The following is a 40,745-nucleotide window of genomic DNA, read 5'->3' as shown; positions in this document are numbered from 1 at the left end:
TAACGAAGAACTCGTTTCACTTCAAACACTTGACTCGCTGCGATCTCTCGTAGCGGGAGGCGAATCATACAGCGTTACAACCTGCTGTCAACTGCCTTTCTCACCGCTGCCGATCGTTAGACCGAAGCACCTCCGATACCACCTGAAACATTCAACCTATTGATTAACAAGAAGTTTTTCGTTTCGACTACGTCGGAAGTGGGGCGCATTATAAGGGGATCTGAAAGCCCGTCAACCGTTAATTTCATAAAAATCAAAAAGATCGCCTCAGAAGCCCTGGTACCTATATAAGCAGCCCCAATACAAAAGCGGGGAGGCCTACCGGCCTCCCCGCTTCTATATAGCTACACCACCGCGCCATCACTCAGCCTTGAGGCTGACCCGGGCAAACGCCTTTTTGCCCGCCTGGCACACATGGGTCGCACCAATCACGAACATGAAATCACGGTCGACCACCGCGCCATCCACCTTGACCGCACCAGCGCCGAGCAGATCCCGCGCCTGCGCCGAGTTCTTCACCAGGCCCGCCCGGTTCAGCACGGCGGCGATCGGCAGATCTTCAGCGGCGACCACTTCGATCTCCGGCAGGTCCTCCGGCAACTCGCCTTCCTTCATGCGATTGCCCGCGGCACGGTGCGCATTGGCCGCAGCCTCTTCACCATGGAAGCGGGCCACAATCTCCTCGGCCAGCTTGATCTTGATGTCGCGCGGGTTGGCGCCATTTTCTACATCCGCTCTGAACTGATCGATCTCTTCCATCGAACGGAAGCTCAACAGCTCGAAGTAACGCCACATCAAGGTGTCAGGAATCGACACAAGCTTGCTGTACATCACCCCGGGTGCTTCCTGGATACCGACATAATTGCCCAGCGACTTGGACATCTTCTTAACGCCATCCAGCCCTTCGAGCAGCGGCATGGTGACGATGTTCTGCGCCTCCTGACCGTAGGCGCGTTGCAGCTCGCGCCCCATCAGCAAGTTGAACTTCTGGTCGGTGCCACCTAGCTCGACATCGGCCTGCAAGGCGACGGAGTCGTAACCCTGCACCAGCGGATAGAGGAACTCATGGATCGCGATCGGCTGGTTGGTGGTGTAGCGCTTGTCGAAGTCGTCGCGCTCGAGCATGCGCGCCACGGTGTACTGCGAGGCCAGGCGAATGAAGTCGGCAGGCGTGAGCTTGTCCATCCAGGTGGAGTTGAACGCCACCTCGGTCTTGGCCGGATCGAGGATCTTGAACACCTGCTGTTTGTAGGTCTCGGCGTTGTCCAGCACCTGCTCGCGGGTCAGCGGCGGACGGGTGGCACTCTTGCCGCTCGGGTCACCAATCATGCCGGTGAAGTCGCCGATCAGGAAGATGACCTGATGCCCCAGCTCCTGGAACTGGCGCAGCTTGTTGATCAGCACCGTGTGGCCCAGGTGCAGGTCGGGCGCGGTTGGATCGAAGCCCGCCTTGATGCGCAGCGGTTGGCCGCGCTTGAGCTTCTCCACCAGTTCCGATTCGACCAGTACCTCTTCCGCACCGCGCTTGATAAGCGCCAGCTGCTCTTCAACCGACTTCATAGACAGACCCGCAACGCTAGGATTCAAGGGGAGCCAACCATACAAGATCGGCCATCAAATACAAGTTTCGCAAAGGATTGTGACCCGAACGGCGCACCGCAACGTCTACGCGCCCTTGCGTGAGAATGGATTTGGTTATATTTTATACAGTTATTTCATCTTCATCATGTCATTCATCTTTTCCATTTCACCTTTTTCAAAGTCACCTTATCTATGACCAACGAAACGCCTAAAGCGCCCCCGCTTTATCCGAAAAGCCATCTGTTGGCCGCCAGCGGCATTGCCGCCCTCCTCAGCCTGGCCTTGCTGGTCTTCCCTTCCAGCGAAGTGGAAGCCAAGAAAACCACCCTCAGCCTGGAGCTCGAGAGCCCGACAGAACAGCTCAAGGACGAATCCCGCGGCGCCTCCCTCGTAGAGGCCGGACAGAGCAGCGACTCGCCATTCGCCCAGATCGACGGCGCCGAGCCCGAGACCGCCAAGGCTGAACCGGCGCCGGCCCCTGCCTCCAAACCAGAAGAGAAGGCGCCAGGCCACCGTGAAGTGGTGGTCAGCCGCGGTGATACGCTTTCGACCCTGTTCAACAAGGTCGGCCTGCCGGCCAACGTCGTGCACGACGTGCTGGCGAGCAGCAAGCAGGCCAAGCAGTTCAGCCAGCTCAAGCACGGCCAGGTGCTGCAGTTCGAACTGGACAAGGATGGACAGCTGACCAGCCTGCACAGCAAGGTCAGCAATCTCGAGACCATCCGCCTGAACAAGACCGACAAGGGCTTCGCCTTCGAGCGCGAGATCAGCAAGCCGGTGGTCCGCACCGCCTACGCCCATGGCGTGATCAAGAGCTCGTTGTCCGCCTCCGCGCAGCGCGCTGGCCTGTCCCACAGCATGACCATGGACATGGCGCGCATCCTCGGCTACGACATCGACTTCGCCCAGGACATCCGTCCTGGCGACGAATTCGACGTGGTCTACGAGCAGAAGATGATGGACGGCAAGGTGGTCGGTACCGGCAATATCCTCTCCGCCCGCTTCACCAACCGCGGCAAGACCTACACCGCCGTGCGCTACACCAACAAGCAAGGCAACACCAACTACTACACCGCCGACGGCAACAGCCTGCGCAAGGCGTTCATCCGCACCCCGGTGGACTTTGCTCGCATCAGCTCGCGCTTCTCGGCAGGGCGCAAGCACCCGATTCTCAACAAGATCCGTGCGCACAAGGGCGTCGACTACGCCGCACCGCGCGGCACGCCGATCAAGGCCGCCGGCGACGGTCGCATCGAGCTGGCCGGCCGCCGCGGCGGCTACGGCAACACCGTGATCATCGCCCACGGCAATTCCTACAAGACGCTCTACGGCCACATGCAGGGTTTCGCCAAGGGCATCAAGACCGGCTCCAGCGTCAAGCAGGGACAGATCATCGGCTATATCGGCACCACCGGCCTGTCGACCGGCCCACACCTACACTACGAGTTCCAGGTCAACGGTGTCCACGTCGACCCGCTGAGCCAGAAGGTGCCGATGGCCGACCCGATCGCCAAGGCCGAGCGCCAACGCTTCAACCAGCAGAGCCAGCCCCTGATCGCCCGCATGGATCAGGAAAAGGCCACCCTGCTCGCCGCCAACAAGCGCTGACATGGCGCTCTACCTGGGGGTGATGTCCGGCACCAGCCTTGATGGCCTGGACATCGCCCTGATCGAACAAGACGAGCAGCTGCGGCTGCTCGCCACCCATTACATCCCCATGCCCGTCGACCTGCGCCAGGACCTGCTCGGCCTCTGCGCCAGCGGCCCCGACGAGATCGCCCGCGCGGCCCTGGCGGAAAACCGCTGGGCCACCCTGGCGGCCCAAGGCATCAATCACCTGCTGGCCGCCGAGGGCCTGGCCCCCGACGCCATTCGCGCCATCGGCAGCCACGGCCAGACGGTTCGCCATGAGCCGGCCCGTGGTTTTACCGTGCAGATCGGCAACCCGGCCCTGCTGGCCGAGCTCACTGGCATCTGCGTGGTGGGTGACTTCCGGCGCCGCGACATGGCGGCGGGTGGCCAGGGCGCACCGTTGGTGCCAGCGTTTCACGAAGCCCTGTTCAGCCATCTCGGCCAGCGCCTGGCGATCCTCAACGTGGGGGGCTTCAGCAACCTGAGCCTGATCGAGCACGACCAGCCGGTACATGGCTTCGACTGCGGCCCGGGCAATGTGCTGCTGGATGCCTGGATCGAACGCAAGCAGGGTCAAGCGTTCGATGCCGACGGTGCCTGGGCGGCCAGCGGTAGCGTCCGCCAGGACCTGCTGAGCGCCCTGCTGAGCGACCCGTTCTTCGCCGGCAGCGGCCCGAAGAGCACCGGGCGCGAGGTATTCAACCTGCCCTGGCTGGACGCCCATTTGGCGCGCCTGCCGGCGTACCGTGACGAAGATGTCCAGGCCACCCTGCTGGAGCTGACGGCGCGCAGCATCATCGACTCGCTGCGCCAGGCCCAGGACGACACCGAGGCCCTGCTGGTCTGCGGCGGGGGCGCGCGCAACGGTGCCTTGATGGCGCGCCTGGCAACCCTGCTGCCGGCTGCCGAGGTCGCCAGCACCGCCGCACATGGTGTGGACCCCGACTGGGTCGAGGCCATGGCCTTCGCCTGGCTGGCCCATTGCTGCCTGGAGAATATCCCGGCCAATCGTCCCAGCGTGACCGCCGCCCGCGGCCTGCGCATCCTCGGCGCGATCTACCCCGCCTGAACAACCGGCAGAATGCAAAACGCCGCGCAATTGCGCGGCGTTTTCACAGCAGGGTCCAGATCAGATCGAGAACGACGAACCGCAACCGCAGGTGGTGGTGGCATTCGGGTTCTTGATCACGAAGCGCGAACCTTCCAGGCCTTCCTGGTAGTCGACTTCGGCACCGGCCAGGTACTGGAAGCTCATCGGATCGACGACCAGGGCGACACCTTCACGCTCGACGATGGTGTCGTCATCGGCCACCTCCTCATCGAAGGTGAAGCCGTACTGGAAGCCCGAGCAGCCGCCGCCCGTCACGAACACACGCAGCTTCAGCCGGTCGTTGCCCTCTTCGCTGACCAAGGTCTTGACCTTGTGCGCAGCCCCGGGGGTGAATTCCAAAGCCGTGGGGGTGAAGGTTTCGACACTCATGTTGATTCTCCCGGCGCAGTGCCGCCATAAAACTCGATGGCGCGTATTATCCGCTTGTCCGAGAAAATCGGTCAAGAATTGTGCGGCTTTAGTCGCCCCCATGAAAAAGGCCCGCGCGAGGCGGGCCCATGCAACGACTGGCCGCTTACGGCAGCAGGCCGGCGTGGGACAGGCCCATGCGCTCGTCGAGCCCGAACAGGATGTTGAGGTTCTGCACTGCCTGGCCCGACGCGCCCTTGACCAGGTTGTCGATTACCGACAGCACCACCACCAGGTCACCGCCCTGAGGCCGGTGCACGGCGATGCGGCAGACGTTGGCACCGCGCACGCTGCGAGTTTCCGGATGGCTGCCGGCCGGCATCACGTCGACGAACGGTTCATTGGCGTAGCGTTTCTCGAACAGTGCCTGCAGGTCGACCGAGGTATCGGCGACCGTCGCGTACAGGGTGGCATGGATGCCGCGGATCATCGGGGTCAGGTGCGGCACGAAGGTCAGGCCAATGTCCTTGCCTGCCGCCTGGCGCAGGCCCTGGCTGATCTCCGGAAGGTGACGGTGGCCCTTGACCGCGTAGGCCTTCATGCTCTCCCCGGCCTCGCAGAACAGCGAACCTACAGCGGCGCCACGACCGGCTCCACTGACGCCCGACTTGCAGTCGGCGATCAGCCGCGACGGGTCGGCCAGACCGGCTTCCAGCAGCGGCAGCAAGCCCAGCTGGGTGGCGGTCGGGTAGCAACCCGGCACGGCGATCAGGCGCGCCTGGCGGATCTTCTCGCGGTTGACCTCGGGCAGGCCGTAGACGGCGTCCTTGAGCAGCTCGGGCGCGCCATGGGGCTGGCCGTACCACTTGCCCCATTCGGCGGCGTCCTGCAGGCGGAAGTCGGCGGAAAGGTCGATGACCTTGGTGCCGGCCGCCAGTAGCTCGCCGGCCAGGGCGTGGGCAACGCCGTGGGGCGTGGCGAAGAACACCACGTCGCAGGCCGCCAGGGCCTTGCTGTCCGGCACGCTGAACGCCAGGCCGTCGTAGTGGCCACGCAGGTTCGGGTACATGTCGGCAACCGCCACGCCCGCCTCGGATCGCGAAGTGATGACCGCCACTTCGGCCTGTGGGTGCTGCGCTAGCAGACGCAGCAGTTCGACACCGGTGTAACCCGTGCCGCCGACGATACCGACCTTGATCATGACGCTTGCCCCTTATCAACGAGACCACTGGAAAGCGCACGATGATAGGTGCCAAGGGCGCCTGTAACAACTCTTGGGATGACCCTTCGGGCCCTTGGCCTCTACTATCTGACGACCGTGAAAACCTGAAGGAACTCCCCATGCTCTATCTATGGATCAAGGCGCTGCATATCGTCAGTGTGGTCTGCTGGTTCGCCGGCCTGTTCTATCTGCCACGCCTGTTCGTCTATCACGCCCAGAGCCAGGACAGCATCAGCCTCGAGCGCTTCATCACCATGGAGCGCAAGCTGTACCGGGGCATCATGAACCCGGCGATGATCGCCACCTACGTGTTCGGCGGCTGGATGCTGTACTTGAATCCCGGCTGGCTGAGCCAGGGCTGGCTGCATGCCAAGCTCACCCTGGTGGCCCTGCTCACTGTCTACCATCACATGTGCGGCGCCCAGCGCAAACGCTTCGCCGCCGGCACCAACACCCGCAGCCATGTGTACTACCGCTGGTTCAACGAAGCACCGGTGCTGATGTTGCTGGGCGTCGTAATTCTCGTGGTGGTCAAGCCGTTCTGACGATATCAACCCGCCTACAGGAGTTTCGCCATGTCCCTGCCCGCCTCGCTCGAACACTGTTTGCGCTTGCCCCTGGTGGCGGCGCCTATGTTCCTGATCTCCAATCCCCGGCTGGTGCTCGCCTGCTGCGCCAATGGCGTGGTGGGCAGCTTCCCGGCCCTGAACCAGCGTGACAGCGCAGGGTTCAAGGCCTGGCTGGATGAGATCGAGGCCGGGCTGGCCAAGCTGCAGGCGCCCGCACCCTACGCGGTCAATTTGATCGTGCACCCGACCAATCCGCGCCTGCAGGCCGATCTGGCCCTGTGCGTGGAACATCGGGTGCCCATCGTCATCACCAGCCTCGGCGCGGTGAAGGAGGTGGTCGATGCAGTGCACAGCTATGGTGGCCTGGTGTTCCATGACGTGACCACCCGTCGTCACGCCGAGAGGGCCGCCGAGGCCGGTGTCGACGGGCTAATCGCCGTGGCGGCGGGTGCCGGCGGCCATGCAGGGACCTGGAGTCCGTTCGCCCTGGTCGCGGAGATCCGCCAGTTCTTCGACAAGACCCTGCTGCTGGCCGGCTGCCTGAACCATGGCCATGAACTGCTGGCCGCGCAATTGCTGGGGGCCGACCTCGGCTACATGGGCACCCGCTTCATCGCCACCCACGAGAGCCAGGCCCAGGACGCCTACAAGCAGATGATCCTGGGCGCCGGGGCCGCCGATATCGTGCATACCCCGGCGGTGTCCGGCATCCCCGCCAGCTTCCTGCGCCAGAGCCTGGAGCAGGCCGGCTACGACCTGGCGGCGCTGAAGAGCGGCCATGACGCCGGCAAGCTCAAGCCACTGGATGACGAGGCCAAGGCCTGGAAGACAGTCTGGTCGGCCGGCCAGGGTGTCGGCGAGATCCACGACCTACCCAGCGTCGGCGAGCTGATCGGGCGCCTGCAGGACGAATACCGGGCCGCCCTGGCGCGCAGCCAGCAGCTGCGCAGCAACGCCTTGTAGCAAATTGGCCAGGCTGTACACTAGGCGCCCCTTACACCCCAGGAGCCTTGCATGACCCGTTACGCCATGATCACCGGAGCTTCCAGCGGCCTGGGCCTGGCCCTGGCGGAAGCCCTGGCACGGCGCGGGCGCAACCTGATCCTGGTGGCGCGCCAGCGCGAGACGCTGGAGCCGGTGGCCATCGAGCTCACCCAACGCTTTGGCGTGGAAGTGCTGTTTCGTGCCTGCGATCTCAGCCAGCCTCTGCGCCTGTCGGGCTTCGTCCTCGAGCTGGAGGAAGGCGAGCGGCGCATCGACCTGCTGGTGAATTGTGCGGGGCAGCGCACCTACGGGCCGTTCCTGGCCCATGAATGGGCCGATGAACAGGACCTGTTGGAGGTCAATATCCTCGCCCTGAGCCGCCTGTGCCACGCCATCGGCAACCTGATGGCGATCCAGGGCGGCGGGCAGATCCTCAACGTCGCGGGGCTGGCCGGAGTCGCACCGGGCCCGTGGATGGCCGCCTACGCGGCGAGCAAGGCCTATGTGCTGAGTTTTTCCGAGGCCCTGCGCGAGGAACTGGGGCGCACCGGGATCAAGGTCTCGGTGCTGTGCCCGGGGCCGGTGCGCTCGGCCAGGCGCCGCATCCCACGGCTCGACGGCAACAGCCGCTGCCTGAGCCCCGAGGAGATCGCCCTGGACACCGTCCGCGCCCTGGACCGCAACCGCGCGCTGATCCTGCCCGGCCGGCGCAACCGCTGGCTGGCCTTCGTCCCGCGCCTGCTGCCGCGCTGGCTGACGCGCAAGCTGGCTGGGCTGATCCATCGCCGCTATTGCCCGATCGGCATGGAATAGCCACTGGGCGAGCGGTGCGGGGCTCAGTACACTCATCCCGGACACTCACCATGGAGCAAGTGCTGTGGAGACTATCTTCACCAAGATCATCAACCGGGAGATTCCGGCAAAGATCATCTACGAGGACGACCAGGTTCTGGCCTTCCACGATATCGCCCCCCAAGCGCCAGTGCATTTTCTGGTCATTCCGAAAAAGCCCATCCGTACGCTCAACGACCTGACCGAAGAAGATAAGGGCCTGGCCGGCCACATCCTGTTCACCGCCCAGCGCCTGGCCCGGGAACTCGGCTGCGAAGAGGGCTTCCGCGTGGTGATGAACTGCAACGAGCAGGGCGGCCAGACCGTCTACCACATCCACATGCACGTGCTTGGCCAGCGCCAGATGCACTGGCCGCCGGGCTGATCCAAGGCAAGCCTGCCCAGGGGTATTGAGGTAGACTGTCGGGCATCACTTCAGCGGAGGTGCCCGATGGCTACCGAACGTCACTACTCGCCGCTCGACCGCTTGTTGCTGCAGGCCGATACCGCCATGCGCACCTTGCTGCCCTTCAGCGGCCAACCCGCCCGCCCTTCCCCGGCGATCGTCCAGCCGGACGCCGAACTCGATGAACAACAGACCCGCCATATCGCCGGCCTGATGCGCATCAACCACACAGGCGAAGTCTGTGCCCAGGCGCTGTACCAGGGCCAGGCCCTGACCGCCAAGCTGCCCCAGGTGCGCAAGGCCATGGAGCATGCGGCGGAAGAAGAAATCGACCACCTGGCCTGGTGCGAGCAGCGCATTCGCCAGCTCAACAGCCACCCCAGCGTGCTCAACCCGGTGTTCTACGGCCTGTCGTTCGGCATCGGCGCCCTCGCCGGGCTGGTCAGCGACAAGGTCAGCCTGGGCTTCGTCGCCGCCACCGAGCATCAGGTCTGCAAGCACCTGGACGAACACCTGGAGCAGATCCCCGAGCACGACGGCAAGTCCCGCGCCATCCTCGAACAGATGCGCGTCGACGAGGAGCACCACGCCGAGTCCGCGCTGGAAGCCGGCGGCTACCGTTTCCCGGCCCCCGTGCGCTTCGGCATGAGCCTGCTGGCCAAGGTCATGACCAAGAGCACCTACCGAGTCTGAGACGCGCACCATGGAACGTTTCGACGCCAGGGACCTGGCACGCGCCGTGAGCGCCGGCGTGCTGCAGCCGGGGCAGGACCAGGCCTTGCTGGCCTTCCTGCGCCAGCAGCCGGAAAGCCGTGCCAGCTTTCAGCTGGCCCACGTTGCCTTTTACCTCGGCGCCCTACTGATCATGGGCGCCATGGGCTGGCTGCTCACCGAAGCCTGGATGCGTATCGGCGACGGTGCACTGCTGGCCATCGCCCTGCTCTACATCGGCGGGATCACCCTGTTCGCCCTGTCGCTGCAGCGACGCAACCAGCCTGTCGCGGCCGGCGTGCTGGCCGCCGTGGCGGTCAGCATCGTGCCGCTGGCGGTGTTCGCCATCGAGCGCCTGGCAGGCTGGTGGCCGCTGGACGACGCCCAGGGCGACTACCACCAGTACTACACCTACGTGCAGGGTGGCTGGTTGGCAATGGAGGCGGCGACGGTACTGGCCGGGCTGCTGATGCTTCGCCTGATTCGCTTCCCTTTCATCGTCATGCCAATCGCGGTGGCCCTGTGGTTCATGTCCATGGACCTGAGCGAGTGGTTCCATGGCGACCTGTTCAGCTGGGAGCAACGGCGCACGGTCTCGCTGTGGTTCGGCCTGGGCCTGCTGCTGGTATTCCTGGTGATCGACGGACGCACCCGCCGTGACTATGCCTTCTGGGGCTATCTCGCCGGCCTGGCGGCGTTCTGGGGCGGGCTGACGCTGATGGACAGCGGCAGCGAATGGGGCAAGGCGCTGTACTGCCTGATCAACCTGGGGCTGATGGGCTTGGCCGTCCTGCTGCGCCGCCCGGTGTTCATGGTGTTCGGAGCGATGGGGGTGGCGGCCTACCTGGGGTATCTGTCCTACGAGGTGTTCGCCGATTCCCTGTTGTTCCCGGTCATACTGACCTTGATCGGCCTCAGCGTGATCGGTCTCGGCGTGCTTTACCAGAAGCGACGTGAGGCATTGAGCGAGCAACTGCGGGCACAGCTACCCGAACGCCTGTTGCAGCTGCTGCCGGCATTGCGTCGCTGAACATGGGACGATCGCTCGCCCGGCTGTTGCAGGGCCTTGCCCTGATCCCGGTCGCCTATCTGTTCGTTTGCCTGATGGTCGCCAGTATCGGGCAAAGCACGTTCAGCCTTGAACTGCCGACACTTACCGACCCTGACAGCAACAGCACCGCCGATCTGATGCTCGGCACACTGCCCGCGCAGTTGCTGTTCCTGCTGCTCAGCGTGTTTTTAGCCAGCCGCCAACTGCTGGTCGGCACGTTCGTGCTCGCTGGCACTTTGGCTGCGTGGCTGCAGTGCCAAGTGTTTGCCGAACACTTCGGCACCACCTGGAGCAGCAGCGAAATCCTCATCCTGCTCGGGGTGAATACGCCCTGGCTGGTGCTGGCGCTGATCCCAGGGCTCGCGTTGTTGCTAGGGATCGAACGCCTGCACAAGCATAGCGCCTGACCGGCAGGCGCTGCCTTCGATCAACCGAGTTCGACGATCTCGTAACCGTGCGTGATCTCGACGCCCGCGCGATCCAGCATGATCGAGGCCGAGCAGTACTTCTCCGCCGACAACTCGACCGCACGCTTGACCTGCGCCTCCTTCAACCCGCGGCCCTTGACCACGAAGTTGAGGTGGATCTTGGTAAACACCTTCGGGTCTTCACTGGCGCGTTCGGCTTCCAGGAAGGCCTCGCAGCTTTCCACGGCCTGGCGCGACTTCTTGAGGATGCTGACCACGTCGAAACTGCTGCAGCCACCCAGGCCGAGCAGGAGCATCTCCATCGGGCGCACGCCCAGGTTGCGACCTCCGGCTTCGGGTGGGCCATCCATGACCACGACATGGCCGCTCCCCGACTCGCCGAGGAACATCGCTTCACCGGCCCACTGGATGCGTGCCTTCATCTATCCGGACTCCCGATTTCGTAAAAGGGTGTCAGCTTAGACCTTGCGAGGCTGTCGGAAAAGCTCAAGCCGCGTCGCTTTTGTGCCGATTCAAGTTGAAGTGTCTGATAAGCTGGCGCCAAATGACTGGCGCGTGCTGCCAGGCGCCTCTATAAAAAGCCAATGCGTCGCATCGAACAGGATTTCGTGATGGTCTCCTCAGCCCTGCCACCCAAGATCAAGAACATCGACAAGCTGCTGGCCCACTGCCAACGCCGTCGCTACGCCGCCAAGAGCAACATCATCTGTGCCGGCGACCGGGCCGATACCTTGTCGTTCATCATCAAGGGCTCGGTGACCATCCTGATCGAGGACGACGACGGTCACGAGATGATCATCGCCTACCTCAACAGCGGTGATTTCTTCGGCGAGCTGGGGCTGTTCGAGCCCGCCGGCCAGGAACATCAGCGCAGCGCCTGGGTGCGCGCCAAGACCGAGTGCGAAGTGGCCGAGATCGGCTACGACAAATTCCGTGAACTGGTACGCCTGGAGCCGGAAATACTCTATGCCCTGGGCAGCCAGATGGCCCAGCGCCTGCGCAACACCACCCGCAAGGTTGGCGACCTGGCGTTCTTCGATGTCACCGGCCGGGTCGCCCGCTGCCTGCTCGACCTGTGCAAGCAGCCCGACGCCATGACCCACCCCGACGGCATGCAGATCAAGATCACCCGTCAGGAGATCGGTCGTATCGTCGGTTGTTCACGGGAGATGGTCGGCCGCGTCCTCAAGGACCTCGAGGAGCGCAGCCTGGTGCAGGTCAAGGGTAAAACCATGGTGGTCTACGGCACCCGTTAGGCTCTGTACGAAATGTATCTGCACTCGCCCATACTGCGTTGAAACGGGGCTCGGAATGCTCATGTACTCCAGTACACTCCGCTTCCTCCCCCGTTTCGCCTTGTCTGGCCTTCGCGCAGACACATTTCGTACAGACCCTAGTCCTGTGGCAGTTCCGCCAGTACTTGCTCATAGGCCCGGCTCAGACGCTCGAACCAGGGAGCCGCAGGCGCCACCTCGTGCAAGGCGATATGGCTGTCGGCGCGGCAACGCTGATCCAGATCGCAGCACTCATTAAAGCGGTTGACCGCCGCGACCATCGATTCGCGTTCGTTGTCCAGCAACAGCGCGCCATGCACCAACACCACCGGGCGCTTGCCCCCCAGCCCCTGGCGCCAGCGCTGGGCGGTGCCGACCAGCTTGCGACCATTGAGGTTGACGTTGTAGCGGCCATCGCAGAAGGCGCCGTCAATCTCACCCACCGAGGCGACACCGCCCCATTCGCGAAGGACATTGCACAGCGGCAGGCACAGGCGCTCGTAGGCATTCTCGATGCGGCCCTGGTCGCCCTCGCTGCGCGGGGCCACGTAGACCAGCGCCACATTGACGGTCGCATGGGATTGCGGCACCGGTTCGCCACCGGTTTCGCGCAGCAGCACCGGCCAGCCAGCGATGGCCAGCTCGGCGCAGGCGGCCTCGAAGTTGTCCAGGCGGCTCATGCGCCGGGGCATGACCAGGGCATGGTCGGTCGGACGCCAGAACAGCACGCCACATTCGCGCTCGCCGCGGCAGACGGCGGCCAGCAGGTCCTGTTCGGCATGCAGGCCTTGTTCGACGGTGAGGGCCAGGGGTTGATCGGTCATTGATCTACCTTTGATGTGATGTTCACCAGCCTCATCGCGGGGCAAGCCCGCTCCCACGTTGGGACTGTCTCGCGATGAAGCCCTCGAATACAAAAAAGCCGGCAAACGATGCCGGCTCCCTGTTCGATCAGTCCAGTTGCTGAACGGTCTTCTTCACCTGTTCGGGGAAGAACAACCGCTGCAGCTCCAACCCTGGCTGCTCGGCGCGCATGAACGCCTCGCCGACCAGGAACGAATACACCTCGTTGATTTCCATCAGCTCGACATCGGCACGGTTGAGGATGCCGCTTTCGGTGATGGCCAGGCGATCGCGGGGGATGCGCGGCAGCAAGTCGAGGGTAGTCTCCAGACTGACTTCGAAGGTATGCAGGTTGCGGTTGTTGACCCCGACCAACGGTGTGTCAAGGGTCTTCAACGCACGCTCCAGCTCATCGCCGTCATGTACTTCGACCAGCACGTCGAGACCGACGTCCTTGGCGGTGGCGGCCAGTTCGGCCATCTTCACGTCGTCCAGCGCCGAGACGATCAGCAGCACGCAGTCGGCGCCCAGCGCACGGGCTTCGACGATCTGGTACGGATCGACCATGAAGTCCTTGCGGATCACCGGCAGCGAAACGGCGGCACGCGCCTGCTGCAGGTAGACGTCGGCCCCCTGGAAGTAGTCCACGTCGGTCAGCACCGACAGACAGGTCGCTCCGCCCTTCTCGTAGCTGACGGCAATCTCCGCCGGCACGAAGTTTTCGCGAATCACGCCCTTGCTTGGCGAGGCCTTCTTGATTTCGGCGATTACCGCGGGCTGCTTGCGCGCAGCCTGCTCGATCAGTGCCCTGGCAAAGCCACGGGGCGCATCGGCCGCCTTGGCCAGGCGTTCGAGTTCACCCAGGCTGACCCGCGCGCTGCGCTCGGCTACTTCCTGGAATTTGCGGGCGATGATCCTTTCCAGCACGGTCGGTACGCTCATGCTTCGTTCTCCACCTTGAATACCGCGGTAAAAGCGCCCAGCTCCTGCAGTTTTTCCCAGGCCAACCCGGTGTGCAGCACATCGTGGGCCAGTTCGACACCCTGGGCCAGGGTCATCGCGTGGTCGGCGGCATACAGCGCCGCGCCGGCGTTGAGCACGATCATCTCGGCGGCCTTCTGGCCGTTCTCGGTCTTGCGTCGGCCCAGGGCGTCACGGATCAGTTCCAGCGAAGCCTGCGGCCCCTCGACTGCCAGGCCATGCAAGCTCTGGCTCTTCATGCCGAGGTCTTCGGGCTCGACCCAGTATTCGGTGATCTGGTCATTCTTCAGTTCGGCGACGAAGGTCGGCGCGGCCAGGCTGAACTCGTCCAGGCCGTCCTTCGAATGCACCACCAGCACATGCTTGCTGCCCAGGCGCTGCAGCACCTCGGCCAACGGGCGGCACAGGGCCTGGGTGAAGACCCCGACCACCTGGTGTTTCACGCCGGCCGGATTCGTAAGCGGGCCGAGCATGTTGAACAGGGTACGCAGCCCCAGGTCGCGACGAGGGCCGGCGGCGTGCTTCATTGCACTGTGATGGGTCTGGGCGAACATGAAGCCGATGCCGAGGCTGTCGATGCAGCGGGCGACCTGCACCGGGGTCAGGTTCAGGTAGATACCGGCGGCTTCCAGCAGGTCGGCGCTGCCGCTCTTGCCGGAGACGGCACGGTTGCCATGCTTGGCCACGGTGCAGCCGGCCGCGGCCAGGACAAAGGCCGAAGCAGTCGACACGTTGAAGATGTTGGCGCCATCGCCACCGGTGCCGACGATGTCGACCACGCCGTCGAGGGTCTTCAGCTCGACCTTGTCGGCCAGCTCACGCATCACCGACACCGCACCGACGATTTCGTCGATGCTCTCGCTCTTCATGCGCATGCCCATGAGGAAAGCGCCGATCTGCGCCTCAGTGCACTGGCCAGTCATGATCTGGCGCATGACGTCGCGCATTTCCTCGGTGGACAAATCCAGGTGGCCGACGATACGGCTCAAAGCGGTCTTGATATCCATGATCGGTCCTTAACGGCGTCCGCCGGTCTGCTTGAGGAAATTGGCGAACAGCTCGTGGCCCTGCTCGGTGAGGATAGATTCGGGGTGGAACTGTACCCCTTCGACGTTCAGGGTTTTATGACGCAGGCCCATGATTTCGTCGACAGTGCCATCTTCGTGGGCGGTCCAGGCGGTCACTTCCAGGCAGTCGGGCAGGGTTTCACGCTTGACCACCAGCGAGTGGTAGCGGGTCACGGTGAGCGGGTTGTTCAGGCCGGCGAACACGCCCAGGTCGCGGTGCAGCACCGGGCTGGTCTTGCCATGCATCACCTGGCGGGCACGCACCACGTCACCGCCGAAGGCCTGGCCGATGGACTGGTGGCCCAGGCAGACGCCCAGGATCGGCAGCTTGCCGGCGAAGTGCAGGATGGCCTCGATGGAGACCCCGGCTTCGCTCGGCGTGCACGGCCCCGGGGAGACGACGATGCGCTCGGGGTTAAGGGCTTCGATCTGGGCGATGGTCATTTCGTCATTGCGAATGACCTTGACCTCCGCACCCAGCTCGCCAAGGTACTGCACGACGTTGTAGGTGAAGGAGTCGTAGTTGTCGATCATCAGTAACATCTGCAACGAACCTCTTGAATACTGACTTTTGATTCGAGCCTTCCGCTGCCGCTCATGAATGCGGCCGAGCCCGCACGGGGCGGTTGACGGAACAAGTGGGGAAGGCAAACGGGGACGGGCCGGGCGAACCGGCAGGAGAAAAAGTCAGGCGCGCCAACGCCAACGGGCGACGGCCTTGATAACGCGCATCAAGAGTTTGCTGACGATCAACACAGGGTAGGTCTCGTTCATACGTTCCGGGACAGTAACCTACCGGGGCGGCGGGTGCAATATGCCCCCTAAACACCGGGAAACCATTGCCATGCTGGGCAAAGACCGGCGATTTGCTATGGTCATGCGGCTTGCCTTCATAAAAACAACGAAAAGGATATTCATGCATGCGCAAGACCCCCTTCCTGCACGCCACCCTCGGCATGCTCGCCCTCGCCTGCAGCCAGGCCACCTTGGCCGCGCCCTCCCCCTACGCGTCGCTCATCGTCTTCGGTGACAGCCTCAGCGACGCCGGGCAGTTCCCCGACCTGACCGGCGGCACGCCAGGCATGCGTTTCACCAACCGCGATGCCAATGGCAACTACGCGCCGGTCTCGCCAATGATCCTGGGTGGCAAGCTGGGCTTCTCCGGTACCAGCCTGGGCCCTTCGACGTCGCTGACCAACCAGCTCCAAGGCACGCCGGATGGCAACAACTGGGCCGTGGGCGGCTACACCACGCAGCAGATCCTCGACTCGATCACCGACACCTCGCAAGCCGTCATCCCACCCGGTCGTCTCGGCGCGGGCACGGTGCTGCGCGAGCGTGACGGCTACCTGGCCAACGGCCTGCGGGCCGATCCCAATGCCCTGTACTACCTGACCGGTGGCGGCAACGACTTCCTCCAGGGCCTGGTCAACAGCCCCGCCGACGCGGCCGCCGCCGGTGCCCGTCTGGCGGCCAGCGCGCAGGCGCTGCAACAGGGCGGCGCGCGTTACATCATGGTCTGGCTGCTGCCGGACCTGGGGCAAACGCCGAACTTCAGCGGCACGCCCCAGCAAGGGCCGCTGTCGCAACTGTCCGGCGTGTTCAACCAGTCGCTGGTCAACCGGCTCGGACAGATCGACGCCGAGATCATCCCGCTGAATGTCCCGGCACTGCTGCGGGAGGCCCTGACCAGTCCCGCCCAGTTCGGCCTGGCCGCCGACCAGAACCTGGTCGGCACCTGCTACAGCGGCGACGGCTGCGTGGGCAACCCGGTCTACGGGGCGAACGGCACGACGCCGGACCCGACCCGGCTGCTGTTCAACGACTCGGTGCACCCAACCATCGCCGGCCAGCAACTGATTGCCGACTATGCCTATTCGATCCTCGCCGCGCCCTGGGAGCTGACACTGCTGCCGGAAATCGCCCACGCCAGCATACGCGCCCACCAGGATGAGCTGCGCAATCAGTGGCAGACGCACTGGCAGGCGGTCGGTCAATGGCAGGCGTTCGTCGCCACCGGTGGCCAGGACCTGGACTTCGGCAGCCAGCGCAGCGCCGCCAGTGGCGACGGGCGCGGCTACAACCTGACCCTCGGCGGCAGCTATCGGCTGGATGACGCCTGGCGCGTGGGGCTGGCGGCGGGCGTGTACCGGCAAAAGCTCGAGGCCGGCCAGGAAGATTCCGACTACAAGCTCGACAGCTACCTGGCCAGCGCCTTCGCCCAGCTCCGTCAGGATCGCTGGTGGGCCGACACGGCACTGACCGCCGGGCACCTGGACTATCGCGACCTCAAGCGCACCTTCGCCCTGGGCGTTGGTGAGCGCAGCGAGAAAGGCGACAGCGATGGCGAGGCCTGGGCCGTCACTGGCCGGGTGGGCTACAACCTGGCGGCCGAGAGCAGCCGCTGGCAACTGGCGCCGTTCATCAGCGCCGACTATGCGCGGGTCAAGGTCGATGGATATGAGGAGAAGAGCGGCCGCTCCACGGCGCTCGGTTTCGACGATCAGGAGCGCACGTCACGCCGGCTGGGGGCCGGCCTGCTGGGGAGCGTGCAGCTCCTGCCGACGACCAGGCTGTTTGCCGAGGTGGCCCGCGAGCACGAGTTCGAAGACGACCAGCAGGACTTGCGCATGCACCTGACCAGCCTGCCGGCGAACGACTTCACCTTGACCGGCTATACGCCGCACAGCAACCTGACCCGCGCCAGCCTGGGGCTGACCCATGAGCTGGTGCCGGGGGTGAACCTGCGGGGGAACTACAACTGGCGCAAGAGTGATGAGTTGCGCCAGCAGGGCGTGAGCGTGGCGTTGAGCCTGGACTTCTGAGTTGTCGGGGCCGCGTTGCGGCCCCGATCCATTTACTTGGAGGTCTGCTCGGCCAGCGCCACCGCGCGGAACATCGCCCGGCGCTTGTTGATGGTTTCTTCCCACTCCAGCGCCGGCACCGAGTCGGCGACGATGCCACCACCGGCCTGCACATGCAGTTCGCCGTCCTTGATCACCGCGGTACGGATGGCGATGGCGGTGTCCATGTTGCCGTTCCAGGCAAAGTAGCCCACCGCGCCACCGTAGACGCCGCGCTTGACCGGCTCCAGCTCGTCGATGATCTCCATGGCACGGATCTTCGGCGCGCCGGAAAGGGTACCGGCCGGCAGGATCGCCCGCAGCGCGTCCATGGCCGTCAGCCCCTCATCCAGCTGGCCGGTGACGTTGGACACGATATGCATGACGTTCGAGTAACGCTCGATTACCATTTTCTCGGTCAGGCGCACGCTGCCGGTGGCCGACACACGGCCCACGTCGTTGCGGCCCAAGTCGATGAGCATCAGGTGCTCGGCGATTTCCTTGTCGTCCGACAGCAGGTCGTCTTCCAGCGCCCGGTCGGCTTCTTCGGTGGCCCCGCGCGGGCGGGTGCCGGCGATCGGCCGCACGGTGACCAGGTTGTCCTCGACCCGCACCAGCACTTCTGGCGAGCTGCCGACCACGTGGAAGTCGCCGAAGTTGAAGAAGTACATGTACGGCGTCGGGTTGAAGCAGCGCAGCGCCCGGTACAAGTCGATGGGCGCGGCCTTGAAGTCGATGGACATGCGCTGGGACGGCACCACCTGCATGCAGTCGCCGGCCAGGATGTACTCCTTGATGCGTCCCACGGCATTTTCGTAGTCGGTTTGTGTGTAGCTGGAGCGGAATGCCGGCTCGGCGGCCATCGGCCCGCTCAGGTCCAGGCCGCGGCGCGGGGTGATCGGTTGGCGCAGGGTGTCCAGAAGCCCCTGCAGGCGGGCCTGCCCTTGCTCGAAGGCCTGCGCCTCGGCCGGGTCGACCAGCACGATGGCGTGCATCTTGCCCGCCAAGTTGTCGAAGACCACCACGGCATCGGAGACCATCAACAGGATATCCGGCACCCCCAGCGGATCCGGATTGGGGCTGGCGCCCAGGCGTTTTTCCACATAACGCACGCAGTCGTAGCCGAAATAGCCCACCAGGCCGCCGTTGAAACGTGGCAATCCAGGAATGTCGGCGACCTTGTAGCGATCCTTGAACGCCTCGACGAAGGCCAGCGGATCCTCGACGTCATGGCTTTCCACCTCGACGCCATCCTGCAGGATGCTGACGTGGTAACCGTGCACGCGCAGCACGGTGCGCGACGGCAGGCCGATCATCGAATAGCGGCCCCACTTCTCGCCGCCCTGCACGGACTCGAGCAGGTAGGAGTTGGGTTGGTCGGCCAGCTTCAGGTAGATCGACAGCGGGGTGTCGAAGTCGGCCAGGGTTTCGCAGGCCAGGGGAATGCGGTTGTAGCCGGCAGCGGCCAGGCGCAGGAATTCTTCGCGGGTCATGTGTAGCCTCGGGGCAAGCAGCAATGGGGAGCGGGCAAACGGATGTACCGGCAGGCGCCGGTGGGCAGAAGTCAGGCGCGCCAGCGCCAGCGGGCGAGTGCCTTGATGACTTTCATCCAGAATTTGCCGGTAACCACCACGTTGTTGTCTCTGCTTTGCGGGGCTTGAAGGTCCGCCAACGTTATCCCAGTGTCGGTGACTAAGCAACCGGGCAGCAGCAGGCGCAGGTCGTCGATGACCAGGCTGGGCGACTCGTCGTCGATCGGCCGGCCATGGTTGTAGCCGTAGCTCAGGCCGACACACTGGACGCCGGCGGCCTTGGCGGCCAGCACGTCGCTGCGCGAATCGCCGACGAACAGCGATTGTTCGGCACTGACGCCGGCCATTTTCATGACGAACAGCAGCGCCGCCGGGTCGGGCTTTTTCTGCGCCAGGGTGTCGCCGCCGATGATCCAGCGGAAGTAGCGACCGATCTTCATCTGGTCGAGCAAGGGGGCGACGAAGCGTTCGGGTTTGTTTGTGATCAGCGCCATCTCCACGCCCTGCTTGCGCAGCCAGCGCAGGGTGTCGCGCACGCCGGGGTAGACCACGGTGAGGTCATGGTTGTCGGCATAGGCCTCCATGAACAGCGCCAGCGCGCGCTCGGCCAGCTCGTCGTCCACCGCGGCGTGATCGATATCGCCGGCCAGGGCCCGGCGCACCAGCACCTGGGCACCATTGCCGACCCAGTGGCGCACCGCCTCCAGGCCTGCGGGCGGTCGCCCGAGTTCGAGCAGCGTGCGGTCGACGGCTGCGGCCAGGTCGGGTACCGAATCGATCAGGGTGCCATCCAGATCGAACATCACCAGCCTGGGCAGTGTCCCCGGGAACAGCTGCTCGAAGCCGCTCATGCGCGTGCCAGCGCCATTTCGGCACGCATCTTGTCGATGACTTCCTTGTAGTCCGGGGCGTTGAAGATCGCCGAACCGGCCACGAAGGTGTCAGCGCCGGCGGCGGTGATCTCACGGATGTTGCCCACGTTGACGCCGCCGTCGATCTCCAGGCGGATGTCGCGGCCGCTGGCATCGATCAGGGCGCGGGCCTCGCGCAGCTTGTCGAGGGTGCCGGGGATGAACTTCTGCCCGCCGAAGCCAGGGTTGACGCTCATCAGCAGGACCATGTCGACCTTGTCCATCACGTACTTCAGCGCATCCAGGCCGGTAGCCGGGTTGAACACCAGGCCAGCCTTGCAGCCGCCGTCGCGGATCAGTTGCAGCGAGCGGTCGATGTGCTGGCTGGCTTCCGGGTGGAAGGTGATGTAGGTCGCGCCAGCTTCAATGAAGTCGCCGATGATGCGGTCGACCGGGCTGACCATCAGGTGCACGTCAATCGGCGCGGTCACGCCGTACTTGCGCAGGGCGCTGCAGACCATCGGGCCGATGGTCAGGTTGGGCACGTAGTGGTTGTCCATGACATCGAAGTGGACGATGTCGGCCCCGGCGGCCAGGACCTTGTCGACGTCCTCGCCCAGGCGGGCGAAATCGGCGGACAGAATGGAGGGGGCAATAGCGTAGGGCTGCATGGCGCACCTGTTGGGCAGAATCACGGTGGCGCGCATTGTAACTCAGGGAAGCCGATGAGGGCTGATCGGTATCAACAGGCGCCCGACAGGGGGCGCCAAGCGCCCCTTTTCGCGGCAGTCAGGCTGGCTGCTGGGTTCTGAGCTTCTCGCTGCGCCCGCGCAACCACTCCAGGGTCAGCAGCAGGATCACCGAGAAGGCGATCAGCAAGGTGGCCGCCGCCGCGATGGTCGGGCTCAGGTTCTCGCGTATGCCGCTGAACATCTGCCGTGGCAGGGTTGCCTGCTCGGGCCCTGCCAGGAACAGGGTCACAACCACCTCATCGAACGACGTGGCGAAGGCGAACAACGCCCCGGAGATCACCCCAGGGGCGATCAGCGGCAAGGTCACCCGACGGAAGGCCAGCAATGGCGAGGCCCCCAGGCTAGCTGCCGCGCGCACCAGGTTGTAGTTGAAACCCTGCAGCGTCGCCGACACGGTGATGATCACGAACGGCACGCCCAGCACCGCGTGCACCAGGATCAGTGAGGTGAAGCTGTTGCCCATGCCCAATGGGGCGAAGAACAGGTAGCTGGCCACGCCGATGATCACCACCGGTACCACCATCGGCGAGATCACCAGCGCCATCACCAGCGACTTGCCGGGGAAGTCGCCCCGAGTCAGGCCGATCGCCGCCAGGGTGCCGAACACCATGGCCAGCACCGTGGCCGCCGGAGCCACGATGATGCTGTTCTTCAGGGCGCGCATCCATTCGGCGGAGGCGAAGAAGTCCTGGTACCAGTGCAGCGAAAAACCTTGCAGTGGATACACCAGGAAGCTCCCGCTGTTGAACGACAGCGGGATGATCACCAGCACCGGCAGTACCAGGAACAACAGGATCAGACCGCACAGGATGCGCAGGCTGTAGAACCACACCCGTTCCACGGGCGACATGTAGGGGCTCAGCATGACAAGGCTCCTCAGCTAAGGCGCAGACGGCTGGCGCCGACCAGCCAGCTATAGATCAGGTACAGCAGCACGGTCGCCAGCAGCAACAGCCCGCCCAAGGCGGTGGCCATGCCCCAGTTGATGCTGGTGTTGGTGTAGAAGGCGACGAAGTAGCTGACCATCTGGTCGTTCGGGCTGCCCAGCAGCGCCGGGGTGATGTAGTAGCCGATGGCCAGGATGAACACCAGCAGGCAACCGGCACCGACACCGGCATAGGTCTGCGGGAAGTACACCCGCCAGAAACTGGCGAAGGGATGGCAACCCAGGGAAATCGCCGCCCGCATGTAGCTGGGCGAGATGCCCTTCATCACGCTGTACAACGGCAGGATCATGAACGGCAGCAGGATGTGCACCATCGAGATGTACACGCCGGTCCGGTTGAACACCAGTTCCAGCGGTTGGTCGATGATGCCGATGGCCATCAGCGCGCTGTTGATCAGCCCACCCGACTGCAGCAATACGATCCACGCTGCCACCCGCACCAGGATCGAGGTCCAGAACGGCAGCAACACCAGGATCATCAGCAGGTTGCTTTGCCGGGTCGGCAAGTTGGCCAGCAAGTACGCCAAGGGATAGGCCAGCACCAGGCAAATGGCGGTGATCACCACGCCCATCCACAGGGTGCGGGCAAAGATATCCAGGTAGATGGCCTGGTCAGGCGTGGCCTTGGCCAGTTCGCCAAGGTCGTCGATGCGATGATCGACCGAGGCCAGCAGGTAGAAGGAGGTGACCGTGCTGGTGTTGCGGCGGATCGCCTGCCAGTAGGCCGGGTCGCCCCAACGCTCGTCCAGCGCTTGCAGGGCATCTTTATAGGACGCGGGCTCGTCCTTGAACGGCAGCGCCCGCGCGGTCTTGGCCAGCAGGCTGCGGTAGCCGGCCAGCTCCATGTTCAGGCGCTTGGAGAGGTCACCCAAGGTCTGGTTCTTGCGCGACTCGGCCAGGTCCTGGCTCAGGGCCTTGTAGACCTCCTCGCCGGGCAGGCTCTTGCCGTCCCATTGCGCCACCGCCTCGACGGTGCGCGGCAGGCCGGCGACCACTTCGGGGTTGCCGACGCTCTTGTACAGCAGCGCCGCGATCGGCACCAGGAACACCAGCAGGAGGAACAGCGCCAGCGGCGCGATCAACGCCTGGGCCTTCCAGCGGTTGACCCGCTCGGCATGCTTGAGGCGCTGCTTGAGGCTTTTACCCGCGCCTTCGTTGAGGGGCACTGCAATGGCCATGGCGAACTCCGGGGGAAACAGGGGTGGGGACTGGGTTGGCGCGGACCCTGGAGGAGCGGCCTTGCGTCGCGATGGGCTGCGAAGCAGCCCCGGCGGGCATGCATGATGCCGAGATCCCGGGGCCGCTACGCGCCCCGTCGCGACACAAGGCCGCTCCTACAGGGTTACTTCTTCGCCGCCCAGGCGTTGAAGCGTTGCTCCAGCTGTTCACTGTTGTCGGCCCAGAAGGCCACGTCGATCTGCACCTGGTTGGCGATGTTCTCAGGCGTGGTCGGCATGTCCTTCTTCACCGCATCGGCCAGCAGCGGGACGGCCTTGGAATTGGCCGGGCCGTAGGCAATGTTCTCGGAGTAAGTCTTCTGCTGCTCGGGCTGGACGGTGTAGGCGATGAATTTTTTCGCCTCTTCCACATCCTTGGCGCCTTTCGGGATGGCCCAGGCGTCGAAGTCGTAGATGCCGCCGTTCCACACGACCTTGAGGTTGCTTTCTTTCTGCACCGCGGCAATACGACCGTTGTAGGCCGAGCTCATGACCACGTCACCCGAGGCCAGGTACTGCGGCGGCTGGGCGCCGGCTTCCCACCACTGGATGCTCGGCTTGAGTTCGTCGAGCTTCTTGAAGGCGCGGTCCTGGCCTTCCTTGGTGCCGAGCACCTTGTACACCTCTTTCGGCGCGACGCCGTCGGCCATCAGGGCGAACTCAAGGGTGTACTTGGCGCCCTTGCGCAGGCCGCGCTTGCCCGGGAATTTCTTCGTGTCCCAGAAGTCTGCCCAACTGGTGGGCGCGGTCTTGAGCTTGTCGGCGTTGTAGGCCAGGACCGTGGACCAAACGAAGAAGCCCACGCCGCACGGCTGGATGGCGCCTTTCACGTAATCGCTCTCCTTGCCGAAAAGGGCCGGATCGAGCTCCTCGAACATGCCCTCGTCGCAACCGCGCGCCAGCTCCGGCGACTCCACCTCCACCAGGTTCCACGACACGCTCTTGGTGTCGACCATGGCCTTCACCTTGGCCATCTCGCCGTTGTACTCCCCGGCGACGATCTTGCCCTTGCCAGCCTTCTCCCATGGCTCGTAGAACGCCTTGACCTGGGCCGCCTTGTTGGCGCCACCGAACGACACCACCGTCAGGTCCGCGGCCAGGGCCTGCCCGGCTGCGAACAGGCCAAGGGCCAGGGCGGTCAGTTTCAACTGCTTGCGCATTATTATTCTCTCCACAGTTCAGGGTTGGTGAAGCAAACCATCAATGGGCTTCGGCAATCGGGTCGAGCGCGCGGGCGTGCTCCACCGCCCAGCCCAGCGGTACCACATCGCCCACGGCCAGGGCCGGATCGAGCTCGGCGATCGGCTGCTTGACGAAGAAATCGGCCTTGCCGCAAACCTCCAGGCGCACCCGCACGTGGTCGCCCAGGTAGATGAACTCAGCCACCCGGCCGGAGAAGCGGTTCACGCAGCTTTCACTGTGGCCGTTCAGGCGCACGCGCTCCGGGCGGATCGACAAGGTCACCGGCTCGCCGGCCTGGCCGACGTTCACCGCCAGCGCCTCGACCCGCTCGCCCCGGGCCAACTGCACCTGGCAACGATTGCCGTCACTGGCCAGCAACGTGCCGCTGAGGCGGTTGTTCTCGCCGATGAAGTTGGCGACGAAGGTGTTGCGCGGTTCTTCGTAGAGAGTGCGCGGGTCGGCGATCTGCTGGATCTCGCCCTGGTGGAACACTGCCACCCGGTCGGACATGGTCAGCGCCTCGCCCTGGTCGTGGGTCACGTACACCACGGTCACACCCAGGCGCTGGTGGATATGCTTGATTTCCATCTGCATGTGTTCGCGCAGTTGCTTGTCCAGAGCGCCGAGCGGTTCGTCCATCAGCACCAGCTGCGGCTCGAACACCAGGGCGCGGGCCAGGGCCACGCGCTGCTGCTGGCCGCCGGAGAGCTGGCCCGGGTAGCGCTTGGCGAAGGCGTCGAGCTGGACCATGCCGAGCACGCGCTTGACCCGCTCGCTGATGTCGGTCTTGCTCAGGTTGCGCACGCTCAGCGGAAAGGCCAGGTTCTCGGCCACGGTCATGTGCGGGAACAGCGCGTAGTTCTGGAACACCATGCCGATGTCGCGCTTGTGCGGCGGCACGTTGTTGATCGAGCGCCCGGCCAGTTGGATCTCTCCGGCGGTGGGGGTCTCGAAGCCGGCCAGCATCATCAGGCTGGTGGTCTTGCCCGAGCCGGACGGGCCGAGCAGGGTCAGGAACTCGCCCTTGCGGATGTCCAGGTTGAGGTCCTTGACGATCAGCGATTCGCCGTCGTAGCTCTTCTGCACACCTCGGAAGCTGACCAGCGTCTCGTTCGAATTCGCCTCGCTCATGCCCTGCACCTTCTTGTTGGAATGACTGCGTGGGCACAGCGTAGAAGAGGCGCAAGCGCCCGCAAATCGGGGGGGCTGAGAGATTGCCATCATCCGGATGGAGGACTTGCTGTAGGGATTGCCCTACAAGGATGGCGCTTTCAGGACAGACACATTCCGTTGTAGCAGCGGCCTTGTGTCGCGATAGGCTGCAGAGCAGCCCCGGCAATATGTGCATAAAAGCTGAAGCCCGGGGGCTGCTTCGCAGCCCTTTCCGACCGGTCCGACGCCTCGGAAAGGCCGCTCCTACAAAGAACCGTGTCAGCCGGGTGCATGTCGCAATCAGACCAGCTTGTGCTCCATCGCATACTTCACCAACTCCGCCAGCGAGTTGACCTTGAGCTTCTGCATCAAACGCGCCTTGTGGGTGCTGATGGTCTTGTTCGACAGCGCCAGCTGCTGGGCGATGTCGTTGACATTGGCGCCCTGGGCCAGGCGCTCGAACACCGAGAACTCGCGCTCGGACAGCAGCGTGTGCAACGGCCGGGTTTCGGTCAGCCCCACCTCGAAGACCATGCGGTCGGCCAGGCTCGGGTCGATATAGCGCCCGCCCCCGGCAACCCGGCGAATCGCGGTGAGCAGCAGCGCCGGGTCGCTGTCCTTGGTGGCGTAGCCCGCCGCCCCGGCCTTCAGCGCGCGCGCGGCCATCTGCGCCTCGTCGTGCATCGACAGCATCAGGATCGCCGGCGGGTTGTTCAATGCCAGGATCCGCGGGATGGCCTCCAGGCCGTTCACCCCTGGCATGGAGATATCCAGCAGCACCACTTCGCAAGGGGTATGGCGCAAAGTCTCCAGCAACTGCTCGCCATTGCCCGCCTCGCCGGCGACCTGCATGTCCTTGGCCAGGCCAATCAACTGCTTGATGCCCTCACGGACGATGGTGTGGTCTTCCGCCACCAGCACTCGAATCACGATCGTTCTCTCCTACGCCAAAGGAATCGCCACGCTCAGGCTGGTGCCTTCGCCGGGCTCGCTTTCCAGGGTCATGTCGCCGCCCAGCATCAGCACGCGCTCACGCACCCCCACCAGGCCGAACGAAGTCGGTCGGGCCGCATCGACGGCGAACCCCACACCATCGTCGATGACCGTCATGCGCAACTGCCCACCCTCCTCGACCAGGGCGATCTGCACGGTGTGCGCCCGGGCATGGCGCATGACGTTGGTCAGCGCTTCCTGGAGGATGCGGAACAGGCCGATGGCCTTGGCATCGCTCAAGGGCGGCAGTTGCTCCGGGACCTCGACCAGGCAGGGGATCTGCGTGCGGGCCTCGAAACGCCGTGCCTGCCACTCGATGGCCGAGGCGATTCCGGCATCGAGAATCGGCGGGCGCAACGCAGTGGCGACGTCACGCACCACCTGGAACAGTTGGGCGATCAGACGCTTCATGCTAGCCAGGCGCTCATGCAGCCCGGCATCCAGCTCGGCGTAGGCCAGCTCGCACATCGACACCTCGAGCTTGAGCACCGTGAGCATCTGCCCGAGTTCGTCATGCACCTCACGGGCGATGCGGGCCTTTTCCTCCTCGCGCACGCTTTCCAGGTGCGCCGACAACTCACGCAGTTGCTCCTGGGAGGCGGCCAGGGCCAGCTCGGCCTGCTTGCCTTGGGTGATGTCCCAGACCACACCATCCCACACCATGCGCCCATCGGCCAGGCGCCGCGTGGTCGCCTTGATGTCGGCCCAGCGCTGCTCACCCTGGCGAGTGAGGATACGGCCCTGCCACGACCAATCCCGGTCGCTGGCCAGGGCCAGGTCCTGGACCCGGTGATAGTCGGCGCGGTCCTCGGGATGGACCAGGTTGCGCAGCCCCATCTGCGGGTGCTGGATCGCCGCTGGGGTATAACCGACCAACGCCTCGCTGCCTTCGCTGATGTAGGGGAACTCCGGGTCGCCCTCGGCCGGGTCACGCTCCAGGCGGAACACCAGCCCCGGCACATTGCCGGCAATACCCTTGAGCCTTGCCTCGCTTTCGCGCAACGCGGCCAGGTCGCGCCGGCGCTCAGTGACATCGGCGAGGAACACCACCAGGTACTCCGCATCGCGAAAACGCAGGAACGACAGCGACAACTCGACCGGAAACAGACTGCCATCGGCGCGCCGGCACTGGCTTTCGAACTGCTGCTCACTGTCGCCCCCGGTGCGGGCGCGCTTCCACAGCTCCAGCCAGCGATCCATCTTCAGATTCGGCTCGATATCGACCAGCGGCCGCTCCAGCAACGCCCCCTCGGCGAAGCCCAGCATACGCTCGGCGGCATGGTTGGCGTAGCGCACATGGCTGTCCCAGTTGACCCAGAGGATGCCCACCGTGCTCTGGTCGATGGAGAACTGGCTCAGGCGCAAGGCCTCCTCGCGCACCTGACGCTCCACCAGACTCTCCCGGGCCGCCAGCAAGCCCCGCTCCAGGCCGCGCTGCTGGCGACGCTGCCAGAACAGGGTGGCCAGGGCACACAGCAGCAGCAGGCCGAACAGCAGGGCTAGGTTCTGCCAGAAGCCGGCCGATTCGGAAAAACGCGGGTACTTGGGCTGCAGCCAGCGCTGGTGCATTTGCTCCAAGGTCTTGGCCGGCAGCGCCTGCAAGGCGCGTTCGAGGATATCGGCGAGCACGGGCCAGTCGCGTCGCGAGCCGACCCGCAGCAACTGCGGCAAGCCGATATCGCCCACCACTGCCAGGTCTGCAAACTCGCCTTCGCGGGAAAGCCGGCTCAGCTGCGCTTCATCCAGCACGGCGAAGCTGGCCTGCCCGCCCAGCACCAGCTGCAGCGCCTCCCGCTCATTGGGTACGCCCTGCAGGTTGAGATTGCCGTAATTGCTCCGCAGGTAGTCCGCAAGGGCTCCTGGCATGCGCACAGCCACCCGCTCGTTGGCGGTCAGCTTCTCCAGATCCACGGCCACCGCGCCACTGCGCATCCCGACCACCAGTTGCGGCACACGCATATAAGGGTCACTGAACAGCCACAGCCGCAGGCTGGCGGGGGTCTGGGTCAGGCCCGGGGCGAAATCGATCTCGCCCGCCTGCAACGCGTGCTCCAGCGCGGCCTGGTCCGGGAAGCCGCGCCAGGTCAGATCCAGCCGTAATGCCTGGGACAGGGCACCGACCAGTTCGACGTTGGCCCCGTAGAATTGCTGCAGACGGCGGTCGAACTGGGCATAGGGGGCCTGCAGCACCAGGCCGACGCGCAGGCCGCGGTGCTCATCCAGCCACTGCTGCTGGGCCGGCTCCAGCACCACAGGTGGCGGCGCCTGCGGCTTTGCCAGGGCGATCAAGGGTAGACACAACCAGCCGATAACCCACAGGCAACACACTCGCTTCATCTCTACGCTCGTCTTGGCAATGACGGCCGCCTGGCGTGGCCGTCGCGGGCAAATACCATTAGGCTGCCGGTATGATTCTGGCCTTGGATTGATCGATGTTCACACTTTATCGCACGACGCTGGCAATGTTCTGCCTGGCTTCGCTCCTGCCGCTCGGCGCTCAGGCCGCCGACGCCGAAGCACCGCAGGCCGCCACAGAGGCGGCCACCCCTGCTCCCCGTCCACCGCTGCTCGAACGTAGCCAGGACGATGCCCTGGCCCTGGAGCGCCAGGTGCCCAAGGCCGAGCAACAGACCTTGCAGGCCAATGGCGAGAACTTCTTGGCGCTGTGGAAGCCGGCCAACGACAGCGATCCGCAAGGCGCGCTGATCATTGTGCCCGGTGCCGGCGAAAGCGCCGACTGGCCAACCACCGTCGGCCCGCTGCGCCGTGGCTTCCCCGATGTCGGATGGAGCACCCTGAGCGTGAGCCTGCCCGACCTGCTGGCAGAACGCCCGCAGGCCCGTGTCGAAGCCAAGCCGGTGATCGAACCGAAAAAGGAAGAAGGCGAGTCGGCCCCGGCCAAGGACACGCCAGCCGATGCCAACGCCAATGTCGCCCAGGCCACTGCGCCCGAGGCGGACGCGGCCGACAGCACCGACGCGGTCGAGGCCGACGAGCACACCAGCGAGGAGGATGCCCAACGCATCTTCGCACGCCTCGACGCCGCCGTGGCCTATGCCCAGCAGCAGAAAGCGCGCAGCATCGTGCTGCTGGGCAACGGCAGTGGCGCGTACTGGGCCGCACGCTACCTCAGCGAGAAACAGCCGCCCCAGGTACAGAAGCTGGTGATGGTCGCCGCACAGACGCCGGCAAGGGTGGAGCACGACCTGCTGAGCGTGACGCCAACTTTGAAGGTGCCGACGGCGGATCTGTACTACACAACCCGAACCCAGGATCGCCTGGCCGCCCAACAGCGCCTGCAAGCCAGCAAGCGCGAGAAAAACAGCCAGTACCGGCAGCTGTCGCTGATGGTCGTTCCGGGCAACAAGGCCGCCGAGCAGGAGCAATTGTTGCGCCGGGTGCGCGGCTGGCTGAAGCCCAAGGAAGAGTGAGGCGTATCGAGGGACAAGCCAACTCCAACAATCTGGGAGCGGGCCTGCCCCACGATGGCAAACCTAAAGCCCGCGCCGCTTGCGAATCATGGCATAGGCCTGATGCAACTCGCGGGTATGCTCGGTCGCCTCGCGCACCTTGGCCTCACTGGCACCGCTGCCCACCAACTTGTCCGGGTGATGCCGGCTGAGCAAACGTCGATAGGCCTGCTTGACCTTGTCCGCCTCGGTGTCCGGCTCCACCCCCAGCAGCCTCAATGCCGCCGCATAGGTCATGGCACCGCCTTCGATCGCCGATTTGCGCGGTTCATATTCCAGCGACATGGCCTGCACCTGGTTGCGACTGAGGCCCAACTGCTGCCCCCAGCCCAGCAACAGGTCACGCTCCTGGCGACCTGCCTTGCCATCGGCCCAGACCATCCGCCAGCAGGCACGCAAGGTACCCTCGGGGCCATGAGGCTGCAGCTTGATCCGGCGCAGGTAGTGCCCCAGCCGCCCCTTGCCCGACTTGCCGCGGTTGAACGCGGCAATCGCCCGCATCCGCGCAGGCTCCGCCAGGTCCAGACGCGACATTTCCTGACGCGCCTGCTGGATATGCCCCTCGACCACCCGGCCATCGCTCTTGGCCAGGCGCCCGAGCAGGACGAACAGCAGCTCCTCGTCACGCAGCGCCGGGCGACCGCCCAGACGCTCGCGCACATCCTCCCAGCCCTGCAGTCGCAGACGCCGATCCATGGCCTGTCCCAGCAACGCCCCCAGCAACGCACCCGGAATGCTGGCCACGGCGAAACCGGCACCGGCACCAATCACTGTGCTCGGCCACCACATGTCAGGCACGCTCGCCGATCAGGCGCTCGACATCGGCCAGGCGCTCGAGGGTGCCGACATCGATCCAGTGGCCACGGTAGTGCTCACCACTCACTCGACCGTCGGCCATGGCCTTGCGCAGCAACGGGGCCAGCTTGAACGCGCCGGACTGGCAGCCTTCGAACAGCACCGGGTCCAGCACCGAGATACCGCTGAAGGTCAGCGTTCCCGGGGCGTCGTCACCATCGCTCACCTGGCCATCCGCCAGGCGGAAGTCGCCACGTCCGTGATGACCGGGATTGTCCACCAGTACCAGGTGTGCCAGCCCTTGCAGGGGAGCATTCAGGCCAGTGAAGTCGTAGTCGGTCCAGACATCACCGTTGACCAACAGGAACGGCGCATCCCCCAGCAGGGGCAACGCCTTGAAGATCCCGCCACCGGTTTCCAGTGGCTCGCCCTCCGCCGAGTAGCGAATGCGCAGGCCGAAGCGGCTGCCATCGCCCAGATGGTCCTCGATCTGCTGGCCGAGCCAGGCATGGTTGATGACCACTTCACGAATACCGGCGCGGGCCAGCGCCTCGAGGTGATACTCGATCAGCGGCTTGCCGGCGGCGGGCACCAGCGGCTTGGGCGTATGCAGGGTCAGCGGGCGCATGCGCTCGCCCTTGCCTGCCGCCAGGATCATTGCCTTCATGAACGCGCCTCGCCCTTGAGCTCGGCAATCAGTTGCCCCAGCTCGGCCAGTTCGGGACGGCGAGCGATCACTTCATCTATGTAGGCGAAGAAGCGTGGCACGTCGGTGAGATAGCGCGGCTTGCCGTCACGGTGGCAGATACGGGCAAAGATACCGATGACCTTGAGGTGGCGCTGCACGCCCATCAGGTCGCTGGCGCGGTGGAATGCTTCAAACTCGGACTGCACCGGGATACCGGCGGCGCGGGCCTTTTCCCAATAGCCACGCAGCCAGCCCTCCACGCGCGGCTGCGGCCAGCTGAGGAAGGCATCCTTGAACAGGCAGGTGATGTCGTAGGTCACCGGGCCGTAGACGGCATCCTGGAAATCCAGCACGCCCGGGTTGGGGGCGCTGTGCATCAGGTTGCGCGGCATGTAGTCGCGGTGCACCAGCACCTTGGGCTGGGCCAGGGCGCTGTCGATCAGCACCTGGCTGACCCGTTGCCAGGTGGCCTGCTGCGCTTCGCTGAAGGTCAGGCCGAGCTCACGGCCCACGTACCACTCGGGGAACAGCTCCACCTCGCGGCGCAGCAGGGCATCATCGTAGCTGGGCAGTGGCGCGTCCATCGGCAGACGCTGGAACGCCAGCAGCGCATCGATGGCATCGGCGAACAGTGCGTCGGCGTTGTCCGAATCAATGATGTCCAGGTATGTCTGGCGGCCCAGATCGCCCAGCAGCAGGAAGCCACGTTCCAGGTCCTGGGCATGAATGACCGGCACGTTCACGCCCGCCGTGGCCAGCAGGTGGTCGATATCGACGAACGGGCGGCAATTTTCCTGCGGCGGCGGCGCATCCATGATCACGAAGCTGTGGCCGGCGCCCTCCCAGCGGAAGTAACGGCGGAAACTCGCATCGCTGCTGGCGGCGGTCAGGCTGCCGGTGGGCACTTCGCCCCAGGCGTTGCTACGGAACAGGCTCTCCAGTTGCCCGGTGAGCCAGGCGGTCAGTTGTTGCAGGCGTACATCGTGATCGGGCATTACGAGGGTTCTCCGACGGCCCTAGCCGTCAAGCGGGTCATGCTTTATTATCCAGCATCTTTTTCAGACCATCGAGAGGCGTGCGGCCCCCACACGCGGGCAGATGGCACGCAGGAAGCCCGGACTAATAAGATGGCATTGAAATCCCCCGCGTTTCGTAGGAAGTTTCCGTTGTTGGTGACTGGCGGTCTGCTGGCCCTGCAACCCCTGGCCACGTCGTACGTGGTGGCGGCCGAGCAGTTCGACTGCCAAGTGTCCGCCGCCGGTGGCTGGGACTGCAAGCCCAAGACCGCCGCCAACCTGCCTCCGCGCCCGGTTCATCCGGGCGCAGCCGCTGCCAGCTCGGGCGCCGAAGCGCCTGGCGAAGTCGCCGCGACCGAGGCCGAGAAGCCGATGCTGGTCACCGAGGCCAAGGGCCGCGGCCTGAAGTCGCGTAGCGAAGACTATAGCCACCTGGACTGGGTCCCGCGCGAGAAGCTCACCGCTGCGCAGCTGGCCGAGACCGGCCCGTACTGCGGCGGCGCCTACATCGAGCCGACCCGCCCGGGCATGAACGACTCCACGCCCAAGGACGAGTCGCCCACCTACATCAACGCCAAGGTCTCCAAGTACCAGCAGGAGCAGCAGATCGCCACCCTCGCCGGTGACGTGGTCATGCGCCAGGGCAGCATGCAGGCCGAGGCCGATGAGGCCAACCTGTATCAGGCCGAGAACCGGGGCGAGCTCAAGGGCAACGTCAAGATCCGCGACAACGGCTCGCTGGTGGTCGGTGACGAGGCGCAGATCCAGCTCGATACCGGCGAAGCCCGGGTCGACAACGCCGAATACGTGATGCACAAGTCGCACATCCGCGGCAACGCGCTGTACGCCAAGCGCGCCGAGAACGCCATCATCCGCCTCAAGGACGGTACCTATACCACCTGTGAGCCGGGCAGCAACGCGTGGCAGCTCAAGGGCAACAACATCACCCTGAACCCGGCCACCGGCTTCGGCACCGCGACCAACGTGACGCTGCGGGTCAAGGATTTCCCGGTGTTCTACACACCGTACATCTACTTCCCGATCGACGACCGTCGCCAGTCCGGCTTCCTGCCGCCATCGTTCAGCTCCAGCAGCGACACCGGCTTCATGCTGGTCACCCCGTACTACTTCAACTTGGCGCCTAACTACGACGCCACGTTGTACCCGCGCTACATGGCCAAGCGCGGCATGCTGATGGAAGGTGAGTTCCGCTACCTGACCAAGTCCAGCGAAGGCCAGTTCGGCGGTGGTTTCCTGAGCGATCAGGACGACGACCGCGAGAAGCAGACCGATTACAAGAAAGATCGCTGGATGGTCAACTGGCAGCACAAGGGCGGCCTGGACGAGCGCCTGATGACCGAGGTGGATTACACCGACATCAGCGATCCGTTCTACTTCCAGGACCTGGAAACCGACCAGATCGGCGTACAGAGCCGGGACATCCTGAACCAACGCGGCACACTGACCTACCGGGGCGACAGCTATACCGCAGGCCTGAATGTGCATGCCTACGAGATGGCGACCATCTCGCAGATCACCCCGTACGACAAGCTTCCGCAGGTCACCTTCAATGGCATGCTGCCGTTCCATCCGGGCGGCTTCGATCTGAGCTACGAGACCGAGGCCGTGCGCTTCGACCGTGACCTGAAGAACGATTTCGTAAGGGACAAGGACGGCAATCCGGACACTTCCGCAGGTGGTATTCCTGGCCGTCGCCTGGACGACAACGTTTCCGGTATCGCTCGCGCCAACGGCACCCGCCTCAACTTCGCCCCGGCGATCAGCCTGCCGATGCAAGCCAGCTATGGCTTCGTCACGCCGAAGTTGAAGTACGTCTACACCAACTACGACCTGGACCTGGATAGCCAAGGCAAGGCTCAGGCTATCGCGCAGTCAGCGAACCCCGCCTACGGCAGCTACAGCAGCTCGTTGAACCGCGACATTCCGATCTTCAGTGTCGACAGTGGCCTCTACTTCGACCGCAATACCCAGCTGTTCGGTACGAACTACCGCCAGACCCTCGAACCGCGGCTGTTCTACCTCTATGTTCCGTACAAGGACCAGAAAGACATTCCACTGTTCGACACGGGCGAGAACACGTTCAACTATTCCTCGCTGTTCCGCGACAACCGCTTCAGTGGCACCGACCGCATCGGCGACGAGAACAAGCTGTCGCTGGGCGTGACCAACCGCTGGATCGAGGACAATGGCTTCCAGCGCCAGCGTTTCAGCATCGGCCAGGCGTTCTACTTCAAGGATCGCAAGGTCCAACTTCCTGGCATCGACTATCGCACCCGCGCGGACAGCAAATCAGATGTCTCGCCGTACGCACTGGAATACGAGTACGCCTTCAACCGCGACTGGCGTTTCAACTCGGACTTCAACTGGGATCCGGACAGCCACAGCACCCGCTCGGGCAGCGCTATGTTCCACTACCAGCCTGAAGACAATCCGAACAAGGTCGTCAACCTTGGCTATCGCTATCGCAACGACCTGATCACCTACGATTCGGCGACTGGCCTCTGGAAAGTCGGCGGTGGTGACTATGGCACCCCTGGCGATCCGAACTACATCAAGGATTACTACAAGATCCAGCAGCACGATTTCTCGGTCATCTGGCCGATCGTGCCACAGTGGAGCGTGATCGGTCGCTGGCAGCATGACTACAACCGCAACCGCACCCTTGAAGCGATGGGTGGTTTCGAATATGACAACTGCTGCTGGAAACTGCGTCTGATCAACCGCTACTGGATCGACTACGACGACTTCAGCCAAGCCGTCCCGAACAACGAGAAGGGCGACCACGGCATCTTCCTGCAGATCGTGCTCAAAGGGCTCGGTGGTGTAGTCGGCAACAAGGTCGAATCGTTCCTGGACCAAGGCATTCAAGGTTACCGTACACGTGAAGAGCAAGCTTATTGATCGTCTGCGCCCGCTGATGCTGGGCGCCGCAATGCTGAGTGGCGCGGTGCATGCCGCGGTACAGCCCATCGACCGCATCGTGGCCACCGTCGACAACGACGTGGTCATGCAGAGCCAGCTGGACCAGCGCGTGCGCGAAGTGCAGCAGACCATCGCCAAGCGTGGCGGCGGTGTGCCACCTGCCGCCGCCCTGCAACAGCAGGTGCTGGAGCGCCTGATCGTCGAAAACCTGCAACTGCAGATCGGCGAGCGCTCGGGCATCCGCATCACCGACGAAGAGCTGAACCAGGCCGTCGCCACCATTGCCCAGCGCAATGGCATGTCGCTGGAGCAGTTCCGCGCCGCCCTGGCCCACGATGGCCTGTCGTACGACGATGCCCGCGAGCAGATCAAGCGCGAGATGGTCATCAGCCGCGTACGTCAACGTCGCGTGGCCGAGCGTATCCAGGTGTCCGAGCAGGAAGTGAAGAACTTCCTCAACTCGGACCTGGGCAAGATGCAGATGTCGGAAGAGTACCGCCTGGCCAACATCCTTATCCCGACCCCGGAAGGCGCCAACTCGGAAGCCATCCAGGCCGCCGCCCGCCAGGTCGGCGATGTCTACCAGCAACTCCGGCAGGGCAAGGACTTCGGTCAGATGGCCATTGAGCGCTCCGCCAGCGAGAACGCCCTGGAAGGCGGCGAGATGGGCTGGCGCAAGGCCGGCCAGCTGCCACCTGACTTTGCCAAGATGCTCAGCAGCATGGCCATTGGTGACATTACCCAGCCGATCCGCATCCCCAACGGCTTCATCATCCTCAAACTCGAGGAGAAGCGTGGCGGCAGCGAGAGCATCCTGCGCGACGAAGTGCATGTGCGCCACATCCTGATCAAGCCTAGCGAGATCCGCAGCGAAGCCGCCACCGAGCAATTGGCCGAGCGTCTGTACGACCGGATCCAAAACGGTGAAGACTTCGCCGAACTGGCGAAGAGCTTCTCGGAAGACCCGGGCTCCGCGCTCAACGGCGGCGACCTCAACTGGGTCGACCCGAACAGCCTGGTGCCGGAGTTCCGCGAGCAGATGGCCAACGCCCAGCAAGGCGTGGTGACCAAGCCGTTCAAGACCCAATACGGCTGGCATGTGCTGGAAGTGCTGGGCCGCCGCGCCACCGACAGCACCGAGCAGGCGCGCGAGCAGCAGGCCATGAACGTCCTGCGCAACCGCAAGTACGACGAAGAGCTGCAGAACTGGCTGCGCCAGATCCGCGACGAAGCCTACGTTGAAATCAAGCTGCCTGGCGCTGACCAGGCCGCCCAGTGAAGCCCCAGCGCTTCGCCGTCACGCCCGGCGAGCCGGCCGGCATAGGTCCCGACCTGTGCCTGCTGCTCGCCGCCGAGGCCCAGCCCCACCCCCTGATCGCCATCACCAGCCGTGACCTGCTCGCCGAGCGGGCCGCGCAGCTGGGGCTGGCCGTCAGCCTGCTACCCGTCACCCCCGACAGTTTCCCCAGCCTGCCAGCCCCCACCGGCAGCCTGTACGTCTGGGACACGCCACTGGCCAACCCGGTGCTGGCCGGGCAGCTGGACAAGGCCAACGCCGCTTTCGTCCTGGAGACACTGACCCGGGCCGGCCAGGGCTGCCTCGACGGGCAGTTCGCCGGGATGATCACCGCCCCCGTGCACAAGGGTGTGATCAACGAGAGCGGGATCGCCTTCTCCGGGCACACCGAATTCCTCGCCGACCTCACCCACACCGCGCAAGTGGTGATGATGCTGGCCACCCGAGGATTGCGCGTGGCCCTGGTGACCACCCACCTGCCCCTGCGCGATATCGCCGACGCCATCACTGGCGAACGCCTGGAGCGCGTCACCCGCATCCTGCATGCGGACATGCGCGACAAGTTCGGCATCGCCAACCCACGCATCCTGGTCTGCGGGCTCAATCCGCATGCCGGAGAAGGCGGCCACCTGGGCCGCGAAGAAATCGACATCATCGAGCCGGTGCTGCAGCGCCTGCGCGCCGAAGGCATGGACCTGCACGGTCCGCTGCCGGCCGATACCCTGTTTACCCCCAAATATCTGGAGCACTGCGACGCGGTGCTGGCGATGTACCACGACCAAGGCCTGCCCGTACTCAAGTACAAGGGCTTTGGCGCCGCGGTCAACGTGACGCTGGGCCTGCCGATCATCCGTACCTCGGTCGACCACGGCACCGCCCTGGACCTGGCCGGCACCGGCCGGATCGACACCGGCAGCCTGCGCGTCGCATTGGAAACCGCCTACCAGATGGCCGAGAACCGACCATGACCGAGCACTATCAACACCGGGCGCGCAAGCGCTTCGGCCAGAACTTCCTGCACGACGCCGGAATCATCGATCGCATCCTGCGGGCGATCAACGCCAAGGCCGGCGAACACCTGCTGGAGATCGGCCCCGGCCAGGGCGCCCTGACCGAGGGCCTGCTGGGTAGCGGCGCACAGCTGGACGTGGTGGAGCTGGACAAAGACCTGGTGCCGATCCTGCAACACAAGTTCGCCGGGCGCGACAACTTCCGCCTGCACCAGGGCGATGCCCTGAAGTTCGACTTCAACCAGCTGGGCGTGCCTGAGCGCAGCCTCAAGGTGGTCGGCAACCTGCCCTACAACATCTCCACCCCGCTGATCTTCCACCTGCTCAGCCATGCCGGGCTGATCCGCGACATGCACTTCATGCTGCAAAAGGAAGTGGTCGAGCGCATGGCTGCAGGCCCGGGTGGCGGTGACTGGGGCCGTTTGTCGATCATGGTGCAGTACCACTGCCGGGTCGAGCACCTGTTCAACGTTGGCCCTGGCGCCTTCAACCCGCCGCCGAAAGTGGACTCGGCCATCGTCCGCCTGGTGCCGCACGCAGTGCTGCCACACCCGGCCAAGGATGCACGGCTGCTGGAACAGGTAGTACGCGAGGCGTTCAACCAGCGCCGCAAGACCCTGCGCAACACCCTGAAAGGCCTGCTCGACAGCGCGGCCATCGAAGCCGCCGGCGTCGACGGCAGCCTGCGCCCCGAACAGCTGGACCTGGCCGCCTTCGTGCGTCTGGCCGACAAGCTGGCCGAACAGCAGGGCTGACCACGCGCCCGCTCTCTGCGTGGGAGCGGGCTTGCCCTGCGGTCAGTGATAACTGGCCTCCACCCCCGCCAATGGCCTAGACTGCGTTATTGCGTCAGTTCGCCCAAGGCCCTTGCATGTCCGACCCCCGCTATCAGATCGACGTCAGCGTCGTGACCCGCTACCTCAAAGAACAATCCGACCCCGAAAGCAGCCGTTTCGCCTTCGCCTACACCATCACCGTACAGAACAACGGCACGGTCACCGCCAAGCTGATGTCCCGCCACTGGCTGATCACCAACGGTGACGGCGAAGTCGAGGAAGTGCGTGGCGCCGGCGTGATTGGCCAGCAGCCGCTGATCGAGCCCGGCCAAAGCCACACCTACAGCAGCGGCGCGGTCATCAGCACCCGCGTCGGCACCATGCAGGGCAGCTACCAGATGTTCGCCGAAGACGGCAAGCGCTTCGACGCCACAATTGCCCCATTCCGCCTTGCCGTGCCTGGGGCCCTGCACTGATGGCCACCTATGCAGTCGGCGACCTGCAAGGCTGCCTACAACCGCTCAAGTGCCTGCTCGAACGCGTGCGCTTCAACCCGGCGGTCGACCGTCTTTGGCTGGTGGGCGACCTGGTCAACCGCGGCCCCGAGTCCCTCGAGACCCTGCGCTACCTCTATTCGATCCGCCAGGCGCTGGTCTGCGTGCTGGGCAATCACGACCTGCACCTGCTGGCGGCCGGGCACAACGTCGAGCGGCTGAAGAAAAGCGACACCCTGCGCGAGATCATCGAAGCCCCGGACGCCGACCAGCTCTTGGACTGGCTGCGCCAACAGAAGCTGCTGCACTACGACGAAGTCCGTGGCATCGCCATGGTCCATGCTGGCATCCCGCCGCAATGGACCCTGGGCAAAGCGCTGGAGCTGGCTGCCGAGGTCGAGGAAGTGCTGCGCGACGACAGCCGCCTGAAGCTGTACCTGGACGGCATGTACGGCAACGAGCCGAACAAGTGGAGCAAGGACCTGGCCGGCGTCGAACGCCTGCGGGTGATCACCAACTACTTCACCCGCATGCGCTTCTGCACCGCCGCCGGCAAGCTCGACCTCAAGACCAAGGAGGGCGCCGACAGCGCCCCCAAGGGCTACAAGCCGTGGTTTGCCCACCCGGACCGTCGCTCGCGCCATGTGAAGATCCTCTTCGGCCACTGGGCCGCCCTCGAAGGCCGTGTCGACGTGCCCGGCGTGATCGCCCTGGACACCGGCTGCGTCTGGGGCGGCGCGATGACCCTGTACAATGTCGACAGTGGTGAACTCCACCGCTGCGACTGCACCCGCGAGGGCACCCCACGCCCGCCGGCGCCACTCAATGAACATCCCTGAAGGAACCGCACCCATGAGCGAATTCAAGCGCATTACCCCCGAGCAAGCCCTCGAATTGCGTGCGCAAGGCGCGGTCGTGGTCGACATTCGCGACCCGCAGGCCTTTGCCGCCGGGCACATCGCCGGCGCCACTCATCTGGATAATCACTCGGTTGCCGATTTCATCCGCAACGCCGACCTGGACGCGCCTACACTGGTTGTCTGCTACCACGGCAATTCCAGCCAGAGCGCCGCCGCCTACCTGGTCGGCCAGGGCTTCTCCAACGTCTACAGCATCGATGGTGGCTTCGAGCTGTGGCGCAACACCTACCCGGCGGAAACCGCCCAGGGCAGCGCCGAATAATTTTTTCATTTTTCCTCCAGCCCGCGCTCGGCGCGGGCTTGCGCCCGACCTGACGAACGGTCGCAGGCGTCTTCTCGGCTCCCTGCCCTTGACCTTGCGTATAACCAACTATCCTTAAGCCCAGGCCATCCAAAAAAGGGGAGAGCCGGTACACCGGCGTGCGGGTCATCGGTAGCGTTCCAAGGTGTTCTGGGGGGTATACAGCAATCGGCGAGCCCGGTTGCATGCCAGCATCAGCTGACTGATCCGGCGTCGTCTCCACGTATCGAGCGAGGTGACGTCATGAGCATTTTTAGCCACTTCCAACAACGTTTCGAGTCCACCCGCCAGGAAGAACTTTCGCTGCAGGAGTACCTCGAGCTGTGCAAAGAGGATCGCAGTGCCTATGCCTCGGCGGCCGAGCGGCTGTTGCTGGCCATCGGCGAACCAGAGCTGATCGACACCTCAAGCAACTCCAGGCTGTCGCGGATCTTCTCCAACAAGGTGATCCGTCGTTATCCGGCCTTTGCCGACTTCCATGGCATGGAAGAGTGCATCGACCAGATCGTCTCCTACTTCCGCCACGCC

40 protein-coding genes (1 of these 40 running past the window's edge) are annotated in these 40,745 nt (G+C 64.6%); 20 read left to right on the top strand and 20 right to left on the bottom strand.

Going from position 1 to position 40,745, the window contains the following annotated elements; all coding sequences use genetic code 11:
- Positions 1–360: 360 nt before the first annotated feature.
- Positions 361–1,560 carry a tyrosine--tRNA ligase gene (tyrS, locus tag AC25ND_RS15360; protein WP_028688997.1) on the bottom strand — a complete coding sequence of 400 codons (1,200 nt, stop codon included), beginning with the start codon at positions 1,558–1,560 and terminating at the stop codon, positions 361–363.
- A gap of 213 nt (positions 1,561–1,773) precedes the next feature.
- Here tyrS and AC25ND_RS15355 point away from each other — a divergent pair, with 213 nt between their 5' ends.
- Both AC25ND_RS15355 and AC25ND_RS15350 read left to right on the top strand, forming a co-directional pair.
- Entirely contained in the window at positions 1,774–3,189 is a 1,416-nt protein-coding gene (locus AC25ND_RS15355; RefSeq protein ID WP_062363014.1) for a peptidoglycan DD-metalloendopeptidase family protein, read from the top strand.
- Between the two features lies 1 nt (position 3,190).
- Complete coding sequence (locus tag AC25ND_RS15350; protein WP_207852215.1) at positions 3,191–4,282, top strand: anhydro-N-acetylmuramic acid kinase; 1,092 nt, start codon at positions 3,191–3,193, stop codon at positions 4,280–4,282.
- 60 nt (positions 4,283–4,342) lie between these two features.
- On the opposite strand, the gene erpA is transcribed toward AC25ND_RS15350, so the two are convergent.
- Together erpA and argC are read right to left on the bottom strand one after the other, a co-directional pair.
- Positions 4,343–4,693 (bottom strand): iron-sulfur cluster insertion protein ErpA, encoded by a 351-nt coding sequence (gene erpA / locus AC25ND_RS15345; RefSeq protein WP_028689000.1) that lies wholly within the window; start codon positions 4,691–4,693, stop codon positions 4,343–4,345.
- A gap of 145 nt (positions 4,694–4,838) precedes the next feature.
- On the bottom strand, positions 4,839–5,873 hold the full coding sequence (gene argC, locus AC25ND_RS15340) for an N-acetyl-gamma-glutamyl-phosphate reductase (RefSeq protein ID WP_028689001.1): 1,035 nt from the start codon (positions 5,871–5,873) through the stop codon (positions 4,839–4,841).
- Positions 5,874–6,013: 140 nt separating this feature from the next.
- Here argC and hemJ point away from each other — a divergent pair, with 140 nt between their 5' ends.
- The 7 genes from hemJ to AC25ND_RS15305 all read left to right on the top strand — a co-directional run bounded on the left by hemJ (position 6,014) and on the right by AC25ND_RS15305 (position 10,853).
- Entirely contained in the window at positions 6,014–6,439 is a 426-nt protein-coding gene (hemJ, locus tag AC25ND_RS15335) for a protoporphyrinogen oxidase HemJ (protein WP_028689002.1), read from the top strand.
- Between the two features lie 30 nt (positions 6,440–6,469).
- Positions 6,470–7,426 carry an NAD(P)H-dependent flavin oxidoreductase gene (locus AC25ND_RS15330; protein ID WP_486976419.1) on the top strand — a complete coding sequence of 319 codons (957 nt, stop codon included), beginning with the start codon at positions 6,470–6,472 and terminating at the stop codon, positions 7,424–7,426.
- Positions 7,427–7,477: 51 nt separating this feature from the next.
- Positions 7,478–8,260 (top strand): SDR family NAD(P)-dependent oxidoreductase, encoded by a 783-nt coding sequence (locus AC25ND_RS15325; RefSeq protein WP_028689004.1) that lies wholly within the window; start codon positions 7,478–7,480, stop codon positions 8,258–8,260.
- 64 nt (positions 8,261–8,324) lie between these two features.
- A complete protein-coding gene (locus AC25ND_RS15320; RefSeq protein WP_028689005.1) occupies positions 8,325–8,663 on the top strand; it encodes a histidine triad nucleotide-binding protein in 339 nt (112 codons plus the stop codon).
- Between the two features lie 66 nt (positions 8,664–8,729).
- A complete protein-coding gene (coq7, locus tag AC25ND_RS15315; RefSeq protein WP_062363008.1) occupies positions 8,730–9,377 on the top strand; it encodes a 2-polyprenyl-3-methyl-6-methoxy-1,4-benzoquinone monooxygenase in 648 nt (215 codons plus the stop codon).
- Positions 9,378–9,387: 10 nt separating this feature from the next.
- Positions 9,388–10,425, top strand: a complete 1,038-nt coding sequence (locus AC25ND_RS15310; protein ID WP_186594662.1) for a DUF2157 domain-containing protein — start codon at positions 9,388–9,390, stop codon at positions 10,423–10,425.
- A 2-nt stretch (positions 10,426–10,427) separates the two neighbouring features.
- A complete protein-coding gene (locus tag AC25ND_RS15305) occupies positions 10,428–10,853 on the top strand; it encodes a hypothetical protein (RefSeq protein WP_069016575.1) in 426 nt (141 codons plus the stop codon).
- A 20-nt stretch (positions 10,854–10,873) separates the two neighbouring features.
- Here the strand turns inward: AC25ND_RS15305 and AC25ND_RS15300 are convergent, their stop codons facing one another.
- Complete coding sequence (locus AC25ND_RS15300; RefSeq protein ID WP_028689009.1) at positions 10,874–11,296, bottom strand: OsmC family protein; 423 nt, start codon at positions 11,294–11,296, stop codon at positions 10,874–10,876.
- A gap of 189 nt (positions 11,297–11,485) precedes the next feature.
- On the opposite strand from AC25ND_RS15300, the gene crp reads away from it, so the two are divergent.
- Entirely contained in the window at positions 11,486–12,130 is a 645-nt protein-coding gene (gene crp / locus AC25ND_RS15295) for a cAMP-activated global transcriptional regulator CRP (protein ID WP_028689010.1), read from the top strand.
- Positions 12,131–12,267: 137 nt separating this feature from the next.
- Here crp and AC25ND_RS15290 read toward each other — a convergent pair whose 3' ends face one another.
- The 4 genes from AC25ND_RS15290 to AC25ND_RS15275 form a co-directional block, all read right to left on the bottom strand.
- On the bottom strand, positions 12,268–12,972 hold the full coding sequence (locus AC25ND_RS15290) for a lipoate--protein ligase family protein (protein WP_186594663.1): 705 nt from the start codon (positions 12,970–12,972) through the stop codon (positions 12,268–12,270).
- Between the two features lie 127 nt (positions 12,973–13,099).
- Positions 13,100–13,933: an indole-3-glycerol phosphate synthase TrpC gene (trpC, locus tag AC25ND_RS15285; protein WP_050703531.1), complete on the bottom strand. Its 834-nt coding sequence runs from the start codon at positions 13,931–13,933 to the stop codon at positions 13,100–13,102.
- Positions 13,930–14,979, bottom strand: a complete 1,050-nt coding sequence (gene trpD, locus AC25ND_RS15280) for an anthranilate phosphoribosyltransferase (protein ID WP_028689013.1) — start codon at positions 14,977–14,979, stop codon at positions 13,930–13,932. The genes trpC and trpD overlap by 4 nt, the downstream gene beginning before the upstream one ends.
- A gap of 9 nt (positions 14,980–14,988) precedes the next feature.
- The gene (locus AC25ND_RS15275) at positions 14,989–15,582 is read right to left on the bottom strand and encodes an aminodeoxychorismate/anthranilate synthase component II (protein WP_028689014.1); all 594 of its coding nucleotides are present in this window, start codon (positions 15,580–15,582) and stop codon (positions 14,989–14,991) included.
- Between the two features lie 377 nt (positions 15,583–15,959).
- Here AC25ND_RS15275 and estP point away from each other — a divergent pair, with 377 nt between their 5' ends.
- Positions 15,960–17,864, top strand: a complete 1,905-nt coding sequence (gene estP / locus AC25ND_RS15270; RefSeq protein WP_486976418.1) for an esterase EstP — start codon at positions 15,960–15,962, stop codon at positions 17,862–17,864.
- Positions 17,865–17,896: 32 nt separating this feature from the next.
- On the opposite strand, the gene trpE is transcribed toward estP, so the two are convergent.
- From trpE to AC25ND_RS15225, 9 genes are all read right to left on the bottom strand, one after another.
- Positions 17,897–19,375, bottom strand: a complete 1,479-nt coding sequence (gene trpE / locus AC25ND_RS15265; protein WP_028689016.1) for an anthranilate synthase component I — start codon at positions 19,373–19,375, stop codon at positions 17,897–17,899.
- Between the two features lie 71 nt (positions 19,376–19,446).
- A complete protein-coding gene (locus AC25ND_RS15260) occupies positions 19,447–20,265 on the bottom strand; it encodes a phosphoglycolate phosphatase (RefSeq protein WP_069016572.1) in 819 nt (272 codons plus the stop codon).
- On the bottom strand, positions 20,262–20,936 hold the full coding sequence (gene rpe, locus AC25ND_RS15255) for a ribulose-phosphate 3-epimerase (protein WP_028689018.1): 675 nt from the start codon (positions 20,934–20,936) through the stop codon (positions 20,262–20,264). The genes AC25ND_RS15260 and rpe overlap by 4 nt, the downstream gene beginning before the upstream one ends.
- Positions 20,937–21,054: 118 nt before the next feature.
- Positions 21,055–21,882 (bottom strand): ABC transporter permease, encoded by an 828-nt coding sequence (locus tag AC25ND_RS15250; protein WP_028689019.1) that lies wholly within the window; start codon positions 21,880–21,882, stop codon positions 21,055–21,057.
- Between the two features lie 11 nt (positions 21,883–21,893).
- On the bottom strand, positions 21,894–23,141 hold the full coding sequence (locus AC25ND_RS15245) for an ABC transporter permease (RefSeq protein ID WP_182322223.1): 1,248 nt from the start codon (positions 23,139–23,141) through the stop codon (positions 21,894–21,896).
- Between the two features lie 164 nt (positions 23,142–23,305).
- Positions 23,306–24,340: an ABC transporter substrate-binding protein gene (locus AC25ND_RS15240; protein ID WP_028689021.1), complete on the bottom strand. Its 1,035-nt coding sequence runs from the start codon at positions 24,338–24,340 to the stop codon at positions 23,306–23,308.
- A 40-nt stretch (positions 24,341–24,380) separates the two neighbouring features.
- The gene (locus AC25ND_RS15235) at positions 24,381–25,493 is read right to left on the bottom strand and encodes an ABC transporter ATP-binding protein (protein ID WP_028689022.1); all 1,113 of its coding nucleotides are present in this window, start codon (positions 25,491–25,493) and stop codon (positions 24,381–24,383) included.
- Between the two features lie 321 nt (positions 25,494–25,814).
- Positions 25,815–26,447 (bottom strand): response regulator, encoded by a 633-nt coding sequence (locus AC25ND_RS15230; protein WP_175406173.1) that lies wholly within the window; start codon positions 26,445–26,447, stop codon positions 25,815–25,817.
- Between the two features lie 9 nt (positions 26,448–26,456).
- The gene (locus tag AC25ND_RS15225; protein WP_280092410.1) at positions 26,457–28,844 is read right to left on the bottom strand and encodes a PAS domain-containing sensor histidine kinase; all 2,388 of its coding nucleotides are present in this window, start codon (positions 28,842–28,844) and stop codon (positions 26,457–26,459) included.
- Between the two features lie 95 nt (positions 28,845–28,939).
- Between AC25ND_RS15225 and AC25ND_RS15220 the strand changes: the two genes are divergently transcribed.
- Positions 28,940–29,938: an alpha/beta hydrolase family protein gene (locus AC25ND_RS15220; protein WP_349738165.1), complete on the top strand. Its 999-nt coding sequence runs from the start codon at positions 28,940–28,942 to the stop codon at positions 29,936–29,938.
- 63 nt (positions 29,939–30,001) lie between these two features.
- Here the strand turns inward: AC25ND_RS15220 and AC25ND_RS15215 are convergent, their stop codons facing one another.
- From AC25ND_RS15215 to AC25ND_RS15205, 3 genes are read right to left on the bottom strand one after another with little or no spacing between them, the layout of a single operon-like run.
- The gene (locus AC25ND_RS15215) at positions 30,002–30,766 is read right to left on the bottom strand and encodes a TerB family tellurite resistance protein (RefSeq protein WP_028689026.1); all 765 of its coding nucleotides are present in this window, start codon (positions 30,764–30,766) and stop codon (positions 30,002–30,004) included.
- A 1-nt stretch (position 30,767) separates the two neighbouring features.
- Positions 30,768–31,439: an N-acetylmuramate alpha-1-phosphate uridylyltransferase MurU gene (gene murU / locus AC25ND_RS15210; protein WP_486976417.1), complete on the bottom strand. Its 672-nt coding sequence runs from the start codon at positions 31,437–31,439 to the stop codon at positions 30,768–30,770.
- A complete protein-coding gene (locus tag AC25ND_RS15205; RefSeq protein ID WP_062362974.1) occupies positions 31,436–32,455 on the bottom strand; it encodes an aminoglycoside phosphotransferase family protein in 1,020 nt (339 codons plus the stop codon). The genes murU and AC25ND_RS15205 overlap by 4 nt, the downstream gene beginning before the upstream one ends.
- A gap of 132 nt (positions 32,456–32,587) precedes the next feature.
- Here AC25ND_RS15205 and AC25ND_RS15200 point away from each other — a divergent pair, with 132 nt between their 5' ends.
- The 8 genes from AC25ND_RS15200 to AC25ND_RS15165 form a co-directional block, all read left to right on the top strand.
- A complete protein-coding gene (locus AC25ND_RS15200; RefSeq protein WP_186594681.1) occupies positions 32,588–35,398 on the top strand; it encodes an LPS-assembly protein LptD in 2,811 nt (936 codons plus the stop codon).
- Positions 35,379–36,698: a peptidylprolyl isomerase gene (locus tag AC25ND_RS15195; protein WP_028689030.1), complete on the top strand. Its 1,320-nt coding sequence runs from the start codon at positions 35,379–35,381 to the stop codon at positions 36,696–36,698. Before AC25ND_RS15200 ends, AC25ND_RS15195 begins: the two co-directional genes overlap by 20 nt.
- A complete protein-coding gene (gene pdxA, locus AC25ND_RS15190) occupies positions 36,695–37,684 on the top strand; it encodes a 4-hydroxythreonine-4-phosphate dehydrogenase PdxA (RefSeq protein WP_486976416.1) in 990 nt (329 codons plus the stop codon). The genes AC25ND_RS15195 and pdxA overlap by 4 nt, the downstream gene beginning before the upstream one ends.
- A complete protein-coding gene (gene rsmA / locus AC25ND_RS15185; protein WP_028689032.1) occupies positions 37,681–38,481 on the top strand; it encodes a 16S rRNA (adenine(1518)-N(6)/adenine(1519)-N(6))-dimethyltransferase RsmA in 801 nt (266 codons plus the stop codon). Before pdxA ends, rsmA begins: the two co-directional genes overlap by 4 nt.
- Before the next feature lie 116 nt (positions 38,482–38,597).
- A complete protein-coding gene (apaG, locus tag AC25ND_RS15180) occupies positions 38,598–38,978 on the top strand; it encodes a Co2+/Mg2+ efflux protein ApaG (RefSeq protein WP_028689033.1) in 381 nt (126 codons plus the stop codon).
- The gene (locus tag AC25ND_RS15175; RefSeq protein ID WP_207852235.1) at positions 38,978–39,835 is read left to right on the top strand and encodes a symmetrical bis(5'-nucleosyl)-tetraphosphatase; all 858 of its coding nucleotides are present in this window, start codon (positions 38,978–38,980) and stop codon (positions 39,833–39,835) included. The genes apaG and AC25ND_RS15175 overlap by 1 nt, the downstream gene beginning before the upstream one ends.
- A 13-nt stretch (positions 39,836–39,848) precedes the next feature.
- A complete protein-coding gene (gene glpE, locus AC25ND_RS15170) occupies positions 39,849–40,178 on the top strand; it encodes a thiosulfate sulfurtransferase GlpE (RefSeq protein WP_028689035.1) in 330 nt (109 codons plus the stop codon).
- 282 nt (positions 40,179–40,460) lie between these two features.
- Positions 40,461–40,745 carry the beginning of a PrkA family serine protein kinase gene (locus AC25ND_RS15165; protein WP_028689036.1) on the top strand. 1,638 nt of this gene lie beyond the right edge of the window, so 285 of the gene's 1,923 nt are visible here — the first part of the coding sequence; it begins with the start codon at positions 40,461–40,463; its stop codon lies beyond the right edge, outside the window.

Source organism: Pseudomonas sp. P110(2024), from assembly GCF_057480795.1.
This window is presented reverse-complemented; position numbering and strand designations above follow the sequence as displayed.

Coding starts and splice junctions, on each gene's coding strand:
- trpE (WP_028689016.1), bottom strand. CDS start 19,375: ATGACCCGCGAAGAATTCCTGCGCCTGGCCGCTGCCGGCTACAACCGC.
- AC25ND_RS15245 (WP_182322223.1), bottom strand. CDS start 23,141: ATGGCCATTGCAGTGCCCCTCAACGAAGGCGCGGGTAAAAGCCTCAAG.
- AC25ND_RS15240 (WP_028689021.1), bottom strand. CDS start 24,340: ATGCGCAAGCAGTTGAAACTGACCGCCCTGGCCCTTGGCCTGTTCGCA.
- AC25ND_RS15310 (WP_186594662.1), top strand. CDS start 9,388: ATGGAACGTTTCGACGCCAGGGACCTGGCACGCGCCGTGAGCGCCGGC.
- AC25ND_RS15355 (WP_062363014.1), top strand. CDS start 1,774: ATGACCAACGAAACGCCTAAAGCGCCCCCGCTTTATCCGAAAAGCCAT.
- AC25ND_RS15235 (WP_028689022.1), bottom strand. CDS start 25,493: ATGAGCGAGGCGAATTCGAACGAGACGCTGGTCAGCTTCCGAGGTGTG.
- erpA (WP_028689000.1), bottom strand. CDS start 4,693: ATGAGTGTCGAAACCTTCACCCCCACGGCTTTGGAATTCACCCCCGGG.
- AC25ND_RS15300 (WP_028689009.1), bottom strand. CDS start 11,296: ATGAAGGCACGCATCCAGTGGGCCGGTGAAGCGATGTTCCTCGGCGAG.
- trpD (WP_028689013.1), bottom strand. CDS start 14,979: ATGGATATCAAGACCGCTTTGAGCCGTATCGTCGGCCACCTGGATTTG.
- hemJ (WP_028689002.1), top strand. CDS start 6,014: ATGCTCTATCTATGGATCAAGGCGCTGCATATCGTCAGTGTGGTCTGC.
- estP (WP_486976418.1), top strand. CDS start 15,960: ATGCGCAAGACCCCCTTCCTGCACGCCACCCTCGGCATGCTCGCCCTC.
- AC25ND_RS15275 (WP_028689014.1), bottom strand. CDS start 15,582: ATGTTACTGATGATCGACAACTACGACTCCTTCACCTACAACGTCGTG.
- coq7 (WP_062363008.1), top strand. CDS start 8,730: ATGGCTACCGAACGTCACTACTCGCCGCTCGACCGCTTGTTGCTGCAG.
- AC25ND_RS15325 (WP_028689004.1), top strand. CDS start 7,478: ATGACCCGTTACGCCATGATCACCGGAGCTTCCAGCGGCCTGGGCCTG.
- argC (WP_028689001.1), bottom strand. CDS start 5,873: ATGATCAAGGTCGGTATCGTCGGCGGCACGGGTTACACCGGTGTCGAA.
- trpC (WP_050703531.1), bottom strand. CDS start 13,933: ATGAGCGTACCGACCGTGCTGGAAAGGATCATCGCCCGCAAATTCCAG.
- AC25ND_RS15205 (WP_062362974.1), bottom strand. CDS start 32,455: ATGCCCGATCACGATGTACGCCTGCAACAACTGACCGCCTGGCTCACC.
- rsmA (WP_028689032.1), top strand. CDS start 37,681: ATGACCGAGCACTATCAACACCGGGCGCGCAAGCGCTTCGGCCAGAAC.
- AC25ND_RS15225 (WP_280092410.1), bottom strand. CDS start 28,844: ATGAAGCGAGTGTGTTGCCTGTGGGTTATCGGCTGGTTGTGTCTACCC.
- rpe (WP_028689018.1), bottom strand. CDS start 20,936: ATGCAGCCCTACGCTATTGCCCCCTCCATTCTGTCCGCCGATTTCGCC.
- AC25ND_RS15260 (WP_069016572.1), bottom strand. CDS start 20,265: ATGAGCGGCTTCGAGCAGCTGTTCCCGGGGACACTGCCCAGGCTGGTG.
- AC25ND_RS15250 (WP_028689019.1), bottom strand. CDS start 21,882: ATGCTGAGCCCCTACATGTCGCCCGTGGAACGGGTGTGGTTCTACAGC.
- AC25ND_RS15200 (WP_186594681.1), top strand. CDS start 32,588: ATGGCATTGAAATCCCCCGCGTTTCGTAGGAAGTTTCCGTTGTTGGTG.
- AC25ND_RS15175 (WP_207852235.1), top strand. CDS start 38,978: ATGGCCACCTATGCAGTCGGCGACCTGCAAGGCTGCCTACAACCGCTC.
- AC25ND_RS15290 (WP_186594663.1), bottom strand. CDS start 12,972: ATGACCGATCAACCCCTGGCCCTCACCGTCGAACAAGGCCTGCATGCC.
- AC25ND_RS15215 (WP_028689026.1), bottom strand. CDS start 30,766: ATGTGGTGGCCGAGCACAGTGATTGGTGCCGGTGCCGGTTTCGCCGTG.
- AC25ND_RS15330 (WP_486976419.1), top strand. CDS start 6,470: ATGTCCCTGCCCGCCTCGCTCGAACACTGTTTGCGCTTGCCCCTGGTG.
- AC25ND_RS15220 (WP_349738165.1), top strand. CDS start 28,940: ATGTTCACACTTTATCGCACGACGCTGGCAATGTTCTGCCTGGCTTCG.
- AC25ND_RS15350 (WP_207852215.1), top strand. CDS start 3,191: ATGGCGCTCTACCTGGGGGTGATGTCCGGCACCAGCCTTGATGGCCTG.
- murU (WP_486976417.1), bottom strand. CDS start 31,439: ATGAAGGCAATGATCCTGGCGGCAGGCAAGGGCGAGCGCATGCGCCCG.
- crp (WP_028689010.1), top strand. CDS start 11,486: ATGGTCTCCTCAGCCCTGCCACCCAAGATCAAGAACATCGACAAGCTG.
- AC25ND_RS15305 (WP_069016575.1), top strand. CDS start 10,428: ATGGGACGATCGCTCGCCCGGCTGTTGCAGGGCCTTGCCCTGATCCCG.
- apaG (WP_028689033.1), top strand. CDS start 38,598: ATGTCCGACCCCCGCTATCAGATCGACGTCAGCGTCGTGACCCGCTAC.
- tyrS (WP_028688997.1), bottom strand. CDS start 1,560: ATGAAGTCGGTTGAAGAGCAGCTGGCGCTTATCAAGCGCGGTGCGGAA.
- glpE (WP_028689035.1), top strand. CDS start 39,849: ATGAGCGAATTCAAGCGCATTACCCCCGAGCAAGCCCTCGAATTGCGT.